The 57,671-nt window shown below is 59.9% G+C and carries 53 protein-coding genes and 1 riboswitch (1 of these 54 cut by a window edge); of the genes, 24 read left to right on the forward strand and 29 right to left on the reverse strand.

The genetic code is table 11. The annotated features are described in order from the left end of the window. The 5 genes from ONZ54_RS20270 to ONZ54_RS20290 all read left to right on the forward strand — a co-directional run. Positions 1-892 carry the final stretch of a TonB-dependent receptor gene (locus ONZ54_RS20270; RefSeq protein WP_271787006.1) on the forward strand. The gene continues 1,151 nt to the left of window position 1, outside the view, so 892 of the gene's 2,043 nt are visible here — the last part of the coding sequence; the start codon falls outside the window, past its left edge; it ends in the stop codon at positions 890-892. 66 nt (positions 893-958) lie between these two features. Continuing rightward, on the forward strand, positions 959-1,579 hold the full coding sequence (locus tag ONZ54_RS20275) for a PepSY-associated TM helix domain-containing protein (protein WP_271787007.1): 621 nt from the start codon (positions 959-961) through the stop codon (positions 1,577-1,579). Positions 1,580-1,756: 177 nt separating this feature from the next. Then, positions 1,757-2,794, forward strand: a complete 1,038-nt coding sequence (locus tag ONZ54_RS20280) for an acyltransferase (protein WP_271787008.1) — start codon at positions 1,757-1,759, stop codon at positions 2,792-2,794. Positions 2,795-2,944: 150 nt separating this feature from the next. Beyond that, positions 2,945-3,517 carry a hypothetical protein gene (locus ONZ54_RS20285; RefSeq protein ID WP_271787009.1) on the forward strand — a complete coding sequence of 191 codons (573 nt, stop codon included), beginning with the start codon at positions 2,945-2,947 and terminating at the stop codon, positions 3,515-3,517. Between the two features lie 127 nt (positions 3,518-3,644). Beyond that, entirely contained in the window at positions 3,645-4,079 is a 435-nt protein-coding gene (locus ONZ54_RS20290) for an N-acetyltransferase (protein WP_271787010.1), read from the forward strand. Here the strand turns inward: ONZ54_RS20290 and ONZ54_RS20295 are convergent. Next, positions 4,076-4,444, reverse strand: coding sequence for a winged helix-turn-helix transcriptional regulator (locus tag ONZ54_RS20295; RefSeq protein ID WP_271787011.1), 369 nt, complete (start codon positions 4,442-4,444; stop codon positions 4,076-4,078). The genes ONZ54_RS20290 and ONZ54_RS20295 overlap by 4 nt on opposite strands. Positions 4,445-4,565: 121 nt before the next feature. On the opposite strand from ONZ54_RS20295, the gene ONZ54_RS20300 reads away from it, so the two are divergent. Beyond that, positions 4,566-4,871, forward strand: a complete 306-nt coding sequence (locus ONZ54_RS20300) for a monooxygenase (protein WP_271787012.1) — start codon at positions 4,566-4,568, stop codon at positions 4,869-4,871. A 27-nt stretch (positions 4,872-4,898) separates the two neighbouring features. Here the strand turns inward: ONZ54_RS20300 and ONZ54_RS20305 are convergent, their stop codons facing one another. Continuing rightward, the gene (locus ONZ54_RS20305) at positions 4,899-5,519 is read right to left on the reverse strand and encodes an outer membrane beta-barrel protein (RefSeq protein WP_271787013.1); all 621 of its coding nucleotides are present in this window, start codon (positions 5,517-5,519) and stop codon (positions 4,899-4,901) included. Positions 5,520-5,766: 247 nt separating this feature from the next. On the opposite strand from ONZ54_RS20305, the gene ONZ54_RS20310 reads away from it, so the two are divergent. Continuing rightward, the gene (locus ONZ54_RS20310) at positions 5,767-6,405 is read left to right on the forward strand and encodes an exopolysaccharide biosynthesis protein (protein WP_169047270.1); all 639 of its coding nucleotides are present in this window, start codon (positions 5,767-5,769) and stop codon (positions 6,403-6,405) included. 68 nt (positions 6,406-6,473) lie between these two features. Here ONZ54_RS20310 and ONZ54_RS20315 read toward each other — a convergent pair whose 3' ends face one another. After that, a complete protein-coding gene (locus tag ONZ54_RS20315) occupies positions 6,474-7,529 on the reverse strand; it encodes an amino acid permease (protein ID WP_271787014.1) in 1,056 nt (351 codons plus the stop codon). Between the two features lie 876 nt (positions 7,530-8,405). Here ONZ54_RS20315 and ONZ54_RS20320 point away from each other — a divergent pair. Together ONZ54_RS20320 and ONZ54_RS20325 are read left to right on the forward strand one after the other, a co-directional pair. Then, positions 8,406-8,723, forward strand: a complete 318-nt coding sequence (locus tag ONZ54_RS20320; RefSeq protein WP_005316246.1) for a DUF6968 family protein — start codon at positions 8,406-8,408, stop codon at positions 8,721-8,723. A gap of 146 nt (positions 8,724-8,869) precedes the next feature. Further along, entirely contained in the window at positions 8,870-9,286 is a 417-nt protein-coding gene (locus ONZ54_RS20325) for a GNAT family N-acetyltransferase (RefSeq protein WP_155602136.1), read from the forward strand. A 67-nt stretch (positions 9,287-9,353) separates the two neighbouring features. On the opposite strand, the gene ONZ54_RS20330 is transcribed toward ONZ54_RS20325, so the two are convergent. Then, positions 9,354-9,935: a penicillin-binding protein activator LpoB gene (locus ONZ54_RS20330; RefSeq protein WP_087757457.1), complete on the reverse strand. Its 582-nt coding sequence runs from the start codon at positions 9,933-9,935 to the stop codon at positions 9,354-9,356. Between the two features lie 224 nt (positions 9,936-10,159). Here ONZ54_RS20330 and ONZ54_RS20335 point away from each other — a divergent pair, with 224 nt between their 5' ends. Both ONZ54_RS20335 and ONZ54_RS20340 read left to right on the forward strand, forming a co-directional pair. Then, complete coding sequence (locus ONZ54_RS20335) at positions 10,160-10,795, forward strand: Vat family streptogramin A O-acetyltransferase (RefSeq protein WP_271787015.1); 636 nt, start codon at positions 10,160-10,162, stop codon at positions 10,793-10,795. Positions 10,796-10,817: 22 nt separating this feature from the next. Continuing rightward, on the forward strand, positions 10,818-11,333 hold the full coding sequence (locus ONZ54_RS20340) for a hypothetical protein (RefSeq protein WP_271787016.1): 516 nt from the start codon (positions 10,818-10,820) through the stop codon (positions 11,331-11,333). A 221-nt stretch (positions 11,334-11,554) separates the two neighbouring features. Here ONZ54_RS20340 and ONZ54_RS20345 read toward each other — a convergent pair whose 3' ends face one another. From ONZ54_RS20345 to ONZ54_RS20390, 10 genes are all read right to left on the reverse strand, one after another. Further along, positions 11,555-13,507, reverse strand: coding sequence for a helix-turn-helix domain-containing protein (locus ONZ54_RS20345; protein WP_271787017.1), 1,953 nt, complete (start codon positions 13,505-13,507; stop codon positions 11,555-11,557). A 634-nt stretch (positions 13,508-14,141) separates the two neighbouring features. After that, on the reverse strand, positions 14,142-15,365 hold the full coding sequence (thiH, locus tag ONZ54_RS20350; protein WP_271787018.1) for a 2-iminoacetate synthase ThiH: 1,224 nt from the start codon (positions 15,363-15,365) through the stop codon (positions 14,142-14,144). After that, positions 15,362-16,129, reverse strand: a complete 768-nt coding sequence (locus tag ONZ54_RS20355) for a thiazole synthase (protein ID WP_256686859.1) — start codon at positions 16,127-16,129, stop codon at positions 15,362-15,364. Before ONZ54_RS20355 ends, thiH begins: the two co-directional genes overlap by 4 nt. A 1-nt stretch (position 16,130) precedes the next feature. Continuing rightward, positions 16,131-16,343: a sulfur carrier protein ThiS gene (gene thiS, locus ONZ54_RS20360; protein ID WP_125597361.1), complete on the reverse strand. Its 213-nt coding sequence runs from the start codon at positions 16,341-16,343 to the stop codon at positions 16,131-16,133. Then, positions 16,340-17,113, reverse strand: a complete 774-nt coding sequence (locus tag ONZ54_RS20365) for a HesA/MoeB/ThiF family protein (RefSeq protein WP_271787019.1) — start codon at positions 17,111-17,113, stop codon at positions 16,340-16,342. The genes thiS and ONZ54_RS20365 overlap by 4 nt, the downstream gene beginning before the upstream one ends. Then, positions 17,103-18,677, reverse strand: coding sequence for a thiamine phosphate synthase (gene thiE / locus ONZ54_RS20370; protein WP_271787020.1), 1,575 nt, complete (start codon positions 18,675-18,677; stop codon positions 17,103-17,105). Before thiE ends, ONZ54_RS20365 begins: the two co-directional genes overlap by 11 nt. Further along, entirely contained in the window at positions 18,674-20,680 is a 2,007-nt protein-coding gene (thiC, locus tag ONZ54_RS20375; protein WP_271787021.1) for a phosphomethylpyrimidine synthase ThiC, read from the reverse strand. The genes thiE and thiC overlap by 4 nt, the downstream gene beginning before the upstream one ends. A gap of 262 nt (positions 20,681-20,942) precedes the next feature. Then, a riboswitch (TPP riboswitch) is annotated at positions 20,943-21,056 on the reverse strand. Positions 21,057-21,161: 105 nt separating this feature from the next. Further along, positions 21,162-22,640 carry a beta-barrel pore-forming toxin aerolysin gene (gene aerA / locus ONZ54_RS20380; RefSeq protein WP_271787022.1) on the reverse strand — a complete coding sequence of 493 codons (1,479 nt, stop codon included), beginning with the start codon at positions 22,638-22,640 and terminating at the stop codon, positions 21,162-21,164. 301 nt (positions 22,641-22,941) lie between these two features. Then, on the reverse strand, positions 22,942-23,421 hold the full coding sequence (locus ONZ54_RS20385) for a hypothetical protein (RefSeq protein WP_271787023.1): 480 nt from the start codon (positions 23,419-23,421) through the stop codon (positions 22,942-22,944). Between the two features lie 86 nt (positions 23,422-23,507). Next, entirely contained in the window at positions 23,508-23,924 is a 417-nt protein-coding gene (locus ONZ54_RS20390; RefSeq protein WP_059168861.1) for a hypothetical protein, read from the reverse strand. 90 nt (positions 23,925-24,014) lie between these two features. On the opposite strand from ONZ54_RS20390, the gene ONZ54_RS20395 reads away from it, so the two are divergent. Together ONZ54_RS20395 and ONZ54_RS20400 are read left to right on the forward strand one after the other, a co-directional pair. After that, positions 24,015-24,683 (forward strand): response regulator transcription factor, encoded by a 669-nt coding sequence (locus ONZ54_RS20395; protein ID WP_271787024.1) that lies wholly within the window; start codon positions 24,015-24,017, stop codon positions 24,681-24,683. Positions 24,684-24,724: 41 nt separating this feature from the next. Then, complete coding sequence (locus ONZ54_RS20400; RefSeq protein WP_271787025.1) at positions 24,725-25,981, forward strand: sensor histidine kinase; 1,257 nt, start codon at positions 24,725-24,727, stop codon at positions 25,979-25,981. Between the two features lie 70 nt (positions 25,982-26,051). Here ONZ54_RS20400 and rimK read toward each other — a convergent pair whose 3' ends face one another. Both rimK and metH read right to left on the reverse strand, forming a co-directional pair. Then, complete coding sequence (rimK, locus tag ONZ54_RS20405) at positions 26,052-26,948, reverse strand: 30S ribosomal protein S6--L-glutamate ligase (protein ID WP_005316298.1); 897 nt, start codon at positions 26,946-26,948, stop codon at positions 26,052-26,054. Positions 26,949-27,187: 239 nt separating this feature from the next. Next, on the reverse strand, positions 27,188-30,880 hold the full coding sequence (metH, locus tag ONZ54_RS20410) for a methionine synthase (protein WP_416995744.1): 3,693 nt from the start codon (positions 30,878-30,880) through the stop codon (positions 27,188-27,190). Between the two features lie 218 nt (positions 30,881-31,098). On the opposite strand from metH, the gene ONZ54_RS20415 reads away from it, so the two are divergent. Further along, the gene (locus tag ONZ54_RS20415) at positions 31,099-32,376 is read left to right on the forward strand and encodes a cation:proton antiporter (RefSeq protein WP_005316302.1); all 1,278 of its coding nucleotides are present in this window, start codon (positions 31,099-31,101) and stop codon (positions 32,374-32,376) included. Positions 32,377-32,843: 467 nt separating this feature from the next. Continuing rightward, positions 32,844-33,020, forward strand: a complete 177-nt coding sequence (locus ONZ54_RS20420; RefSeq protein WP_005316304.1) for a hypothetical protein — start codon at positions 32,844-32,846, stop codon at positions 33,018-33,020. A 146-nt stretch (positions 33,021-33,166) separates the two neighbouring features. Here ONZ54_RS20420 and ONZ54_RS20425 read toward each other — a convergent pair whose 3' ends face one another. Continuing rightward, positions 33,167-33,688, reverse strand: coding sequence for a GNAT family N-acetyltransferase (locus tag ONZ54_RS20425; RefSeq protein ID WP_219598261.1), 522 nt, complete (start codon positions 33,686-33,688; stop codon positions 33,167-33,169). 116 nt (positions 33,689-33,804) lie between these two features. Continuing rightward, complete coding sequence (locus tag ONZ54_RS20430) at positions 33,805-34,626, reverse strand: HDOD domain-containing protein (RefSeq protein WP_271787027.1); 822 nt, start codon at positions 34,624-34,626, stop codon at positions 33,805-33,807. Between the two features lie 176 nt (positions 34,627-34,802). Between ONZ54_RS20430 and ONZ54_RS20435 the strand changes: the two genes are divergently transcribed. Then, a complete protein-coding gene (locus tag ONZ54_RS20435; RefSeq protein ID WP_159165201.1) occupies positions 34,803-35,066 on the forward strand; it encodes a hypothetical protein in 264 nt (87 codons plus the stop codon). A 126-nt stretch (positions 35,067-35,192) separates the two neighbouring features. On the opposite strand, the gene aphA is transcribed toward ONZ54_RS20435, so the two are convergent. Next, on the reverse strand, positions 35,193-35,903 hold the full coding sequence (gene aphA / locus ONZ54_RS20440) for an acid phosphatase AphA (protein ID WP_087757028.1): 711 nt from the start codon (positions 35,901-35,903) through the stop codon (positions 35,193-35,195). Between the two features lie 259 nt (positions 35,904-36,162). Here aphA and ONZ54_RS20445 point away from each other — a divergent pair, with 259 nt between their 5' ends. From ONZ54_RS20445 to ONZ54_RS20465, 5 genes are read left to right on the forward strand one after another with little or no spacing between them, the layout of a single operon-like run. Continuing rightward, positions 36,163-37,383, forward strand: coding sequence for a PAS domain-containing protein (locus tag ONZ54_RS20445; protein ID WP_271787028.1), 1,221 nt, complete (start codon positions 36,163-36,165; stop codon positions 37,381-37,383). Positions 37,384-37,398: 15 nt separating this feature from the next. Continuing rightward, entirely contained in the window at positions 37,399-37,770 is a 372-nt protein-coding gene (locus ONZ54_RS20450) for an STAS domain-containing protein (protein WP_088814402.1), read from the forward strand. Positions 37,771-37,776: 6 nt separating this feature from the next. After that, positions 37,777-38,841 (forward strand): ATP-binding SpoIIE family protein phosphatase, encoded by a 1,065-nt coding sequence (locus tag ONZ54_RS20455; RefSeq protein ID WP_271787029.1) that lies wholly within the window; start codon positions 37,777-37,779, stop codon positions 38,839-38,841. Further along, on the forward strand, positions 38,842-41,508 hold the full coding sequence (locus ONZ54_RS20460) for a response regulator (RefSeq protein WP_271787030.1): 2,667 nt from the start codon (positions 38,842-38,844) through the stop codon (positions 41,506-41,508). 9 nt (positions 41,509-41,517) lie between these two features. Beyond that, a complete protein-coding gene (locus ONZ54_RS20465; RefSeq protein ID WP_059168870.1) occupies positions 41,518-42,639 on the forward strand; it encodes a response regulator in 1,122 nt (373 codons plus the stop codon). On the opposite strand, the gene ONZ54_RS20470 is transcribed toward ONZ54_RS20465, so the two are convergent. Next, positions 42,636-43,316, reverse strand: coding sequence for an adenine nucleotide alpha hydrolase (locus ONZ54_RS20470; RefSeq protein WP_271787031.1), 681 nt, complete (start codon positions 43,314-43,316; stop codon positions 42,636-42,638). The genes ONZ54_RS20465 and ONZ54_RS20470 overlap by 4 nt on opposite strands. A 181-nt stretch (positions 43,317-43,497) precedes the next feature. Here ONZ54_RS20470 and ONZ54_RS20475 point away from each other — a divergent pair, with 181 nt between their 5' ends. The 3 genes from ONZ54_RS20475 (at position 43,498) to ONZ54_RS20485 (ending at position 46,041) form a co-directional block, all read left to right on the forward strand. Next, positions 43,498-44,814: an MFS transporter gene (locus ONZ54_RS20475; protein ID WP_271787032.1), complete on the forward strand. Its 1,317-nt coding sequence runs from the start codon at positions 43,498-43,500 to the stop codon at positions 44,812-44,814. A 143-nt stretch (positions 44,815-44,957) separates the two neighbouring features. Beyond that, complete coding sequence (locus ONZ54_RS20480) at positions 44,958-45,674, forward strand: MarC family NAAT transporter (protein WP_271787033.1); 717 nt, start codon at positions 44,958-44,960, stop codon at positions 45,672-45,674. Positions 45,675-45,837: 163 nt separating this feature from the next. Then, the gene (locus tag ONZ54_RS20485) at positions 45,838-46,041 is read left to right on the forward strand and encodes a hypothetical protein (protein WP_170321042.1); all 204 of its coding nucleotides are present in this window, start codon (positions 45,838-45,840) and stop codon (positions 46,039-46,041) included. A gap of 125 nt (positions 46,042-46,166) precedes the next feature. On the opposite strand, the gene tldD is transcribed toward ONZ54_RS20485, so the two are convergent. The 9 genes from tldD to ONZ54_RS20530 form a co-directional block, all read right to left on the reverse strand. Next, positions 46,167-47,615: a metalloprotease TldD gene (gene tldD / locus ONZ54_RS20490; RefSeq protein ID WP_271787034.1), complete on the reverse strand. Its 1,449-nt coding sequence runs from the start codon at positions 47,613-47,615 to the stop codon at positions 46,167-46,169. Between the two features lie 84 nt (positions 47,616-47,699). Beyond that, entirely contained in the window at positions 47,700-48,533 is an 834-nt protein-coding gene (locus ONZ54_RS20495; RefSeq protein ID WP_271787035.1) for a carbon-nitrogen hydrolase family protein, read from the reverse strand. A 29-nt stretch (positions 48,534-48,562) separates the two neighbouring features. Then, positions 48,563-48,883, reverse strand: coding sequence for a Dabb family protein (locus ONZ54_RS20500; protein ID WP_271787036.1), 321 nt, complete (start codon positions 48,881-48,883; stop codon positions 48,563-48,565). A gap of 49 nt (positions 48,884-48,932) precedes the next feature. Next, entirely contained in the window at positions 48,933-52,832 is a 3,900-nt protein-coding gene (locus ONZ54_RS20505) for a YhdP family protein (protein ID WP_271787037.1), read from the reverse strand. After that, on the reverse strand, positions 52,833-54,302 hold the full coding sequence (gene rng / locus ONZ54_RS20510) for a ribonuclease G (RefSeq protein ID WP_005316349.1): 1,470 nt from the start codon (positions 54,300-54,302) through the stop codon (positions 52,833-52,835). It abuts the gene before it with no gap. A gap of 94 nt (positions 54,303-54,396) precedes the next feature. Then, on the reverse strand, positions 54,397-54,984 hold the full coding sequence (locus ONZ54_RS20515) for a Maf family protein (RefSeq protein ID WP_058394774.1): 588 nt from the start codon (positions 54,982-54,984) through the stop codon (positions 54,397-54,399). Positions 54,985-55,084: 100 nt separating this feature from the next. Continuing rightward, positions 55,085-55,570, reverse strand: coding sequence for a rod shape-determining protein MreD (gene mreD / locus ONZ54_RS20520; protein ID WP_005316354.1), 486 nt, complete (start codon positions 55,568-55,570; stop codon positions 55,085-55,087). Continuing rightward, positions 55,570-56,460 carry a rod shape-determining protein MreC gene (gene mreC / locus ONZ54_RS20525; protein ID WP_017412500.1) on the reverse strand — a complete coding sequence of 297 codons (891 nt, stop codon included), beginning with the start codon at positions 56,458-56,460 and terminating at the stop codon, positions 55,570-55,572. Before mreC ends, mreD begins: the two co-directional genes overlap by 1 nt. Before the next feature lie 42 nt (positions 56,461-56,502). After that, positions 56,503-57,543 carry a rod shape-determining protein gene (locus ONZ54_RS20530; protein WP_005308111.1) on the reverse strand — a complete coding sequence of 347 codons (1,041 nt, stop codon included), beginning with the start codon at positions 57,541-57,543 and terminating at the stop codon, positions 56,503-56,505. Positions 57,544-57,671 lie beyond the last annotated feature (128 nt).

Here is a 57,671-nt window from a genome sequence, read left to right on the forward strand (position 1 = left end):
CGCCATGAAGTTATCCAGCGACGCCAACCACAAGGTGCGCGGTTACGGCCTCTATCTGCAGGATCAACTCAGCCTGGGTGACTGGCATCTGGTAGGCGGCTTGCGCCGCGACGACTTCACCGTCACCAGCCGCCGCAACGACCTCAACAAGGAAGAGACCCTTTCGGTCACCAGCCTGAGCCCACGGCTGGGGCTGGTGTGGAATCCCCTCGAGGATCACGCCTTCTACACCTCCTACAGCAAGACCTTCACGCCGGTTGGCGGGGAGCTTATCGGCATTACACCGGGGGACAAGAACAACAGTCTGGATCCCCAGAACACCCGGCTGTATGAGGGTGGCGTGAAGAGCGACTGGCTGGATGGCCGCCTGGCGACCACCCTCTCTCTCTACCGGTTGGAGATGTACAACAAGCGCAGCAAGGACCCGCTGGATCCCACCAAGGTGACCCTCACCGGCCTGCAACGCACAGATGGCATAGAGCTGAGTGCCCGCGCCCAGCTGACCGACGAGCTTTACCTGCGCGGCGGCATCGCCATCCAGGATGCCGAGCAGGTGAAGGCGGATGCGGATCTGCAGGGCAAGCGGCCGATGAACGTCTCCCGCCAGAACGGCCAGCTGTTTGCCGGCTATGAGAGCGGCCAGCAGGGCTGGTTCGGCGAAACCGGCGTGACTGCGGTAGGCGATCGCTTCGCCGACAACGCCAACACCACCACCTTGCCCGGCTATGCCCGCTTCGATGCCCGCGCAGGCTACCGCTGGCAGCAATGGGAAGCCCAGCTGAGCGCCGAGAACCTGACCGACCACGACTACTTCGTCAGCGCCACCAGTGCCTCCCAGATCCTGCCGGGCACGCCCCGCCAGCTGAATCTGAGCGCAGCCTACCGTTTCTGATCTTCCTTTCATCACAGATGACCCCTGGCCAGCGATTGCTGGCCAGATTTTTATGAAGCGCAAAATATGAAACGCAAAAAACTCCCTCTTCACAACAACAAATGGGTGCGCCGCATCCATGCCTGGGCCGGCTTTGCCACCCTCACCCTGATGCTGCTCTACGGACTGACCGGCCTGTGGCTGCAACACAGGGCCGTGCTCCCCATTCCCGGCCCCCATACCGACAAGTCGAGCGAGGAGATAGGGCTGAGCGCGCCGCTGGCCAGCCCGGACGAGCTGAAAACCCTGTTGCAACGGCACTATCCGGACAGTTTCGAGGAAGGCCGCGCCATGATCACCCCGGCCCAGACCCTGCCCACCCCGGCTGGCCCTCTCACACTGCCGGCCCGCTGGGAGATGCGCGGCGTCACCCTCAGCCAGAGTGTCGCCGCCAGCTATGTGGCGGGCACCTTGCTGGTGCGCACCGAATTGCAGCAGGCCAACTTTGCCGCCAGCCTGAACCGGCTGCATCGCGGCATGGGTACCGGCCTCTCCTGGCAGCTGTTCGGCGATCTGGCGGCGCTGGCCATGTTGCTGCTGGCGCTCACCAGTTTGCTGATGTGGAACAAGCTGCACGGCCCGGCCGGCAGAGGCATAGCCCTGCTGCTGACAGGCGCCGTCGCCACTGTGCTGGTCGCTCTGCTCTAGCCCATTTACCGACACCAAAGGGGGATCCGGCTCTCACGGGCGGTAACCCCGCTCGCCGCCGAAGTAACAAAGGGTAACCGGCTGCCGATGGGGGTCACACTTGTCGGCGCCGTGACTGGATAGGGGCCGCTCGCGACTGTTAGGGTGCGGCCTCGACTCCAGACGGCAACAGGCATAATGCGCATCTCCAGCATAGAGTGCGGGCGAGTAGTGGCCATCATGGCCGTGATGACCATTCACCTCTCCCCCTTCAGCAATCCGTTCGATCCCGCCCTGTGGGACGGCACCCTCTATTTCTGGCTGGGGGGCATCATCAACCAGCTGTGCCGTTTCGCGGTACCGCTCTTCTTTCTCTGCGCCGGCTACTTTCTGCAACCTGCCCTCGCCGCAGGCAACCCCATGACGGCAGCACTGCGTTACTGCCGTCCTCTGCTGGGACTCTGGCTGGTGTGGAGCCTCATTTATCTGCTGATGCCCTTCAACCCGCTGGCGGCGATTGAGCAAGGCTACCTGCCGGCCATGGCGAGCCAGTGGCAGATGCAGCTGGGGGATCCCCTCAATGCCTGGTGGGTGGGTGGCATGATCCACCTCTGGTTCCTGCCCGCCCTGATGCTGGCCGTCTTGCTGCAGGCACTGTGTCACAGGATTGGGCTGCCACGGCTGGCATTGGTGCTCGGTGTCCTGCTCTACCTGCTGGCCCTGCTCGGCGGCTCCTATGGCCAGCCGCTGCTGGAGGGCGAGTGGGCACTGTTGACCCGCAACGGTCCCTTCTTCTCCTTGATTTTCGTGGCGCTGGGCGCCGAGCTGCGGGCCCGTCACTGGCGGCCGGACACCCGGCGCAGCGCCCTGCTGTTGAGCGTGGGTATGGGGATCTATGCACTGGAAGCCTGGGGCTTGCTGTACTTCGCAGACGTGCCCCTCAATCGCCACGACTTCCTGCTCGGCTCGCTCCCCTGGGGCCTGGGCCTGTTCGGCCTGCTGCTGGCCAACCCTGGCTGGGGCAGTGGCAGCTGGCTGGAACGCCAGGCACCCAGGGTACTGGGTCTCTACTGCCTGCACATGATGCTGGTGGTGTGGCTGATGATCTTTGGCCCGCAGGGGAAGTTGCTCTGGTGGGAACTGCTGAAGGTACCGGCCTTGATCACCCTCTCCCTGCTCGCCTACCGGCTGCTGGCGGCAACCCCGGCCAGCCGCAGCTTGCTGCGCGCCCGTTGAGGAGGGACATGTGAGACTGAGAGGAGAGGAGGCGGGAGCTATGCCGATCCCTCCCTACTCGCGACTGAACGGGTGGTTCAATTTTTATTCATCGCCGACAGATAAACTCCGGTCTCCTTAACGCGAAACCCAACCTGGAGTCATGACCGCATGAAGTTGTTCACCAAAACGCTGTTCACCAAGAAATCCGGCCTTGTCCTCGTTCTGCTCGCCGCCAGCGGCTCCCTCAGCGCCGCCGAGATCGCCAACAACAACATCACCGAAGCCGAGATCAAGGCCGCGCAGGATGCCTGGGGCAAGGCCCTGATCCAGATCAGCGACGACTACCGCAGCGGTGGCATAGCGAAGGCCAAAACGACGGCCACTGCCGTGCTCGACAGTGCCTACGGCTACAACAATGGCCCTGTCCTGTTCAAGCCCACCCTGGCCGGGGGCGAACAGACCTTCCGCCTCAACCAGGAAGGGGCGCTGGCCTACTTCGTCGGCAACAATCAGGCCTATCCCGCCGACACCGGCTTCGCCCTCAAGAACTGGAAAAGTTACAACTACGACAACGCCGCCGTCTATATCAACGGCGACATGGCCCTCACCATGGGCAAGGTTCACCTGATAGACAGGGACAACAAGGAGACTACGGTCGACAAGACCTGGGGCTTCAAGAAGGGGGACGACGGCAAGGTGCGCATAGTGCTGCACCACTCCTCCCTCCCCTACGCCGGTTAAGCGGCAACAGGCGACCCGCGGGTCGCCTTTTTTGTTATGGGGGCGCCACTTTGGCCAACCGCCGGGTGACGGCCAGGCTGGCGCTGTTACCATGCCCCCTCTTGTGACGAACCCAGACGAGACACCCATGCAGATCCGCCCCTTTACCCCGGCCGACACCGAGGCCGTCCTCGCCATCTGGCTGGAAGCCTCTTTGCAGGCCCACCACTTCATCGACCCGGCTTACTGGCACGCCAACCTGGCGCCGATGCGGGAGACCTACCTGCCCGCCGCCGACTCTCATGTGCTCTGGCAAGATGGTGCTGCGCTGGGGTTTTATTCCCTGTATGAAGAGACCCTGGCCGCCATCTTCGTTACCCCGGCGCAGCAGGGACGCGGCTATGGCAAGGCCCTGCTGGCCCACGCCAAACGGCAGCGGCCGGCCCTGCGACTGCAGGTGTACCGGCAGAACCTGGCCGCTTGCGACTTCTATCTATCTCAGGGCTTTCAGATCGAGGGTGAAAAGCAGGATACCCACACCGGCTGCGCCGAGTGGGTGATGGTCTGGTCGGCGCCAGACTAACCCCGTTCAATGACAGCTGAGTGTGGCTCGCTCGCCGGGCCATCCCCGGCCCGCACCAGCAGGTCGACATGGCTCAGCGCGAAGTCGTGCATCTGCTGTAGCAGGGGCAGCAGGGCGACGCCAAGCGGGCTCAGAGCATACTCCACCCGGGGCGGCACATCGGGATGGAGGGTGCGGGTGATGACGCCGTCGCTCTCCAGCTCCTTGAGCTGGGCGGTGAGCACCTTCTGGCTCACCTCGGGCAGGCAGCGGCGCAGGTCGCCAAAACGCAGGGTCTGGCTGCGCAGATGAAACAGGATGGCCGGTTTCCATTTACCGGTCAGCAGCCGCAGCACCCGGTAGGCGGGGCAAGGGAGTGGGGACACGTGATGGCTCGCGAGTGGTTACTTTGCGGTAACTATGCCACGAAAAGGTGCCTTCTTGCGGACAAGATGCCGGCTTCCTATGATGCGGACTCTGTCACTCCATTCGCACGAGAGGTGCATCATGCCCAGTTTGCTGCAAATCCATTTCAATTTCCCCGCCGAGCAGATGGGGCCGGCACTGACAGCCGCCGCCATGCCGCTGGCCGAGTCCATCAGCCGGGAGCCCGGCTTCATCTCCAAGATCTGGACCGAGAACCCGCGCACCGGCGAGGCGGGCGGCATCTATCTGTTCGAGGATGAGGCCAGCGCCCTCGCCTACGCGACAATGCACGAGCAGCGGGTGCTCGCCATGGGCGCCAGCGCTGTGCAGTACAAGCTGTTCGACGTCAACGAGCCCCTTAGCCGGATCACCCGCGGCATTGTCTGACACTGCACTCCACAGCGCTGGCAGGCATCAAAACCTCAGGGTCAGGCCGATATTGGCCTGCCACTGGGTCACCAGCTCGCCGCGCACCTTGAACACGCAGTCATCCGGGTTGCAGAGGAACTGGCTGTTGTCGTTGACCAGGGTGCCGTAGCCGCGTACCTCGGCCCGCAGCGTCAGATGCTCGGTCAGACGCGGCTGCACCCCGAGTGCCAGCGACATGGAAGGGGCCAGCTCGCTGTCGTAGGCGGCGAAGCGCGTCGCCCCTATGCCGGCGCCTATGTAGGGGGCCATCAGGTTGTCCGACAGGGTGAGGGCTCCGGCGAAGTGCAGGGTATCCACCGTCAGCCGCTCCGACTGATCCGGGGAGAGGCGGGTGGATTGGTGGCTGTAGAGCAGCTCTATCATGCCGGGGTCATCCACCTCCTTGCTGATGAACAGGCCCCAGCTGCCGGATCTATCCCCCTGCAATGACTCCAGCTTGGTGGAGACAGGCACGGGTTGGGGGTCATCGTTCGCCTCGAAGTCGATGGACGAGCTGTAGCCAAAAAACGGCGTCACCTGCCAGCCAAGCCCGGCCTCGCCGTCGGCGCTCCAGGCCTGCCCCAGCGGCAGCAAAAGCCCCATCATCATGATCCCTGCTCGTTTCATCACAGTTCCTCTGCTTGTGCACCAGTGCCCACCAAGCATATCAGAGCCCCCTGACCCCCATCCTAAACCAGGCCTGTATCAACCCATTTTCGCCGGGAGGATCACACTCAGCTGCCGCGACCATATCCCGCCACCAGGCCACTCATCGCTGCCACCGTTATTCATCGGGGATTAACCTCTGCCACGTATGCTGGCGCGCAACCGGGTCATGGTGACCCGACTCCACTCATCAGAAGGAAACTCGGGAATGGTTGCCGCGCAACTCAAGGACCCACAACACAAGCTCTCCGACACACTGCGGGCAACCGCCCACGCCATAGAGGAGAGCCATATCAGCCTGCGTCAGATGCTGGCCCTGGTGGGTGAACAGGGCATGCTGCTGTTTTGCGTGCTGCTCACTGTGCCCTTCCTGCTGCCGGTTTCCATCCCTGGCGTCAGCACCCCGTTTGGCCTGCTGATCCTGTTTATCGGTATCGGCATCACCCTCAACCGGGTGCCCTGGCTGCCCGCCATCCTGATGGAACGCCGCTTCGCCGCCGATCAGCTAAAGCCGACCCTGCACAAGGGCGCTGACTTGCTGGCCCGCATCGATCGCTTCATTCGCCCGCGCCTCCTGCTGCTGACCGGCAGCAGTGCCGTCAACCGCTGCAACGGTCTCTTGCTCATGCTGGCCGCCCTGTTGCTGATGCTGCCGCTGGGGGCCATCCCCTTCACCAACGCCATGCCCGCCTGGGCCATTCTGCTGCTGGCCATCGGCATGCTGCAGCGAGACGGCCTGTTCGTCGCCAGCGGCTACCTGCTGGTCAGCGCGACGCTGGTCTGGTTCAGCGCCCTGGCCATAGGTCTGTTGATGGCGGGGCAGAGCGTCTCGACCCTGCTGGGCTGACCCGTCACGCAGACGAAAAAGGGGCGACCAGGTGGTCGCCCCTTTTGTTTCACGCGGCATGCAGGCCGTCAGATCAGGTCATAGATCAGCGCAGAGATGGCGAGCAGACCCACCACCATCACGAACAGTGTGCTCGCACCGCGATACCCCTTGAGCACCGGCAGACGATAGATGGCGTAGGCGGGCAGCAGGAACAGGATCACCGCTATCAGGGGGCCGCTCACCTTCTCTATGATATTCAGCACATTGGGGTTCAGATAGGTGATGACGCCGGTCACCACGAACAGGATGACGGATGAGACCCTGGCTATGGTGACCTCCCCGAGGGAGAGCCCAAGCCCCCGACAGGCGCCGCTCACCATGCTCACAGTCCCCTCGTTCACCCCCATTGAAGTGCCGAGGAAGGATTTGGACATGGCCAGAATGGCAATGAGCGGACCCACATAGGCGATAAGCGGATTGGAAAATTTGTTCGCCAGCGCCGACAGCACGGAAATATTGTCGGTACGGGCCAGCGCCATTTCCGCCTGACTCAGGCTCATCACACAGCTGATGACAAAAAACAGCACGCTGCCGCAGATCAGCAGGCTGCTGCACTTGATGATGCGCTTGCTGCGCACGTCGGCACTCACATGGCAGCGCTTCTTCTGGGCGGCGGTAAAGGAGGAGATGATGGGGGCATGGCTGAACGAGAAAACCATCACTGGCACTATCAGCCAGAGGGATTTCCAGAAGGCGGGATCGCGCCACTCCACCGCCTGACTCTCGGTGAAATAGGAGAGGCTCCACTGGGGCAGCAGATAAATGGAGATGCCGAGCAGGAAGGCGACCATGGGCAGCGCCAGCACGCTGATGGCCGACACCACCACCTGTTTGCCGGTCAGCAGGATCAGATGCAGACCCAGCATCACAGCCAGCACCAGCCAGCCACGGCTGACCATTGCGCCGCCCATCTGATGCACCATGAAGCTCTCGATGGCATTGGTGATGGAGATGCTGTAGACCAGAATGATGGGGTAGAAGGCCATCAGATAGACCAGCATCAGCAGCTTGCCCGCCCTGGGGCCAAAATGTTCCTCCACCACATGGGTAATATCCCCTTCCCGATGGGAACTGGATAACACGAAGCGACTCAAGGCGCGGTGGGAATAATAAGAGAGCGGAAATGCCATCAATAAAATAAACAGCAGTATGATCGGAGCATTACTGCCAACGGTAATGGGGAGAAAAAGGGTTCCAGCACCGACGGCTGTGGCATATAAGCCCATGGTCCATACCGAATCACTTCTCTCCCATTTCAACTTTGAGACTGAATTATTCTTTTCAGCAATAGCTATACTCATTGCGATATACACCTTATTTGTCTGTCACATTATTTTATTGGCCCGTGTAATAGGCAGGTGATATGTCTGCGCACATCGTACTCATTTTTTAGAAAACACAAACCCGTCAGCGGTCAACAGGACAGCCAATATGAAACGGATATGCCACGCTACCATCGTTGAAAACGCAATCAAGGTCAAGGTTAATAATTCATGACTGTTTGAATAACTTTGTTTGAAATGAAAACAGAATGTGTCATTTCGACCAGAATACAACCGCTTGATTCCAGAATCATAACATCACGGCAAACCATACATTAATCAGTCGATCATATAAACATGACCAACAATCCATCTGGTAATATCAAAAATATAGATAATGGTTTTGTGAAAATAATTATGCCGCCTTCTGAATTAATTGACTTGAGCAATAACAAGACTGCGTTCTGAATATCCTTCACCCCGGCAAGCAGGGCCTGCGGATTGTGATGCGGTGCCGAGCACTGTCCCCGGAGAAGCCGATCCCGCTCACACTGCGCACAGGCAAGTGATTGTTTCGCTGGGGCAGTTCCTTTAGGCTGACCATCTTGAGTCTATTGTCACCCCATCAGCCGCCCAGGGACGCCAGCTCAGCGCCAGCAAGCGAGGACGGCCGTCAACCGGAGAAGGAATATCCAGATGAAGAGAACCATAGTCACCGCCAAATTCGATGCCGTGAGCCTGGAGGGCGAACAAGTGACCCTGAAAATTGCCATCGGCGCCCCGCAACCCGACCCCAAATCCACCAGTGGCGACTATCGCTGCAAAGTGAAGCTGGCCGGGCTTGGCGACAAGACATTTATCCATGGCATAGACGCCTTGCAGGCCCTGAGCCTGGCCCTGAAATTTGTCGAAAGTGAGCTGCGCGCTTTCTCCGACGCCGGCTGGCACTTCTATCTGCCCGGCTGCCCGGATCAGCCCGTCGATATCGCCGCCTGCTATTTTCCAGAGATTTGACGAGTCCCCCGGTCGTAAAGCTTTTATCTGATCGTCGAAACAGGTCACCGGGAATAGATAATTTCCGGTTCTGTGGCCGGAAGGCTTGACCATATTGAGTCCAAACCCTTATTTATTGAGGCTCTTTTCATGGACCTGGAGCCAATATGCGACTGACCCCGCCCCTACCGCCGCAGGATGAGGAGCTCGATGCCCTGCGGATCGGCCTGTCTGGCTACAACACAGCCCAGGCTGGCACACACCTGCGCGAGCGGATCGCCAGCTTTATCAAGGATGAACAAGGCAAGGTGCTCGGCGGCATAGTCGCCGATATCAAGTGGGGCTGGCTGCACGTGGACTGGCTCTGGATCGACGAAGGCATCCGCAAGGATGGCTGGGGCGCCCGCCTGCTCGCCACCATGGAGCAATATGCCAGCGACAAGGGCATCACCCACTTTCATCTGGAAACCACCAGCTTCCAGGCCCTGCCCTTCTACCAGAAGCAGGGCTATACCGTCTTTGGCGAACTACCGGATATGCCGCCTGGGCATATCACCTATTTTCTGAAGAAGACGGGGCAGTAACAGGCGCAGCCAGGGTCATGGAAACAAGAGGGTTGAATGCGACGGCAATCAAGCCTCTTTGTCATGTTTAGTGGCTGGCGGAGCGGCTGCCGTTCCAGAGCAGCTCGCCACTGCGCAGCTCCATCAGGCTCATGGTGAGCCGATAGCGACTCCCCTCGGACACCAGATCCCCATAGAGCATGTAACCGGCCCCGGTCTGGCGGCCAAGCCGCACCAAGGATGCCGGATTCATTCTCCCCTGCTGATACTCGAGCTGCCCCGTGATGGCGGCCACCTGACCAGGATCGACGAAGCGAAAACCGCTTTTGGACTGGATCCGCTTGCTCATGGCCGCCGCCATTGTGCTGGTATCGAGCTCGTCATTGGTGCCGTCTCGGGGCGGGGTAAGCAGCAGCACGGCATTGCCACTCTGCGCCAGCTCCCGCACCTCGGGGGCCTGCACGAAGGCATCCGCCATGGAAAGCGCCAGCCCGGTCGGGGCCACCGGCTTGGGTAGCGGCGCCCCGGCATCCGGCTTGGTCACAGGTTTCTCTGGCTGGATCACAGGCTGATCCGGCTCGGTGACAGGCGCCGGAGTACCGCCATAGGGATTGATACTGCAACCGCCCAGGAGCAGGGCCCCCACCATCAACAAGGAACGCATATTCATCATCTCTTCTCTCCGCCATCAGTCCGTGGAACGGACTTCGTCAAAAGCCCGTGACGGAGCCCAGGCCCCGCATCAGCTCCATGCTAGAGACAAACCCGCCCCGGGTCGATGCGCACATGACGACGGGGCGACAAAGGCTGGCGAGTGCACCACCACAAAAAGGTGGCATGCCATCATCAACTTCCTTTACGGTAGTGTGCTGACAGATTCGAAAGGAGAGCATCTTGTACGGACCCGATCCCGCCAATCCCTACCCCATGAAGGGCTTCCCCCAGGTGTGCTTTATCAAGAACACCATCAAGGGGCCCAATATCGAGGTGGGCGACTACAGCTATTACGACGACCCGGAAGACTCGGCAGGCTTTGAGCGCAACGTCCTCTATCACTTCCCCTTCATCGGCGACAAACTGATCATCGGCAAGTTCTGCGCAATCGCCCGCGGGGTCAAGTTCATCATGAACGGCGCCAACCACCAGAGCTCCGGCTTCTCCACCTATCCCTTCTTTATCTTCGGCAACGGCTGGGAGAGCGCAGCCCCCGCACCGGGCACGCTGCCTTACAAGGGAGATACGGTGATTGGCAACGATGTCTGGATAGGCTATGACGCGTTGATCATGCCGGGCGTGAATGTCGGCAACGGCGCCATTATCGCCGCCCGCTCCGTCGTCACCGGCGACGTGCCCGCCTATGCCGTGGTCGGCGGCAACCCAGCCCGGGTGATCCGCTACCGCTTTGACGACGACACCATAGCCCGCCTCAACACCCTCGCCTGGTGGGACTGGCCGGTGGAGCAGATCAGCCAGAATCTGCCGTTGATAAGCGGCGGGGAGATAGCCGCGCTGGAAGCTGCAGCCCGATAAACACCATCAAGCAGGAAGTCAGATGCAATTAACCCCACCCCAAACACCGCAAGAGGATGAGGTCGAGGCACTGCGTAGCGGCCTCAACGGTCTTGCTTTGCTCTTCCCGCTACTTACGATCAGCTCAAACGCCCTTGCACTGTCACTGCACGATCTGGATCCGGCGTTTGAGCGTTGTGAAGCGATCAAGTCACAACACAGCTCCGCACTGCCCGCGAAAAGCGACCCCTTCTGGTCGTTGGAGAGGGAGCAACAGGCGACCCTGCTTATCTATCTGCATGAGAAAAGCATGGAACGCTGCACTGCAGCAGAGGTCAATGCGCTGGCGCTCAAGGCATTCCATCAAGCCGTAGAGGGAGACCGTAGTTTTCTCGACACCTTGCTCAAGGCGAGGGCCACTACACTAACTCCGGCCCAGCAAACCCAGTTGCAGCAGATTGGTCAGGCAGAGCTGGACAGATTGGTAGGCATGAAGGAATTTGCTCAGCCCTTCTCGCTGACGGATTACCTCAGCCAGCTTGGCAAAACCAAGCCATGAAATTGATGAATAATATACTTACAAAGGCACACTAAAATAAAAATAGATTTTTATTACCCGAAAGAACAAATATGTTTAAAAACAGTCTTTATAAAAAATTTATAGCGCGAAAATAAATATTCCGAAGCCTGAGATATATGTATAAGCAGCCATAGGTTCATTGTAAGAAGAACTTAGCATTAAAATAAAGAGCAGGCTATCACACCTGCTCTCCATTGGAATTAAGAACCCTTATAATATGATTGAAATGCATTCCGCAGCAGGGCATGCCTTGATATAACCCTTATTGTTGAACCAGTGTTATGTTCTATGACGCGATAATTATCTTCGTCGCGATTCATCACTAGGGAAAACTCATTTTTTACTATACATTCCACAATTTTTGCACACTGAGCGACAGTCCTCGTGACTAGAATTCCATTTAAAACACCAGAGGATAGTATAACTTGCAATGCTAATGGATGAACTTCTCTAAAAATCTTTGCTCTTTTTTCAAAGTTAATTGATGTTGCAATTAACACCCTTACCAAATGCTCTCTAATGCTCACATCAATCGTATTAACATGCACATTCTTAATCACAGTATCTAACCACTCTCGATACTTTTCTTTTAAATCATCAGGCACTCTATGGACTTCATTATAAAGGTCGAAGTCTGCCCATATACTACGAACCGCATCGCAAATAGAGACATCATCTGCTGAGCTAATTTTACTATTCAATATTGTTGATATAATGGCCTCATCATCGATTGTGTCATTTATTTCATCCTCTTCCCCACTGTCCTCATCAGGCAAAGAATTATAAATATCGGCAAGCTTCCCTCGAGAACTTTTGAAGTATTCTTCAACATCAATTTGATCTCTACCCTCAATAACCAGTTTAGGTACATAAACTATTACTGGTTTTCCCTGCCCAAGGGCTACGGATGCTTCAGAATCTTTCCCAAACGTATCCGACTTTTGTGCCATATATATAGTCATGGAAGCACGCTTCAACATCAACGCCTCCACCAACCCCTTGGCAACCCGGTCATCTATCCAAGACTGCGTCGGGTTAAAATATCTCAGTTTGAGCTCTCTAATGCTAGGAGTATCAAAAAGAGACTTTACAAAGTTGTTAACTGATATGTAATCAGCCTCCGAGCGCATTGATGTTGCTATATATACGTCCATATAGTCTGCGGCAAGATAATTAGACAAATTTTGTAATGCAATCTTCTGAGTTTTCTCCATCTGAATTAAACGCCCATCCTCTTGTAAAGGAGCTAACCTAGCTGCTTCTCTAGCGAGCTCGTCCTTATCAAATACAAACAGTGACGAGTTAATACCATGCAAAAAAACAGAATCAAATTTCCTCAGATAGGCATCTATTTTATTTTTCTTTTTTACAGTCAATCCCTTGAGATATCTTTCACCCTTTTCCGATAGCATCTCAAGTTGCTCAATAAGCCATTTTCTTTCTGTGACCTCCTGCCTAACTTGCTTGGCAGATATATAACCTAAATCAGGAAGAAGCTTATCATCTATATTATTGATGCAACCCCATTCAGTTCTATCACCATAGGAAGTTGTATCTTTTTTTGAAATTTGAGCGAGAATATAGGAAATATCATCCGAGGATGACATAGAGATAAAGGCATCCTCAAAGGTAGGGTAGATTCTTATTGCATCTATTTGATATGCTTCTACAGCTCTTTGGAATGAATCCATATCACTAAAAGCAGAACGCTTGAAGTATTTTTCAAAAAATGAGAGAGAAATAGGACCTTTGTTATAAAACACCAAGACACTATTAAATATATCGTGCTTTTGATGGTGACTTGGAATATTGCTAAACAAAGACTTTATCAGCTCATCCAGAGCTGTTATTGCCTGCGCATCATGGTTACCAACTTCTAGAGTCTCCCCAACAAGCTCTTTCAAAACACCCTCAAAATCCAACCTACTTTGTGATGTAACATCTGCAAAATGACACCACATAGGTTTTGGTATATCCAGCGCTGAACATATTGATTTGATCTGTTCAGGCTTAGGTAATCTAACCCCTTGTTCCAGATGCGCTATAACAGAGCGATTAATATCACCACCAATCACTTCAGAAAGTTTTTCTTGTGAGATATCCCTGTGTTCACGATAAATTTTAATCAACTGACCAAAATCAATTAAGTTCATGTTATGAGTCCATTCATAGAAACACATAACAAAGCTACTCTTTTTGTACAAAAAATCAACTTCAGTCCAGTCGTTATATCTTTTATATATCCTGTCGCCATTGAAACTCAATGCAAATGTCATTGCGTTCAAAGTTACCTAAAGCTGGGGCTATTACTGCTTTAGGCTCCCTGATGAAATGGGTGTTGTTATTAACCCCCTCTTATTCGCTGAGGCTAACCCGCTTGTCCAGGCCGCGAGACAGGATGTCGAGCGAGCGGGGCCGGGCCATGGATGGCCCGTCGGCGCGTGCCGTCGGACAAGCGGGTGAGCCGAAGGCACCCGACGAAGTCGGGCGAATAAGCGGGGCTGGCCTTTCTTTTGGTGACTTTTCTTTGGCCACGCAAAGAAAAGTCACTCGCCCAAGCCCGAAGGGCGGGCGAAACCCCTTCGAGGCCAGCGGCCTCGCGTCCTGCACGGCAAAGCCGTGCCACCACACAACGGCCCCTGCCGCCAACACCATACCTCGGAACGGACGATTACGCCTGACGGCTAATCGACCCTACGATTGCACGGCGCAGCCGTGCCTGCTTGCCACAGGCACAGCGTCTGGCTGGACGCCCGGATGCCACCGGCAAAGGGGGCGTGGCCGCCCCTATCGGCCCAAAAACGCCTCCCAGTCCTTGAACACCGGCTGTAACCCTGCCTGCCGCACGGCGGCCGCGACCTCACCCAGCGGGCGAGCGTCATGGATGGCGAACTGCTCCAACTCCTCTTTATCCCCTTCTGCATAGCCGCCCGGCTGGGTGCGCGACTCCGCCGACATCTGGGTGATGCCAAGGCGCAGGGCGCCGTTGCGAAACGCAGGGGATTCCCGGGTGGAGAGCGACAACTCCAGGGTTGGCGAGAAGAGGCGCCAGGCGCAGATAAGTTGCACCAGCTGCCTGTCCGACATCACCACCTCGGGCTGCAGGCCGCCGGTGCAGGGGCGCAGGCGCGGGAAGGAGAGCGAATAGCGGCTCTGCCAGTGGTGGCGCTCGAGCCAGCTCAAGTGCTCGGCAACGAAATAGCTGTCGGCGCGCCAATCCGAAGAGAGGCCAATAAGCGCCCCCAGCCCTATCTTGTCGATGCCGGCGCGACCGAGCCGCTCCGGGGTGGCAAGCCGCCACGCAATATCCTGCTTGTTGCCGCGCAGATGATGGCGGGCGTAACTGGGGGCGTGGTAGGTCTCCTGATAGACCATGACGGCATCCAGTCCCAGGGTTTTGAGCTCGGCGTAATCGACTTGTGACAGTGGCTGCACCTCCATCGCCAACGCGCTGAAATGGCGGCGGATCTGCGGCAGATGCTCACGAAAATAGGCCATGCCCACTTTGCTCTCGTGCTCACCGGTCACCAGCAGCACGCTGTCGAAACCGCGCGCCTTGATGGCCAGACACTCGCGCTCAATTTCCTCTGCATCCAGCGTCTTGCGCTTGAGGCGGTTGCTCATGGAGAAGCCGCAGTAGGAGCAGTCGTTGGCACAGAGGTTCGACAGATAGAGGGGCACATAGAAACCCACCGTATTGCCGAAACGCTGGCGGGTGAGGCGCTCGGCCTCAGCCGCCATCTGCGGCAAAAACGCCTCGGCGGCTGGCGAGATCAGCGCCATAAAATCCTGCAGATTGCGACGGGGCTTGCCGAGGGCCAGCTCGACATCCCGGGTCGTCTTGGCGCGGATCTGCATGCCGATATCATCCCACTCCAGCTCGCGCCAGCGGCTGATAAAGGAGGGGTGTGCCTCCGCGTCCCTCACCTCTGATACCCTCCCCCCCAACCTCTCTCCCAATCGGAGCGGGGCGCATCCAGACGCCACATCTTGCCCAATACCCTGAGTCATAGCGCCTCCAGAAAATCGGTGAGCGGGCTGGAGGCGCTGGCTTGCAGCCCGCGCGCGCCGAGGCCCGCCAGATAGGCGCTGCGACCTGCCTCGCAGGCGAGCGCGAAGGCGCGGCCCATGGCGACCGGATCCCGGCTCACGGCGATGGCGGTGTTGACCAGCACGGCGTCGGCCCCCAGCTCAAAGGCGGCGGCGGCGTGGCTCGGCGCACCTATCCCCGCATCCACCACTACGGGCACCCGCGCCTGTTCGATGATGATGGCGAGGAAATCCCGGGTCACCAGCCCCTGATTGGAGCCGATGGGGGCGCCGAGCGGCATGACGGCGGCGCAGCCCACCTCTTCCAGCCGCTTGCAGAGCACGGGATCGGCCCCGCAGTAGGGCAGCACCACGAAACCCTCTTTCACCAGCTGTTCGGCCGCCTTGAGGGTCTCTATGGGATCGGGCAGCAGGTACTTGGGATCGGGGTGGATCTCGAGTTTCAGCCAGTTTGTGCCGAGCGCCTCCCGGGCCAGATGGGCGGCAAACACCGCCTCAGCGGCCGTCTTGGCGCCCGAGGTGTTGGGCAGCAGCTTGACCCCGAGCTTGAGCAGCGGGGTGAGGATATCGTCGTGGCGCTTGCCGGGTTCGAGGCGCTTGATGGCCATGGTCACCAGCCGGGAGCCGCTTGCTTCGATGGCGGCCGCCATCAGATCCGGGCGGGCAAACTTGCCGGTACCGGTAAAGAGGCGGGACGAAAATTCATGGTCGGCTATGGTCAGCATCTCAGCCTCCGGCGATGGCAGTGAAAAGGTGGAGTTCATCCCCGTCATTGAGCCGGGTGTCTGGCCAGCGGCTGCGAGGTAGCACGGCGCCATTGAGGGCCACCGCCACCCCCTGCGGGGCAACCTCGCGAGCCGCCAGCAGCTCGGCCACGCAGATCTGGCTCTCCGGGCTGGTCGTCAGCACCAGCTCGCTGTCGTTCAATCTGATCTTCATTGCGCATCCTCCATGGGATTGGCAAAGGTAGCGGCGCCGCACACGGAACAGGCGGGATCAGGGGACAACCCCAAGGTCTGCCACTCGTGGGTCAGGGCATCGAAACGGCGCAGGGTGCCCGCCACCGGGCTGGGTTTGCCCAGCAGCAGACGCAAGGCTTCCAGCGCCTGCAAGGCGCCCATCACCCCCACCAATGGGCCTGCAACGCCGCTGCTCTGGCAGCTCTCCGTGATGCGGGTATCCAGCGGATAGAGGCAGGCGTAGCAGGCGTGCTCGGGGGCGGTTCGCACCATCAGCTGACCCTGCCAGCCGACGGCGGCGGCCGAGATCCAGGGCTTGTGCTGGGCCACGCAGGCGGCGTTGATGGCGTGGCGGCTGGCCAGGTTGTCGCAGCAGTCGACAACCAGATCCACCTCGGCCACGAAGGCCGGCAGGCTCTGCTCATCGAGCCGCTGATTGATGGCGATCAGCTCCACATGGGGGTTGTGGGCCGCCAGCCGCTCCCGGGCCAGCTCGGCCTTGGAGTGATTGACCGCCTCGGAATCGAACAGGATCTGACGCGGCAGGTTGCTGGAATCCACCACGTCGCCGTCGGCGAGCCACAAGGTACCCACCCCGGCTCCGACCAGATAGAGCGCCAGCGGTGAGCCGAGCCCACCGAGGCCGACGATCAGCACGGATGCCTCTTTCAGCCTCGCCTGCCCCGCCTCGCCGATTTCGCTCAGCATCAGTTGCCTGCCGTAGCGCAGGTATTCCGCATCAGAGAGCATGATCGGCCTCCTGCTGCGTGATGGCCTGATGGATAAGCGCAGAGCAAGGCTCATCCCCCGCCCCCACTGCCGCCAGCAATCGGGCTGTGGCCCCCTGCCAATCGTCACTGGCCGTGATGGCTGACACCAGGGCAATGCTGCCGACCCCGCACGCTTTGATCGCAGCCACGCGATCCTCGCCGATGCCGCCGATGGCGACCGTCGGCCAGTCGCACATGAGTGTCTGGTAGCGTTGCAGTCGCACCAGCCCCTGAGGGCGGGACGGCATCTGCTTGGTGTTGGTTGGGAAGATATGACCCAGCGCCATGTAGGAAGGGGCCAGCTCCCGGGCCCGTATCAGCTCGAAGTAGCCGTGAGTGGAGAGACCGAGGCGCAGGCCGGCGGCCTGGATGGCGGCGAGATCCGCCGTCTCCATGTCCTCCTGCCCCAGATGCACGCCATAGGCACCGGCGGCTATGGCCTGCTGCCAGTAGTCGTTGATAAAGAGCCGCGCACCAAAGCGGCGACCCAGCGCTACCGCCTCGGCAATGACCGGTGCCACCTGGGCAGCGGGCAGGTTCTTGATGCGCAGTTGCAGGGTCTTGACCCCGGCCCCCAGCAGACGCTTGAGCCACTTGACCGAATCCACCACAGGATAGAGGCCCAGATGCTGTTCGGTCGCGGCAAAGGGGCCCCCGGGCAGGCGGGCCTCGCTGGCAGGATAGAGACCAAAGCGGCGATCCAGGCTTGACCCTGCCAGCACGGCGCGGGGGAAGTGGGCAAGATCCGCTGGCCAGCCGAGATGGGCGATGGGGCCAGGGCCGGCACCCACCCCTTGCGCCCCCGCTAGCCCCTGTTGCAAATAGGCACGAGCGAGCGTGATGGCGTCATCGACCGGGTGATCCTGCGCCACCACGGCGGCGATGGCGCTGGCATAACAGCAGCCGGTGCCATGGCCGTGGCGGGTGTCGATACGCGGTGCTCCCAGCCAGAACTCGCGCTGCTCGTCCTGGTAGTAATCGAGGCAGAGCTCGTCGCTCCAGCCCAGATGCCCGCCCTTGACCAGCACGGCGCGGGCGCCCAGTTCGCGCAGTCGCGCCGCCCCCGCCCGCACCAGCTCAGGGCTGCTGGCGGGAATGCCAGTCAGCGCCTCCAGTTCGGGGCCGTTCGGGGTGATGAGGGAGAGGCGCGGCAGCAGATGTTCGCGCACCGCCGCCAGCATGTTGGCTTCGGCCATGGGGGTGCCAGTGCTGGCGATGGCCACCGGGTCGTAGACCACGAAGGGGGCCGTCAGAGTATCGAGCCGCCGGGCCAGCACCTCCACATGGAGCCGGGTCGGCAGCAGGCCTATCTTGATTGCCGCCGGGGGCAAGTCGACGCCGAGAGCGTCGATCTGGGCGGTGAAAGTCTGCATCAGCACGGGATCGACCATCTTCACCGCCACCGAGTTCTGGGCAGTGATGGCGGTGATGACAGAGCAACCGTGCACACCGAGATCGTGCAAGGTATGCAGATCGGCCTGAATGCCGGCACCGCCCCCCGAGTCGGAACCGGCTATGGTCCAGACGATGGGTCGGCTGTTCATGCCTCCTCCCGCGCCGGTTTGAGGGCCGCCGCCTGATGGTAGAGCTCGCTACCTTTCTCTTTGAAGGTTTCTGCCATCTGCGCCATGCCGCTCTCGACCTCGGCCACTACCCGCTCCTGCTGGCCATCCATGCCCACCAGTTTCACCTCGACCGCCTCCAGACTGGCCGCGTAGTCGCGCACGTCCTGGGTGATCTTCATGGAGCAGAACTTGGGGCCACACATGGAGCAGAAGTGCGCCACCTTGCCGGACTCCTGGGGCAGGGTCTCGTCGTGGTAGGCGCGGGCGGTCTCGGGATCCAGCGCCAGATTGAACTGATCCTCCCAACGAAATTCAAAGCGCGCCTTGGACATGGCGTTGTCGCGGATCTGGGCACCGGGGTGACCCTTGGCCAAGTCAGCGGCGTGGGCGGCGATCTTGTAGGTGATGAGACCCTGCTTCACATCCTCCTTGTTCGGCAGCCCCAGGTGCTCCTTGGGGGTGACGTAGCAGAGCATGGCGCAGCCATACCAGCCGATCATGGCGGCCCCTATGCCGGAGGTGAAGTGATCATAACCGGGGGCTATGTCGGTGGTGAGCGGGCCCAGGGTATAGAAAGGCGCCTCGTGACAATGCTCCAACTGCTCCGTCATGTTGCGCTCTATCATGTGCATGGGCACATGGCCCGGCCCCTCTATCATCACCTGGACGTCGTACTCCCAGGCGATCTTGGTGAGCTCGCCCAGGGTGCGCAGCTCGGCGAACTGGGCCTCGTCGTTGGCGTCATAGACAGAGCCGGGACGCAGACCATCCCCAAGCGACAGGGCCACGTCATAGGCGGCGCACAGCTCGCAGATCTCGCGAAAATGCTGGTAGAGGAAGTTCTCCTTGTGGTGCGACAGGCACCACTTGGCCATGATGCTGCCGCCACGGGAGACGATACCGGTGAGGCGCTTGGCGGTCATGGGCACGTAGCGCAGCAGCACGCCGGCATGGATGGTGAAGTAATCCACCCCCTGCTCGGCCTGTTCGAGCAGGGTGTCGCGAAACAGCTCCCAGGTGAGGTCTTCGGCGATGCCGTTGGTTTTTTCCAGCGCCTGATAGATGGGCACTGTGCCGATGGGCACAGGGCTGTTGCGCAGGATCCACTCGCGGGTCTCGTGGATGTTGCGACCGGTGGAGAGATCCATGACGGTGTCGGCGCCCCAGCGGGTGGACCAGACCAGTTTCTCCACCTCCTCTTCAATGCTGGAGCTGACCGCCGAGTTGCCTATGTTGGCGTTGATCTTCACCAGGAAGTTGCGGCCTATGATCATGGGCTCGGTTTCCGGGTGGTTGATGTTGTTGGGAATGATGGCGCGGCCGGCGGCCACCTCATCGCGCACGAACTCGGGGGTGATGTTCTCGGGCAGGCGGGCACCGAAACCCTGACCCGGGTGCTGGCGCAGCAGCAGCTCGGAGCGCACCCGCTCGCGGCCCATGTTCTCGCGGATGGCGATAAATTCCATCTCGGGGGTGACCAGCCCCTGACGGGCATAGTGCAGCTGGGTTACCCGGCAGCCAGGCTTGGCGCGACGGGGCTTGGGCAAGTTATCGAAACGCAGGTGATCCAGCCCCTCATCGGCGAGGCGCTCCTGGGTGAAGGCGGAGCTGAGATCATCAAGCTCTTCGGTGTCACCGCGCTCCCGTACCCAGCTTTCCCGCAGGCGCGGCAGACCGAGACGCACATCGATAACCGCATGCTCATCACCGTAGGCACCCGAGGTGTCGTAGACAGGGACAGGCTCGTTGGCTTCGAACTGCGGGTTATCCTTGCTGCCCCCCACCAGGGTGTCAGCCAGGGCAATTTCACGCAGCCCAACCCGGATATCGGGGCGAGAACCTTCGATAAAGATGCGGCTGGAGTTGGGATGGGCCATCCCCTTGAGATTGTCGATAAAACGCTGGGCACTGGCACGCTGCTCGCGGCGGCCGACGGGGACTGACTTGGCATTTTCCGGCACGGAAGTTTTTGAGGTAGACATAGCAAAACTCACATTAACTGATTGAAGTTATGGGTGTTTGCTTGTCTGGAGTTCGAGGAGAAGTGATGAACCTGTGGGTGAGGTTTGCATTCAAGAGGGAGCAAAACTGAAGCCTTGGCTTCCTCCTGCGCATCTTCTGTACTCCCCCTGATGGACAAGGCGACAGAACAGGATGGCAGGCTCCCTCTTGTGCGCACTGGCTTGCCGGTCGGATCACTCCTCTCGGCGAGCGGGGAAGCTTGTTCCTCCCCGGCGCGGCAACCCACTGGTTACCCTTGTTTCCCTTCGCAGGTGCTAGCCTGATCAGGTTCCACGGATCCCGAATTAACGGTCTCAGCCTTGCGTCGTTCGACGGTTGGCACTCCGACAAGATGGCGCCAGTATAAGTGGGGAAATGGAAAGCACAAGCCTTCAACAAGACCGACCAGTGCAAACAACAACCGGGCCATGGGCCCGGTTCTCTTACTGCAACACACTGCCATTATTGGTTGGCAGCAGGGGTCACGCTGAGGCTGACATTGTTGAAGCCAAGCCCGGAGAGCTCTTGTGCATCGAGCGGGATCTCCAGTCTCAGACCCTGACCGGCACCCAGGTTGCGAGCACGGCTCGAGTGGCTGGCGGCAGCGACCGGCACGGGAGCGCCGATTTCGATGTTGCCGGCAAACTGGCTCTCGGCACTGAAATCACCTGTGATCCCGGCCCGCACCGGGCGCAGCACCCTGGCCAGGTTATTCTGCATGGTAGGCAGACCGTTCTGCTGTATGGTCCAGTTCCAATCCCACCACTTCACTTCACCCGGGATATAACGCTTGTCCCACTGGTAGCGGATACTGCTGGCCTTGTCCTTGTATGGCCCTATGACGAAGGTGTGGTTCCAGTTAGGGCGGTTGTCCGGATGGGTATACCAGGCATTGCCACCCCAGCGCAGGAAACCGCTCAGGGTCAGGTCATAGCTGACATCGGCCTTGAACTCGTAGGGGTAGGAGATGTCGGCTTTGTAGAGCTCTATCTTCACCGGGATCTTGGAGTGGGCCGGCACTGTCGGGCGCACGGACTGGGACAAAGAGGTGGTGGTCGAGCCCCCGTTCTGGGAGGCCCAGGACTGGTTGGCAGCAATCTCGATGGAGAGCTCGGTTTCCCCCACCAGCGGCCACTTGAACTTGTTCTTGGTGGTCACCTTCTCGCTCAGGCCATAGGTGTTGGTCTTTGACCAGTTGGTGGCGGTGTCGTAGCGCAGGGTGACGTCATAACCGGATTGAGGCGTGTCGCTGTCGTTGATAGCCCACCCCACCACCGTCTTGACCAGTTGGCGGTCGGACTGGGTCACATCGCCATGCTTGAAACTGTCAGGATCCAGGTTGTAGGCAAAATTGCTCACCTTGATGGAGGTCTTGTCACCACAGCGATAACCATCGCAGCCACCGTCATTGTTGCCACGGATCACCCAGCCATCGCCATCACGGGTCACATCCATGTCTTCGCCGACATATTGACTGTGATTTCCCCCTACCCAGGCATAGCCGAGATAATGGGCCAGATAACTGGTTGGTTTGATGAAATTCGCACTGTCATGTACCAGCCGCCATTGCACATCTACTTCATCACCATCTGGAATATCCAGGGCAGACAGAGTCGGTATTTCTCCGGTAGCAGGATTGGTCGGATAGCACCAAGTGCTGGACGCTGAACCTGGTTTTATTTCACCATTATACCCCGGCCCCATAATGACCCAGCCGTTGGCGAGTCCGCTTATTTGCCACTGCCCCATCATGCCGACAATATTGCTTTTGACGCTCTGCGCCTCTTCTCGATTGACGGGGCGATACTTGTCGCCACAGACCTCTTGCCCCAATGAAAAAAGGCGAAGCTGGTCTGGATAGACGGGCTCTGCCGCTTGCGCCTGTGCCATCAGCAGGCCGGATATGATTAATGACAAGCCAGTTATTTTTAGTTTTTTCATAGCAACCCCAATATATTAAACACTGACATGCATTCACCCAATTTATATATCAACGGGCAGCATGTGAGTATGACAGTATCAGTCGCATCAATCTCATTATGCGATCAAGCCCACACTTCAATATATAAACAGAATTAATCGACAGATATATTCAGCATTGTTTTATATTGAGCAATACAATATCAGAGCATGCGCTCTATTATTTTATTCGTCACTTAATCATATTTAAGAATATCTTAAAAAAGAGAACTCTAATTTAGCAATTTAAATATTTCCCAATTAAATGAGCAAGGCCTCGGCATTATTTCGGCTCATCCTCCGGATTCGGGATCAGTATCTCGGTCACGCGGCCCGTCTCGTCACGGGTCAGCACCAGGGTACGCCCCGGTTGCAGATCGGCGGGGCTGCCGTTGAGCCAGCGGGTACCGGCATCAAATGTCATTGTGCCCAGCCCCTGCAATTGCAGCGCATGACCCGTCACGGCGAGCAAGGTGCCCTCCGCCCGGCGCCACTGGGCAGCCGGTTCTGACTCAGGCGCGTGTTCATGAAGGCGAATATGTTCGGCGACGCCGTTGCGACTCAGGATGGCGAGCTTCATGCCGGGTTTGAGGTCGGAAAACTGACGCACACCGACCAGTGCGGCGCTGCCAAGCTCCAGCTCGGCCCCTTGAAATTGCAGCCGAATGCCATCGTTGTGTTCCAGCTCCACCTGCCAGAGCTCGCCATCGACGGCAAGGGTGCAGAACGGCAGAGCAAGCAGCAGGAGGGAGGTGCGTGTCATAACAGAAGGCCCATGGTCAAACCCTGATGAGGTTTAACTATGGGCCTGGGCGGGCAATTTTTCCGGTCGCCAGATGCGCCTGCTGCTCAATCATCCTGGCGGCAACGGCTCAACCGCATGCCGTCGAACTTGCACTCCAGCTCCAGCCAGCGCCCTTCGAAGGGAGCCAGGCTGTTATCCGAGGTGACATAGCCCCAGATCCGTCCTTGCGCCACCGGTCCCTCCAGCTCCATCTCGTCCTCTTCGTCCAGCGCCTCCACCTCGCGGATCACCCTCACCCCTTCCTCAACCACCCCTTCCAGATCGACCCAGCGGCCACCGAGATCGTCCTCGCTCAGCCCATCCTTGAAGCGGGTCCCTTCGTCGAGCACGAAGGGGATGCCGTTGACCATCAGTTGGCCCAGTTGCCAGGTGGTGCGGCCGGTCAACTTGAACTCGGCCGACTGCGCAGTGCCAAGTGGCAACAATATAAACAGCAGCAGAGCGCACAGAGACTTCTTCATCAGGGATCCTCGGGGTTACACTGCCACACAGGATGCCTCGTCCAGTGTGAGATGACCGTGAAATATCGGTCAAAACCAGGAGATCAAAACATGAAAATACTGGTGGTGGAAGACAATCCCCAGGTAGCGGAAACCATCATGGATTACCTGGAGCTGGCCGGGCACAGGCTGGACTGCGCCTATCACGGTCAGGCAGCCCTGCAACTGCTTGCGCAGCAGCGCTTCGACGTCATCATTATGGATGTCATGATGCCGCGTCTGGATGGCCTCTCCACGGTTGAGCGACTGCGGGCCGATGGCATAGCAACCCCTGTGCTGTTTCTCACCGCCCGCGACAGTCTGGATGACAAACTGGCGGGCTTTCGGGCCGGTGGCGATGACTATCTGGTCAAGCCGTTCGCCATGGAGGAGCTGGAAGTGCGGCTGCAGGCGCTGGCCCTGCGTGGCCCCCGCAGCGACATGGGGGCCCTCAGCGTGGGCGAGCTGACGCTGGATCCCGCCAGTGGCCGCGCCACCCGCGCCGGGGTCGAGCTCAAGCTCGGCAAGATTCCGTTCCAGATCCTCACCCTGCTGGTGCGCCGCGCCCCCCATCTGGTGAGCCGGCAAGAAGTGCTGGAGACAGTCTGGGGGGACGAGGAGCCTGACTCCGACGCCCTGCGCAGCCACATCTATGCCCTGCGCAACGCCCTCGACAAACCCTTCCCTACCCCCATGCTGGAAACCCTCCACGGTCAGGGCTATCGACTGGTGATATCATGACCACACCCGGAGGCCATGACAGACCAGAGACGGGTGACCCCATGACCAAACCCGGAGGCCTTGACCAGGCACAGCCGGATACCCAGGTCAGCCTGCCCAGTTTGCGCCATCGCCTGATCCTGACCCTGAGCGGGGCGGGCATGCTGCTGCTGATCATCATCAGCCTGTTGATGGTGGTGGCCGAAGACAAGATGGAAGAGTTGAGCCTGCGTCACTGGCTGGAAGCCGAGGTCACCCGCTACAACGATGACTGGCTGCAGCTCGGCATGGCGGCCCCCGCCCCCAGTCCGCGCCAGTTCTCCAGTTACTGGACCGAAGCGGGCCGACTGCCAGCCTGGCTCAAGCCCTATCAGAGCCCGGGCTTCTTCGAGCACCAGCTTGGCGAGGAGGACAAGCACTTCCTGGTGCGGCCCCATCCCTCCGGCCAGGGGCTGCTCTATCTGGTGTTCAACGACGACGCCGACGACTATCTGGATCCTTACGAAGACCAGCTGCATCTGGCTACCCGGCTCATAGGCTTGACCCTGCTGATAGCGTGCATCGGTTTCGGCATCTGGTTGGTGCGTCACATCACGGGGCCACTGCAGCGGTTACAGCAAAGGGTCGCCCACCTCACCCCGGATCAGGCAGATTTCGTGCCCGATGCCCCCTGGCAGGAGTTGCGGGAGATCGAGCTGGCACTGCTGACCGGCAAGCACGAGGTGGCCGCCGTGTTCGCCCGCGAGCAGGAGTTCAGCCGTTTTGCCAGCCATGAGCTGCGCACCCCCAACATGGTGATCCAGGGGTCGGCAGCGCTGCTCGGCAAGGTAACGGACTTGCCTGCCCCCGCCGCCCGTGCCACCACCCGCATTCGCGCCGCTGCAGACGAAATGGCACTGCTCACAGAGACCTTCCTGCTGCTGGGTCGCAAGGAGGCGGTGGAGCGTTCGTTGCAACGGGTAGAACCACTGATCCGGCAGGAGCTGGTACGCCTCGCCCCGCTGTTGCAGCGAGAGACGCTCGATATCAGGCTCACCCTGGACGAGGCAAGCGAGGTCAATGCCCCCCTCTCCTTGCTCGCCATTGCCCTCGGCAACCTGCTGAAAAATGCCTTGAGCTATGCCGAGGGGCATATCGAGATCGAGCTGTGCGGGCCCGTGCTTACCATCAGCAACCCGACTGCGGCCGCGCCGGATCAGATCCTCGGCTACGGCTGCGGCCTCACCATCATACAGCGCATCTGCGAGAAGCTCGGCTGGCAGATAGACACCCGGCTGGAGGCAGGCATCTTCAGCGCCAGGCTGGAAATGCGGAAATAACCGACTCGCAAACAACACAAGGCGCCCGAAGGCGCCTTGTGTTTATACCGCTATGCAAGCCGTCAGCGGCTTATTCGGCGGGCTTGTTCTTGCGGCTCGCCTTGAGCTCCAGGAACTCGATGATCTTGCCAGCCACATCCTTGCCGGAGGCGGCTTCCACTCCTTGCAGACCGGGGGAGGAGTTCACCTCCAGCACCAGAGGACCGCGGGCAGAGCGCAGAATATCCACACCGGCCACATCCAGCCCCATGATCTTGGCCGCCTGCACCGCGGTGGCCCGCTCTTCGGGGCTTATCTTGATCGCCTCGGCAGTGCCGCCACGGTGCAGGTTGGAGCGAAACTCCCCCGGCTGGGCCTGACGGCGCATGGCTGCGACTACCTTGCCATTGACCACTAGGCAGCGAATGTCGGCGCCGTTGGCCTCACGGATGTACTCCTGCACCAATATGTTGTTATTGGTCTGGATAAAGGCCTCGATCACGCTCTCGGCCGCCTTGTGGGTCTCGCACAACACAACGCCAATTCCCTGGGTGCCTTCCAGCAGCTTCACTACCAGAGGTGCCCCTCCCACCATGGTGATGAGATCCGGCACATCGTGGGTGCTGTGGGCATAGCCGGTGATGGGCAGACCTATGCCGTGGCGCGACAACAACTGCATGGCCCGCAGCTTGTCGCGGGAACGGGAGATGGCCACAGAGCTGTTGAGAGCCATGGTGTTCATCATCTCGAACTGGCGCAGCACGGCGGTGCCGTAAAAGGTGATGCTGGCGCCGATGCGCGGGATCACGGCGTCGTAACTCTCCAGCTCTCGTCCTTCATAATGAATGGAGGGGCTGTGGGAGGCGATATTCATATAGCAGCGCAGGGTGTCTAGCACCTCTACCTGATGACCGCGGGCCTGCGCCACCTCGACCAGACGGCGGGTGGAATAGTTTCTGGGCTCACGGGATAAAATGGCGATCTTCATGACAATTCCGCTAGAAGGCAGTGCCTGGGCAGGATGGGGCGGGAGAGTATAAGGTGCCACAGCGCCAAGACAACGCCAATTGTTTCTCCTGACAACAAGACAAACCATGCAGAACTGCACACTGCAATCCCGTTGTCACCGATATGTCAAACGGCGGCCCTAAGCTGGTCTGTCCACCAGCCCAAGGATGCCGCCGTTTCTCGTCAAAGATCAACCAATGTCACTCGGGAGATCGGGATTCAGTTCAGGTTCGGCCCCAGCCAGCGTTCTGCTTCCGCCAGGGTCATCCCCTTGCGGGCGGCGTAATCTTCCACCTGATCCTGCTGGATCTGCGCCACCGCGAAGTATTTGCTGTCGGGGTGGGAGAAGTACCAGCCCGACACGGCCGCGCCCGGCCACATGGCGTAGGATTCCGTCAGCTTCATGCCGATGGCCTGCTCCACGCCCAGCAGCTCCCAGATGCTCCCTTTTTCAGTGTGCTCGGGACAGGCGGGGTAACCGGGCGCCGGGCGTATGCCGCGGTAGTTCTCGCGGATCAGATCCTCATTGCTGAGGGCCTCGTCGGCTGCATAGCCCCAGTGCACCTTGCGTACCTGTTCGTGCAGATACTCGGCGAAGGCCTCTGCGAGACGGTCGCACACCGCCTGAATCAAGATGGCGTTGTAGTCGTCATGATCCGCCTTGTAGGCAGTGGCGATGGCCTCTTCCCCGATACCGCCCGTCACCGCGAAGGCACCGATCCAGTCCGGCTTGCCGCTCTCTTTCGGTGCCACATAGTCCGCCAGACAGTAGTTGGGGAAGCCCTGCTTCTCGCTCTGCTGACGCAGATGGTGCAGCACCTTGCGCACCTCGCTGCGTGACTCGTCGGTATAGACCTCTATGCTGTCGCCGATCGTGTTGGCCGGAAACAGACCTATGATACCGGCGCAGCGCACGCTCTCGTCCTGCTCCAGTTTGTCCAGCATGGCGTTGGCATCGGCAAACAGCTTGGTCGCCTCCTCACCTATGATCTCGTCTTCGAGAATGCGCGGATACTTGCCCGCCAACTCCCAGCTGAGGAAAAACGGCGTCCAGTCGATGTAGGGGCGCAGCACCGAGACGGGCACGTTCTCAAACGTCTGCACACCCGGCTCACGGGGGGCCGGCGGTTGATAGTTCACCCAGTCCAGTTGCTGCCGGTTGGCGCGGGCATGGGCCAGGCTGACCGGCTTGGATCTCGGCTGCTTGCGGGCATGCTGATCCCGGGCGACCTCGTACTCCTTGTCGATGCGGGCGACAAACGCAGGCTTGAGTTCAGGGTTGAGCAGGCTCTGGGCCACCCCGACGGCGCGCGATGCGTTCGACACATAGACCACAGGTTCGCTGTAGTTCTGCTCTATCTTGACCGCTGTGTGGGCCTTGGAGGTGGTAGCACCGCCGATCAAGAGCGGCAGCTTGAAGCCCTGACGCTCCATCTCTTTGGCCACGTGTACCATCTCGTCGAGAGACGGTGTGATCAGGCCAGACAGCCCTATGATATCGGCTCCCACTTCACGGGCAGTCTTGAGAATGGTCTCGCAGGAGACCATTACGCCGAGATCCACTATCTCGTAGTTGTTGCACTGCAACACAACGCCGACGATGTTCTTGCCGATGTCGTGCACGTCACCCTTGACGGTGGCGAGCACTATCTTGCCGTTGCTGTAGCCGCCCTGTTTCTCGGCTTCGATGTAGGGTTGCAGATAGGCCACAGCCCGCTTCATCACCCGGGCGGATTTGACCACCTGAGGCAGGAACATCTTGCCCGCGCCAAACAGATCGCCGACCACGTTCATGCCGTCCATCAGGGGCCCTTCGATCACGTGCAGCGGCTTCTCGGCGCCGGCCCGCGCCTCTTCAGTATCCTCCTCGATAAAGTCTGTGATCCCCTTGACCAGAGCGTGTTCCAGCCGCTTGCCCACCGGCCAGCTGCGCCACTCCTGATCCCGCGGATCCTCCGCCTGGGCTCCGGCACCGCGATACTTCTCGGCGATGGCCAGCAGATCCTCGGTGGCACTGTCACTCAAGTTGAGCACCACGGCCTCGACCTTCGCCTTCAGCTCTGCCGGTATGTCTTCATAGATGGCGAGCTGACCGGCGTTGACTATGCCCATGTCCATGCCGTTCTGGATGGCGTGGTAGAGGAAGACAGCGTGGATGGCTTCGCGCACCGGTTCATTGCCGCGAAACGAGAAAGAGACGTTGGAAACGCCGCCTGAAATCATGGCGTGGGGCAGATGGGTCTTGATGTCCTTCACCGCCTCGATGAAGTCCACCGCATAGTTGTTGTGCTCGTCGATGCCGGTCGCCACCGCGAAGATATTGGGATCGAAGATGATGTCTTCCGGCGGGAAACCCACCTGATCCACCAGGATCCGGTAGGCGCGCTGACAGATCTCGAACTTGCGGGTGCGAGTGTCAGCCTGGCCCACCTCATCGAACGCCATGACGATGACGGCGGCGCCATAGCGGCGCAGCAGTTTGGCCTGCTGGATGAATTTCTCCTCCCCCTCTTTCATGGAGATGGAGTTGACCACCGGCTTGCCCTGCACGCACTTGAGGCCGGCTTCCAGCACCTCCCACTTGGAGGAGTCGATCATCACAGGCACCCGGGCGATATCAGGCTCACCGGCGATGAGGTTCAGGAAGCGCACCATGGCCGCTTCGGCATCCAGCATCCCCTCGTCCATGTTGATGTCGATGATCTGGGCGCCGCTCTCCACCTGCTGCTTGGCCACATCGAGGGCTTCGTCGTAGAGCCCCTCCTTGATGAGACGCTTGAACTTGGCGGAACCGGTGACGTTGGTACGCTCACCCACGTTCACAAACATGGAGTCTGCCGTGATGATGAGGGGCTCGAGGCCCGACAGTCGGCAGGCGACCGGCAACGTGGGCAAGGTGCGCGGCTTGATGCCGGCCACGGCATCAGCCATGGCGCGAATATGGGTCGGGGTAGTGCCGCAGCAGCCGCCCACCATGTTGAGAAAACCGCTTTGGGCCCACTCGCGGATATGGTCAGCCATCTCCCCCGCATCGAGATCGTACTCGCCGAACGCATTGGGCAGACCGGCATTGGGGTGGGCGCTCACAAAGGTCTCACTGATGCGCGACAACTCCTCCACGTACTGACGCAACTCGTCTGGCCCCAGCGCACAGTTGAGACCGAACGAGATGGGTTTGACATGGCGCAGGGAGTGATAGAAGGCTTCGGTGGTCTGACCGGAGAGAGTACGCCCCGAGGCATCCGTGATGGTGCCGGAGATCATCACCGGCAGGCTGTAACCCAGCGCCTCAAACACCCCTTCCACCGCGAAGGCAGCCGCCTTGGCGTTGAGGGTATCGAAGATGGTCTCGATCAGAATGAGGTCGGCGCCACCCTCGATCAGGGCATGGGTCGACTCCGTATACGCAGCCACCAGCTGGTCATAGGTGACGTTGCGCTTGCCGGGATCGTTCACGTCCGGCGAGATGGAGCAGGTGCGGTTGGTGGGACCCAGCACACCGGCGACAAAGCGCGGTCTGGCGGGGTTCCTGGCCGTCCATTCGTCTGCCACGGCACGGGCCAGCCGGGCCGCCTCGCGGTTGATCTCGGCCGAAAGATCTTCCATCTCGTAATCGGCCATGGCGATGCGAGTGGCGTTGAAGGTGTTGGTTTCGAGGATGTCGGCCCCGGCAGCGCAATACTGATCGTGGATCTCGCGAATGATCCCGGGCCTGGTCAGCACCAGCAGGTCGTTGTTGCCCTTGATGTCGGTATGCCAGTCGGCAAACCGCTCACCGCGATAATCCGCCTCGCCCAGCTTGTAGCCCTGGATCATGGTGCCCATGGCCCCGTCGATGATCAGGATCCGTTCCTTGAGACAGGATTCCAGTTTCTTTGTTGGGTCCGACTTTATGCTCGGCTTTTCGTTCAACACCGCTCGCTCCTCTTACATCCATGCAACTGCGTGAAGGTCATCCTAGCAGCAAACAAATCAAATGGAAATCTAGCCGTCTATCTGTCCGCAGTGGAGTCCACAATAACCACCGGATACTCATAAATAGGTAATGAGTAACATGTGACCCCAGAGTACCCTATGCCGGTCCTCAGCGAAGGATACGTGCTTGCTGTTTACTAACGAGAAAAATAACCATGAGCGTCTACTACACACTCTGCTTTTTGGCAGCGTTGGCGATCCTGATCGCCTTTGCCAACCAGTATGTCGTGAAGATCCAGACCACCATCGCCATCACTGCCGGATCCATGCTGATCTCCGCCCTGATGGTGCTGTTTGGCAAACTGGGTTGGTTCAACCTTGAGCCCCTGGCCATCGAAACCATGAAGAGCATCGACTTCCAGAATTTCCTGCTGAAGGGGATCCTGGGCTTCCTGCTGTTCGCTGGCGGCATTGGCATCAACCTCAAGGCCTTGCGCAGCCAGAAGTGGGAAATCACCATACTGGCAATCTTCTCCACCCTGCTCTCCACCTTCCTGATCGGTTACGGCTTCTGGTTCATCGCCAAGCTGCTGGGCTGGGAAGTACCGCTGGTCTATTGCCTGCTGTTCGGGGCCCTGATCACCCCCACCGACCCCATTGCCGTGCTGGCCATCGTCAAGAAGATGCAGGCGCCCCCCCAGATCGCCATTCAGATCGAAGGGGAATCCCTGTTCAACGACGGTACCGGTCTGGTGATATTCGCCACCATATTTGCCGTGGCGTTTGGCGGCGTTGAGCCGACCTTCGGCAGCGTCGCCGGTCTGTTCCTGCACGAGGCCCTCGGTGGCATCTTGTTCGGCGCCGTGCTGGGCCTCATCGCCCACGTGATGATCAGTGCCACCGACGATGGCTCCCTGGAACTGCTGCTGACCCTTTGCATTCCGACTGCCGGCTTTGCCCTCGCCAACATGATGGGTGTCTCCGGTGCCCTGGCCATGGTAGTCACCGGCATCATGATCGGCAACTGGACCCGTCACTCCGGCTTCTCCGAGCAGAGCAGCCACTATCTGGATCACTTCTGGGAGTTGATGGACCAGTTCCTCAACGCGCTCTTGTTCCTGCTGATCGGTCTGGCACTGGTGCTGCTGGATCTCGCCTGGCGTGACTGGATCCTGCTGGTTATCGCGGTACCGCTCTGCCTGGCGGCGCGCTTCATCAGCGTCTCTGTCCCCTTCATGGCCTTCCGCCGTTTTCGCACCTACAACCGCTTCACCATCCGCATCCTTACCTGGGGCGGCTTGCGTGGCGGTCTGGCCATGGCCATGGCGCTGGCACTGCCTTCCGGTGTCATGATGATACCCGAGCACAACGTCGATCTGCGTCAGGTCATACTGGTGATGACCTACTCTGTGGTGATGTTCTCCATCGTGGTGCAGGGCATGACCATTACACCCATGATCACCGCCGCCAAGAAGGCCAGCGGCGACTACTGAGTCACCGTCTGACGGTGATTGACCTGCTGAAAAAGGGCTCCCGACGGGAGCCCTTTTTATCTCGGATAACACAACAAAAACGGATCTGGCACAAAATCACCAAATAATTGTTTGCTTTTTATTCATATCGAGGAGAGAATGCGCGCCGGCTAGTTAATCAGCCCTGTTTATGTTTACCCTGCAATGCTTCACTCACGATGAATCCTGTCAGTATCCGCATAACCTCCCTCTGATTTACTCGCCTCGAGAACCGTCAGGCTGTCTGCCTGCGTTGCCCGGCTCTCACGGCGCAGACTCGCTCTGCCCACCCAATTTGATTTATGCATCAGCATATTCCTTGATAGTGCAGACGCCCCTGACAGGGCTGGGTATTCCTGCGCGCTTGTTGACCACAAAGTCAACCGCGTCCATTAACCTGACATTTGCCAACACAAGGAGCAAACACTTAATTTATATAGAGAAATACAATGATGAAAGCCATACATACACACAAACCCCTGCGTCGTAGCAAACCCATCAACCTGCCTGTGCAAGAGCAGGATTCCGATGCGTTCCTGATCCAGTTCAGCACCCGCTTCAGCGGCGGTTTCGCCATCTCCTGTGATGGTATCGCTGGCGAGTTCTCCATCGAAGACCTCAACTGATCCTGCCTGCCCTCCGGCAGCGCCCGATGCAGACAGGCCGCAACTCACGGCGGCCTCTTTGCTTCAACTACTATCTATTCTCCTGAACCAGCACCGTCAGCATCGCCTTCCATCACTGACTGAAAGCTGCATCCCCGTTTCATACCTCAGGCCAGGTTCGTTTCAGCTCCGGCAGCCTCCAGCAGCAGACACGCGTCGGCATCCTCGCTCAACTTGACCAGCCGGCTTTGTACCAGCCCCAGCTTGGCCAGCAGTGTCAGTGATCGTTCGTTGCCCGGTGTGACTATGGCGATGACACGCACAATCCCCAACCTTTCCCGGCCGTCCTGCAGCGCCACCTTTGCCGCTTCTATGCCATAACCCTGACCACGATAGGCAGGCAGGAAGGCATAGCCAATGTCTTCACAGGGCAGGGTGTCTCGCCTGATCAAACCACAGATGCCGATCTTGGCTTCATCGCCTCTGCGCGCCACCAGATAGAGGCCGTGGCCATGGCGAGCATAACTGACCGCGGGCCCTTGCTGGATGTAGTGTTCGGCATCCGCCAGGGTACGCACACCGCGATCGCCAATGTAACGGTGGAAATCGCTGTCGTTGAGCAGCTCAAGGATAAAGGGAGCATCGGCGATGGTCAGTTCGCGCAGCAGCAGGCGCTCGGAGAGGATCATGACAAGGGCTCTTTCAGAAAATACAGGCCTTCAAGACTGCCTCTGCACCGCAGGGTTGGCAAGGCAAACCCCATGAAAAAGGGCCGCATTGCGGCCCGGTGACAATATGAACGGGCTCAGGCCGCCAGCAAACCCGCATAGCCATTGCCGTGTTCCCGCATCGCCACCAGCACGGTGGCGCAGTCAGACCATGGCAGACCGAGTCGGTCTGCTACCTGAGTTGGCCACTCGGGCGGCGCCACCTCCCCCACATCCGATTGGGCCGCCAGGGCGATGGCCAGATGGATCAGGCCAGCTTCGACAGAAAACTCCTTGGCCAGCATGGGGTTGTAGTGGTACTCCACCGCATGGCAGATACTGAGGGGAAATTGCCAGCGCCTGGCCATCTCGGCCCCGGTCTGGGCATAGTTGAAACCAACCACCAGCTCCTCTGCCTTGGCGCGCCCCTTGCTGGGTTCAAGATCCTGAATATGGTTAACCATGTTTTCCGGCAGACCCACATGCATGATGAGGCGCCCCATGTCGAACAGCAGGGCACAGGTGAACACCTCCTCCCCTTTCATGCCCTTTAGCTTGGCCAGCAACCTGGCCAGCTCTGCCACATCGAACACGTTGCCCCAGAAGTGCCTGAGATCGATGCCGGGCACCGAATGAACAGATCCAGTCAGGCCGCAGGCCAGCACCATGTTGCGTACCACATCGACTCCGAGCCGCACCACGGCTTCGTTGACGGTGGCAACCTGACGATTGCCGCCAAACTTGGCGGAGTTGGCCAGCCGCAGCAGCTTGGCAGAGATGACGGGATCCTTGTTGATCTTCTTGGCGATCAACAGGATATCCGGCTCCTTCTCATTGAAGGTCTGCACCAGATCGCGCATGACTTCGGGTACATTGGGTAGGTTTTGGGGATGGGATAACAGAGAGTCTATGGTGGGCATATTGATATCCGTCCATGCAATTTTATGATGGTTTTCGTTTGCTGACAGCAAACCCACGGATAAGTATGAGTAACAAAAACTGGCGCCACAGAAATGTTTTTATCGCAATATTTCAAAGTGTTAATGCCAGCTTCGTTATACTGGCATCTTTATATGGCATGACGAGGAAGTACACCATGAGCGAATCCACCGAGTTCTTTGACGAGCAAACCCTGCTGGAGATGGTCGACAACCAGCTGATCGACGGTCATCCGTTGCAGGTCAAGGCGACCCTGATGCGATTGGTGATGAAGGGCACCCCACGGGACGAGGCGCTGCAATATATCGCCTGCGCCCTCGGTGCCGAGCTGATGGCGATGGAGGCTGAACAGGGCCCCTTCAACCTAGAGCGCTACGCCCAGTTTCTGGATTCCCTGCCCGAGATGCCCTGGGCGGAATAAACCGCCGTACGCGAACAAGGGGAACTTGTCGGCAACCCATGCCACGATGCCAACACCCGCGCCACAGACTCACTAAAAAGCCGGATCCTGACAGGATCCGGCTTTTTTCTAGCGGTTTTACGCCGCTCAGAACTGGGAGTTGACGATCACCTCTTCCCCTAGGGCGCCAGCCAGCGGCAGTGGGCGATAACTGGAGTTTGCCGCCCGCAGCAGCCGAATGCCGCGAATGCCGACCTCCTGCGCCGCCTTGATATCCCCGTCCGCATCACCGTAGAAGACCTTCATCTGCTTGTCCTTGAGCCACTGCACCTTGGTGTTCTGGCCCGGCTGATCGCCGGCGAAGATCACTGGATTGAGTCGATCGGCCGGGATCCCCATGGTCTGCTGCAGGGTCTGGCTCACGGTTTCCGTTTTGGTGGCCGAACGGCCAGTGACGAAATAGATGTGATCGCCGCGTTTGAGGTGCATGGCGATCAGCGCCTTGCCCACCTCTTTCGGCATGCTGAACGCATCCCAGCCGTTGTTCATTTTCTCCCAGAAGGCAGGGTTCTTCAGATAGCTCTCGTCGTTGGGCGAGAACTCCTGCTTGCCGCGATAGAAACCCGGGCTGGAGAAGAGCAGGGTATCGTCGATATCAAAACCTACCGCCATCGGGGGTAGACCATCCAGACTCTTGGCAATCTGCTCTACCGAGACCCAGTGAACTGGAGCCTGCTGGGCCAGGGTCACAGTCGTGACACCGGCCGGGCTGGTCACGATCTGATCGGCCAGGGCGGGCAGGCTGAAGGTGGCGGCAAACAGGGATGCTATCAGGGTAAGACGGGAAAAAGCGGGCATGGCACAACTCATGACGTGAATGAAACTGGGTGCCAATCCTGCCCCATACTGCCGATACAAACCGTGAAACTCGCCACAAAACAGGGCTCGGTGGATAGCTCCCGCCCTGTTTTGTCCCCTCGGAATAAACATCCAGCAACCGGAAGATGACAAGCCTCTTTTGACCCTTTATTCCAGCCGGAAGAGCCGGAGTGGGCTATAACTGCTTAGCACCCTTTATTGACATCAAAATCAACGACTCCCTCTCACTGGAGATGCCATGGACGCGCACACTTCCTCTTCCAAGACCACCGGTTCGGCCCCTTCCCCTCATCAGGCCGGGATGGACGCCATCGATCTGGTGCTGGCCCGGCTCGAACTCTCGCCAGAGGGGCAGATCCTGGATGCCAACCCTCATTTTCTCACCATCATGGGCTACCCGCTGGATGAGCTAAAGGGCAAGCACCACGGCATGCTGCTCTCCCCGGATGAGGCTCAATCTGCCACTTATGACACTTTCTGGGAGACGCTGCGCAGCGGCACGTCACAGGAAAGCGAGTTCCACCTGCTGGATAAACAGGGGCGGGATATCTGGATCCGGGGTGCCTGCAGCCCGGTTCTGGATGCCGAGGGGCAGCTGACCCGCATCATCATATACGCCATGGATCTGACCGGGCAGAAGCAGCTCACTGCCAGCTTCGAGGGCCAGCTCAATGCCCTGAGCCGGGTCATGGGCAAGGTAGAATTCTCGCTGGATGGCACCATACTGGATGCCAATCCACGCTTTCTCGACATAGTGGGCTACCAGCTGGATGAGCTGAAGGGCCAGCACCACAGGCTGCTGGTTGACCCGGACTACGCCCAGTCGGCGGATTACCGCACCTTCTGGGAAACGCTGCGACGGGGCGAGTTTCTCGCAGGCGAATTCTGCCGGCTCGGCAAGCAGGGACAGGAGGTCTGGATCCAGGGATCCTACAACCCGGTGCTGGATCTGAACGGCAAGCCCAGCAAAATCGTCAAATTTGCCACCGACATCACGGCGCAGGTGGAGCAGCACCGTCAGCTCAAGCGTGCCATGGTGGAAGCGGAAGAGGCCGCCAGAGTGCGCGAGGAGCTGCACAAGTCGCTGCAAGAGATGTCGACCCCTGTCACCCCTATCTGGGACGGGATCCTGCTGCTGCCATTGGTGGGGATCATCGACTCAATGCGCACCGCCGACGTGATGAACAAGTCGCTCACCAAGATCGCCGAAACCCGGGCCCGGGTCTTCGTGCTGGATATTGCCGGTGTCGCCACCGTGGATACCGGCGTCGCCAACCAGCTGATCAAGATCACCAAGGCGACCCAGTTCATGGGCTGTGAGGCCATCATCTCGGGAGTCTCTCCCGCCATTGCCCGCACCATGGTGGAGCTGGGGGTGTCGGTCGGTGACGTCCGCACCACGGCAACCCTGAGAGATGCCTTCGAAATAGCGCTCAAACGGGTCGGTTCCACCCTCTAGGATGCGGCCATGACCATGCAGCTCAACAACGATCTTGGCATCGCCGATGTGGCCGACTGCATAGTGGTCAGCATGCGTCCCGATCTCGGTGACGATGGCATGCAGATGCTGATGCAGGCCCTCTCCCAGCGACTGGTACACGGGCGTCACCATGCAGTGTTGCTCGACTTCTCCGGCGTCATGCTGCTGGATCACCATGAATTCAGACAGGTACGCAAGCTGGCCGAGGTATGCCGCCTGTTAGGCGCCATCTGCCTGCTAGTGGGGCTCAATGCCGGGATCGCCGCGTTTCTGGCGCTGGCCGAAGCGCAGCCCGGGCCGCTGCGCTGCTTCATCGACATGGACGACGCCTTCGCCCACGTCCGCCATCTCAAGGGCGAGGAGTAAACCGCCATGATGCAAGAGCATGCGACTCAGGAGGCCAACTATCCGCTGCGCCACGATATCGATCTGCACCTGACTGTGATGGCGGTGCGTCGGCTTCCCTTTATCGCCAGCCTGTCTGACGTGGATCGTGCCATGCTCTCCACCGTGGTTTCCGAGCTTGGCAGCAATATCCTGAAATACGCCGGGCAGGGGGAAATCACCCTGACCCTCCATCACCCCAAGGGACGAGCCTGCATCGACATCATCGCCCGTGACAAAGGGCCCGGCATACCGGATGTGCATCAGGCCCTGCAGGATCACTACAGCACCTCGGGCACCCTGGGGCTGGGGCTACCCGGCGTGCGACGCATGATGTCAGAGCTCACCATCAGCACACCGCCGGAAGGGGGCACCCTGGTGCAGGCTCGAAAGTGGCTGGGCTCGGCACCCTCGACGATACGCCTCACAATGCCAACCCAGTCATGGGGTCAGCCTGGTTTGAAACTGGCATGGGCCAGCGAAAACAGGCCCTGCTATCCGGAAAAGGTCTCCGGCGATCTGGTCTTTATCCGGCCCACCCCCGACGGCGCCTTGCTGGTGCTGATCGATGTCAGCGGCCACGGCACCTCGGCCAACAAGCTGGCACTGACACTGGAAGAGGCGCTGCAAAACACCCCTGAGCAGGAGCCGGCACCTCTGCTGCAGCTGTTGCACCAACACTGCATCGGTACCCGGGGAGCGGCAGCTGGCATAGCCCTGGTCAACAGTGAACGGGGGGAACTGAGCTACGCCGGTATCGGCAACACCCGCATCTGTCTGCGCGGCCATGACCTCTGGCGCGGCATCTCCCGCGATGGAGTGCTGGGGGAGCGCTTCCCCACCCCCTTGCTGCAACGCCAGCCCATGGAGCCGGGGGATGTGCTGATGCTCTATTCGGATGGCATCAGCGAGTCGCTCAACCTGCGTGACAGCGCACTGGATCTGGGGGCGGATCCCGCCATCCTGGCCCGTCAAGTCATAGACCACAGCGGCCGCAGCACGGACGATGCGAGTTGTATCGTGTTGCGGGTACAACCGGAGAAGGAGCGCTAGATGCGGCAGCGGATCGGTGATATCAGGCTCTCTGGCCCGGCGGCAGCCCTCACCGCCAGACGCAAGGTGATCCAGGTGCTCACCTGCATCGACAAGAATCCCACCTTCGTGGCGCCGCTGGCGGGTACCACCTCGGAGCTGGTGCGCCAGCTGACGGCGACCACCGACTCGCTGCAACTCCAGCTGTGGCTGGAGAGCCATACGCAGGAGCTGTGGGTCTCCCTCTCGGCGGACGAGCCACTGCAGCACAGTCCGTCCGGCGCAGCCCATGGCAACATCCGGCTGGTTCCTCACTCTGACACTGACATCGCCCTGGTGTGCCACCTGCCGCACTGGCCCGATGACGCTCTGCTGTTGCAGATGCAGCAGCAGTTCGCCGAACCGACCCGGGATGAGCTGTTCGCCGTGATGCAGACCAAGAATCAGGAGCTGGAGCAGGCCTATGAGCTGGCAGAAAGCGCGACCCGGGCCAAGAGCGATTTTCTCGCCAACATGAGCCACGAGATCCGCACCCCCATGAACGCCATCCTGGGCATGGCCCACCTCGCCCTACAAACCCGGCTCGATCCGCAGCAAGCCGACTATGTGGGCAAGATCCAGCGCTCGGCCCAGCACCTGCTCGGCATCATCAACGATATCCTCGACTTCTCCAAGATAGAGGCGGGCAAGCTGGATCTGGAGCAGATCGAGTTCGATCTCGACCATGTGCTGGAAAATCTGGCGACTCTGGTGGGCGAGAAGGCCGAAGCCAAGGGCATAGAGCTGCTGTTCGAGGTCGACCACCAGCTCGACACCCTGCTCTATGGCGATCCCCTCCGGCTCGGCCAGATCCTGATCAACTATGCCAACAATGCGGTCAAATTCACCGAGCAGGGGGAGATACTGGTCAAGGTCACTTGCTTGGAAAAACTGCCGAAGGAAGTGCTGTTGCACTGTTCGGTGCAGGACACGGGGATCGGCATGAGCCAGGAGCAGCAGCAGCGGCTGTTCCAGTCTTTCCAGCAGGCGGACAGCTCCACCACCCGCAAATACGGCGGCACCGGCCTCGGGCTCGCCATCTCCCGCGAACTGGCGGCATTGATGGGGGGTGAGGTCGGCGTGCAGAGCGAACCGGGCAAGGGAAGCACCTTCTGGTTTACCGCCCGACTCGGCCGTGGCAGATACAGATCACGCTATCTGCCGAGTCTGGACCTGCGTGGTCGCCGCATGCTGGTGGCCGACGACAGTGCCAGCGCCCGCACCATACTGGCTGCCCTGCTGCGCAGCATGAGCTTCGTGGTGGACACCGCCGAATCGGGTCAGCAGGCCTTGCAGATGATCGCCAGCGCCGAACAGGAAGGTAACGCCTATGAGGTGGTGCTGCTGGATTGGCACATGCCGGGGCTGGATGGCATAGAGACGGGGCGCCGCCTCATTGCCCGCGGCCTTGGCAAGCGGCTCTATCGGGTCATGGTGACGGGTTATGGGCGGGAAGAGGTCTTTCGTGAAGCACAGGCAGCCGGCTTTGACCGGGTACTGGTCAAGCCGGTGTGTGCCTCAGTACTGTTCGATACCATCATAGGGCTGTTTGGCCATCAAACCACGGCGATCACCTTGAAGACCCCCCAGCCCAGCCACAACTATCGCTTCGACGGACTCCGCATACTGCTGGCAGAAGACAACGAGCTGAACCAGCAGGTGGCGATGGAGTTGCTGCGAGCAGTGGGAGCCGACGTCAGCATCGCCGGCAATGGCGCCATAGCCCTGAAAATGGCAGAGCAACAACCATACGACCTGATCCTGATGGACATGCAGATGCCGGTGATGGATGGACTGGCCGCCACCCGTCAACTGCGCCAGCAAGAGGGCGATGGGCACCAGATCCCGATCCTTGCCATGACGGCCAATGTCATGGCCGGTGACAGAGAGCGCTGCCTGGCAGCGGGCATGGATGACCACATCGCCAAGCCCATCGACCCCGACAAGCTCTATGCCGCCCTGCAGCGCTGGGTGCCCGCCTTCAGTCGTGAAACCGATGCAACACTCAAAACTTCCCCCTCACCACAGGACATGCCTTTACTGCCGCAGTTAAGGGCCCTCGGGCTCAATGCCGAGGCGGCCCTGCAACGGCTGATGCACAACTGGGAGTGGTATCAGGACCTGCTGCAACGGTTCGCCCAACAGGGAACCCAACCCATGCAGAGCCTGATCACCGCCCTGCAGACAGACGACCGGGAGGAAGCCCATCGGCAAGCCCATACCCTCAAAGGGATTGCCGCCACTCTGGGCGCCGATCCACTGCGAGATATCTCGGCCAGGCTGGAGAGTGCGCTCTCCCGCGGAGACGACACCACCAGCCTGCTACCGCTGGCCGAACAAGGGCTGCAGATGCAACAGCAACTGAGCGATGGCGTGCTGGCCCTGCTGCCCACCCAGCCCTCCCCCGACCTGCCGGAGCAAGAGCCAACAGACATAGCGCCCCTGCTGGCGCAGCTGACCCAACTGCTGGTGGAAGATGATGCAGAAGCACTGACCCTGTTCCAGCAACATCAGAAACAGCTGACTGGACAGCTGGGAGAAACAGCATCGACGATGGCAGACGCCATGACCCGCTTCCGTTTTACGGATGCACTGGCACACCTGCAACAAGTCCGGGCCCTCAGGCCCGATCTGTTCAACCAAGAGTGAGGCACCACTATGCTCAACTTGCTGGATCCCGACACCAAACCCACACTGCTGGTGGTCGATGACACCCCTGAAAACCTCTCCCTGCTCAGCGCCCTGCTGGGCCCGCACTATCGGGTCAAGGTGGCCATCAGTGGCCAGCGGGCGCTGGAGATACTGTCATCAGGCACCCGGGTGGATCTGATCCTGCTCGATGTGGTGATGCCCCAGATGGATGGCTATCAGGTGATGCAGGCACTGCAGGAGATGCCGCAGGCGCGGCATATTCCGGTGATTTTCCTGACCGCCAAGGTAGAGGAGAGCGCAGAAGCGCACGGACTGGCACTCGGCGCCGTGGACTATATCCACAAGCCTATCTCTCCCGCCATCGTACTGGCCCGCGTCAGAAACCATCTTGAGCTGAAAGCTGCACGGGATCTGCTCCATGACCAAAACGCCTATCTGGAACAGGAGGTGGAACGGCGCACCCGTGAAAACGAGCTGATCCAGAACATCACCATCCACTCCCTCGCCTCTCTGGCCGAGACCCGGGACAACGAGACCGGCAACCACATACTGCGCACCCAGCACTATGTGAAGCTATTGGCGGAAACCCTGTGCGATCACCCTCGCTTTCGTGCAGAGCTGACCCCCAAGACCATAGATCTGCTGTTCAAGTCTGCCCCCCTGCACGATATCGGCAAGGTCGGCGTACCGGACCGGATCCTGCTCAAACCCGGCAAGCTGGATGCGGATGAGTTCACCCAGATGAAGCACCACTCCATCCTGGGCAAGGAGGCCATAGTCCACGCTGAGGAAGCGCTGGGAGTGGAGGTCGAATTTCTGCGACTGGCCAAGGAGATCGCCTGCTACCACCACGAGAAATGGGATGGCACCGGCTACCCCTACGGTCTGATGGGGGATGAAATCCCCCTGTCGGCCCGACTGATGGCACTGGCAGATGTGTACGATGCCCTCATCAGCAAGCGGTGTTACAAGGCGGCCATGTCCCATACGGAGGTGGTCCCCATCATATTGGCGGGGCGCAGCAGTCATTTCGATCCCGACATCACGGATGCCTTCGCCCGCATCCACCTGCTGTTTCACGAAATTGCACTGCGCTACAACGATGACAAGGAGACCAACCTCGACTAGGCGGCGGAGTCAGCAGGCAACAAGTCAGTGAAGATGAAGCCGTCCCGCTCCACCGTCTCTCCCACGTACATCGCCAACGGGCGCAGAAACATGGGACCATCATAGGCCAGGGTGTGAAACTCGCCGTTCTCGCCGCACGGATCCACCCCCTGCGGCAAGGCCGCCAGCAGGGCAGGATCGAAATCGTGACCACCCAGGCTGGCATCCAGCTTTTTCGGGTCCAGAGAGCTGATCCTGGCCCTCAGCCCCGCCGCCATCATCTGCCGAGCCAGCTCGTCCGTCTTGCTGCCCCACAGCGGGAACAAGGGTTCTATGCCCGTTCCCACCAGCTGTTTCTCCCGATAGGCGCGCACATCCTCAAGGAAGAGGTCGCCAAACGCCATGTGGCGGATCCCCTGCGCCACCACGCTCGCGATGAAATCGGTCATGATGCGGGCGTAATCCTCATTGGTGCAGGGCCAGGGCAGATCGAGGGTGGTCAGCGGCAATCCCACACACTCGGCCTGCTGCATCAGCAACTGCTTGCGCACTCCGTGCATGGCCACCCGCTCGAAGACCTGATTGAGTGTGGTAAACAGCCCCACTACCTCGATGGCCGGATCCTGCTGCAATTTGTGCAGTGCCCAGGCGCTGTCCTTGCCACTGCTCCAGGAGAGCAGCACCTTTGTCTTCGTCATGATTTCTCCCATTGTGTCTTCGTCATGATATTGCCGGTCTTGCTGCACCAAAAAGCTGCAAGACTGTATTGCGAATTGTGCGATTTACATAGCGGGATGCAAAAGCATACCCTCGGTAATGAGCGTCTCCCCTGAAAAGATGGGGAACAATAACTAAAAAAACGATGGGAAACATAAGGATATGACGACAGTCACGCAAGCTTACGACCACAGCCGCCCCCTCAACCGACAGGATTACAAGACACTGAGCCTGGCAGCCCTCGGCGGAGCCCTCGAATTCTACGACTTTATCATCTTCGTCTTCTTCGCCGTGGTGATCGGCGAGCTGTTCTTCCCGGCCGATATTCCCGAGTGGCTGCGCCAGTTCCAGACCTTCGGCATCTTCGCCGCAGGCTATCTGGCTCGCCCCCTTGGCGGCATCATCATGGCCCATTTTGGCGATCTCATCGGCCGCAAGCGGATGTTTACCCTGAGCATACTGCTGATGGCGCTGCCCACCCTGATGATCGGCCTCTTGCCCACCTATGCGGTACTGGGCATAGGTGCACCGCTGGCCCTGCTGGGTTTGCGCATCCTGCAAGGAGCCGCCATCGGTGGTGAAGTACCGGGCGCCTGGGTGTTCGTGGCGGAGCATGTGCCCGCCCGCCGGGTCGGGCTCGCCTGTGGCACCCTCACCGCCGGACTGACTGCCGGCATACTGCTCGGCTCCCTCATCGCCACCGCGGTCAACAAGAACCTGACCCCGGCCGAGGTAAGTGAGTGGGGCTGGCGGGTTCCCTTCCTGCTGGGGGGCATCTTTGGCATAGTCGCCATGTATCTGCGCCGCTGGCTGCATGAAACCCCTGTCTTCGCCGAGATGCAGGCCAACAAGGCGCTGGCGGAGGAGCTACCGCTCAAGACGGTGCTGCGCAGCCACAAGGGCAGCGTGGTGATCTCCATGCTGCTGACCTGGCTGCTCTCCGCCGGTATCGTGGTGGTGATACTGATGACCCCCACCTATCTGCAGAAGGTACATGGCATCAGCCCGGCCGATGCTCTGACCGCCAACTCCTTGGCCATCCTGGCCCTGACCCTGGGCTGCATCGTCTATGGCAGGCTGATCGATGCCCTCGGCAGCGGCCCCACCTTCATGCTGGGCTCATTGCTGCTGGCAGGTTCCAGCTACGCCTTCTATCACGGTCTGGTCGCGGGCACGGACCAGCTGGTACCGCTCTACATGCTGGCGGGCTTCGCGGTCGGAATTGTCGGGGCCGTGCCCTACGTCATGGTCAACGCCTTCCCGGCGGTAGTGCGCTTCTCGGGATTGTCGTTCTCCTACAACGTGGCCTACGCCATCTTCGGCGGCCTCACCCCCATGCTGGTGACCCTGTGGATGAAGAACGACGTGCTGGCGCCCTCCCACTATGTGGTGAGCCTGTCGGCACTGGGCTTTGCCATCGGTGTGCTGCTGTGGCTGCAACAGCGCAACCAGCGGCAGACGGCGCCACAAGCCGCCTGACCAACGAAAAAGCCCCGGACATCTTCGGGGCTTTTTTATTGTCCTTGTGTTCAGTTTGGCCGACATAGGATAGCCTCCCCCCTTAGGGCCAGGCGAATACCTGGCTCCAGACTGTCACCCAATTCCGTTATCCGAGGCTCAAGATGTTCTTTCAAGTCGTATTTCTCGCCTTGCTGGCGCTGCTGCCCATGGTCAACCCGCCAACCACGGCCACCCTGCTATTGGGGCTGAGCAATGGCATGTCGCGGGAGCATGTGCGCCGCCAGGTCAACCTGGCGGCTATCTATCTGTTTTTCACCCTCTGCATCACCTTCTTTATCGGCTCCTCCATTCTGGATCTGTTCGGGATATCCATTCCGGGCTTGCGGCTGGCAGGGGGTCTCATCATCGGCTTTATCGGCTTTCGCATGCTGTTCCCAGCCCCCAGTCAAACCAACGGGGTCGATATCAACCAGAGCATCGCCTTCGTGCCACTGACCATGCCCAGCATGTGCGGGCCGGGTACCATGGCGCTGGTGATCAGCGGGGCCGCCCAGATTGCCGAGCTGCCCGACGAGTACAACCGCCTCACCATCTACGGCGCCATGGTCACAGCGTTTGCCCTGATGAGTCTGATCAGCTGGGGCGTATTGAAGCTGGCGGATCCGGTCTGCAAGATCCTCGGCGCCACCGGCATCGATGCCATGACCCGGATCATGGGTTTTCTGCTGGTGTGCATGGGCATGCAATTCTGTATCAACGGCATCAAGGAAGTGGCACAGGATCCTGTCTTCCACGGCGCACACTCGATACACACCACGCCTTCCTTGCCATCCCTGCCAGACACCCCTGATCAACGACAGGAGCCGCGCCACCCCTGACTGAAAACGGTGTCAAAAAACCTCACAAATCGCCACTGATCTTGCGCCTGATCATGTTATTGACACACAAATGAGTTAGTGTGTTTTTTATACAGATTCAGTTCAGAGATCAGTTGTTAGGTTTGCAGGCAGGCGCCCACTTACTTCAGGAGATGTGCAAATGATGGAAAAGATGCTGACCGAAATTGGAAGCTACAGCCTGTTTCATGAATATCTGAATGTAGTTGGTGTAGCCAGCCCAGCCCTGGCCCGGATAAAAACCCGATGGGAGTACAAAAAAAGCGATCGTCTGGTGGCCCAAATCAGGGTCGACCAACAAGGCAATGCCCGCTTCTACATCGATGCCAGAGCCATATCGGTCAACTGACACTGTCACCCGTATCCAGCAGCCCCGGCCAGTCGCCGGGGCTTTTTGTTGTCTGGCTTGCACTACCCAAAACAATGACCCCGGCACATGGCCGGGGTCATTGACAACGTAGTGGGTTAAACCCCTTACTGGGTGCCGCCCACTGTGAGTTGATCCAGCTTGAGTGTGGGCTGGCCGACACCGACCGGCACGCTCTGTCCCTCTTTGCCGCAGACGCCGACACCACGATCCAGTGCCAGATCACTGCCCACCATGGAAACCAGACTCATGGCTTCCGGACCATTGCCTATCAGGGTCGCGCCCTTGATGGGAGTGGTGATCTTGCCATCCTCGATGAGGTAGGCCTCGGAGGCGGAGAAGACAAACTTGCCGGAAGTGATATCTACCTGACCACCGCCGAAGTTGGGAGCATAGATACCCTTCTTCACCGAGGCGATGATCTCCGCCGGATCGTACTGACCCGCCAGCATATAGGTGTTGGTCATGCGCGGCATCGGCATGGCAGCGTAGGATTCGCGACGGCCGTTACCTGTGAGCGGAACCCCCATCAGGCGGGCGTTCTGCTTGTCCTGCAAGTAACCCTTGAGGATGCCGTTCTCGATCAAGACGTTGTAGCCGCCCGGCGTCCCTTCGTCATCGATGGAGACGGAGCCTCGCCGACCCAGCAGTGTGCCGTCATCGACTATGGTGCAGTGCTTGGAGGCCACCTGTTCGCCGATGCGGCCGGCAAATGCAGACGAGCCCTTGCGGTTGAAGTCCCCCTCCAGGCCGTGGCCCACGGCCTCGTGCAACAGCACGCCGGGCCAGCCGGCACCGAGTACCACCGGCATGGTGCCAGCGGGAGCATCAATGGCCTCCAGGTTGACCAGCGCCTGACGCACGGCCTCGCGCACATAGCCAAAAGCGCGGCTCTCCAGCCCGTCCAGCTCCAGGAAATAGTCATAACCACAACGACCCCCACCACCGGCGCTGCCACGCTCGCGGCGCTCACCTTTCTCGGCGATGACGGTCACCGACAGCCGAACCAGGGGGCGTATGTCAGCAGCGAGCGTACCGTCGGTGGCTGCCACCAGTATCTCTTCATAGACACCGCTGATGGAGGCCATCACCTGATTGATAACGGGATCAAGACTGCGGGCGAACTTGTCCATCTGCTCCAGCAAGGCAATCTTCTGGTGCTTGTCGAGGGTCTGCAGGGGATCCATGGCCGGATAGAGCAGGTTGGCCTCTGTACGAGCCCAGGCCTTCACCTTGCCCTGAGCACCGGCAGCGGCAATGCCGCGGGCAGCAGTGACCGACTGTTGCAGCGCCAGCAGGCTCAGCTCGTCGGAGTAGGCAAAGCCGGTTTTCTCGCCACTGACGGCGCGTACCCCGACCCCTTGGTCGATGTTGTAGCTGCCATCCTTGACGATGCCGTCCTCCAGCATCCAGGACTCGTGCCAGCTGCGCTGGAAATAGAGATCGCCGAACTCCACCTGGTGGCTCATCAGGCTGCCGAGCAGCTGCTGCAGCCGCCCTTCATCGAGGTCGTTCGGGGCCAACAGGGAGGCACTAACCTGGCTCAATAGACTCAATCTTTCTCTCCACTCCCGATCCGGGATTTCACAATAAGATCCCATGCCATAGCGGCCTGGGTCAGCACGCGGGGCGTGCCTTGTTCATTCGTTGTCAGAGACCTGACCCGCCGACAACAGGCGGGCGTGCTGCAGCACTGGCATGGTTCGCTTCAATTCGTCGCCCAGCTCGGGATCCATGGCAGCCAGCACGGTCGCACGGCCCGACGGCTGGCATGCCAGCACCCTGCCCCAGGGGTCGATCACCATGCTGTGGCCCCAGGTATGGCGCCCGGTTTCATGGGTGCCCCCCTGGTTGGCAGCCACCACATAGCACTGATTTTCGATGGCGCGAGCCCTCAGCAGCGGCTCCCAGTGCGCCTCGCCGGTCACGGCGGTAAAGGCGGCAGGCACCAGCAACACCCTGGCACCAGCGCGGGCCAGCTGGCGATAGAGTTCGGGAAAGCGCAAATCATAACAGATAGAGAGGCCGAGGGGACCAAAGGGGGAGTCTATCAGCACGCAGTCCTGACCAGGACTGAACGTTTCCGACTCCCGATAGCGCCCCTGATTGTCGGCCACGTCCACATCGAACAGGTGGATCTTGTGGTAATACCCCCTGAGCTCCCCTGCCGGGTCAAACACCAGCGAGCTGGTATGGATATGGTATGAACCTGCGATAGTAGTGGGCATGGCACCCGCCACCAGCCAGATGCCGTACTCTTTGGCCCAGGCAGCCAGTTGCTGCTGGATAGGGCCCTCACCGATCCGTTCAGCACCATCGAGATAGCCCTGCCGCTCGCCAAACAGGGCAAAGTTTTCCGGCAGCAGTACCAGCAAGGGACGCCCGGCTGGCAGCGCCGCCAGCTCGGCGGCGATCTGCTCCCGGTTATCCTGCCAGTGACGGCCGGATACCAGCTGTATTGCGGCTAACCACATAACGCGCTCCTTGTCCTTGGTGCAAGCCGTCAGAGGCTGACAGCGTCTTTGGCTTGCAGTGTGTAATCCAGCACTATGATACGGTCCAGCACGGGACGGAAGATGGCCTTGAGGGCCTCGTGATCCGGATGGGGCAGGTAACGCTGACGGGCCGCCTCGTCCGCAAAGGTCATCAAGACGCTGTGGGTAAAGCCTTCGGCGCGCCCCTCGGGGCTGTCATTCTCCCCCCACTCGACCGCCACCACGCCATTAACCCTGGCGGGTATGCCGAGAAAAGCCGCCCTGACAGCGGCAATATCGTCAACCTGGGTGCCCGCTTTGAAGGCAATCAGCAGAATATGTCGGATCATGGCTCTCTCCTTGAGCGTAAGCAGGTCGAGACAAGGGTTGGCGCCAGCATCAGGGCTGACGGGGACTCCCTGGTTGCGGGTTCAGCAGGAAGGGGGTGACTTCGGCGGCTGGCAACTTGGGCGCTACCGTATCCACCGCCTGTTTCTGCTGCTGGTTGAGCTTTATGCGGGCTCTATCTCGCCCGGCCTCGATCAGCTTGGGATTGTCCAGCGGCCCCTCAACCCTAAAATCGATGCGGGTCACCACATCCACCACTGGCTCCAGCAGTTTGGAGAGTGCCAGCACATAAAGACCCGTGATCGGCGTCAGCGAGAAGGCCGCCACCACCGGCAGGGTGCCGCCCAGATTGGGGGAGAAGCTCAGCTCGTAGTCAAGCCGCCAGCGCACCAGATCGGCGATGCCTTCACCACGCAGGTTGCCCGCGGCCCCCTTCATGTAGAAGTCCTTGTTATCCATCACCCCCTGCTTGATCTTGGCCGAGGCGGACATGGATTCGAAGTAGAAGCCCTTGTCGAACACATCGCGAAAATCGAGCCGCAACTTGCGCAGCAGGGAGTCGAGACTGAGCAGGGAGAGCAGTCGCGCCCCCTTGTCATTGACCTCCCGCAGCGTGCCCCCCTCCAGCTGATAGTTGGCGCTGCCAGCCAGGGTCGGCAGGCTCAGCCGGTAGGGCACATCACTCCAGCTCAGATCCAGTGCCATCTTGCCGGGCGCATCGCCAATGGGTGAGGTATAGCCGATCCGTTTTAGAAGCAATTCACTGTTTTTACTGGTGATCTTGGCTCTGGCATGGGTCTGCATCCTGCCTGGCTCAGCCAGCCAATCCACTGTGCCCGTCAGCTGGCTCCCCGCCAGCCGCATATCCAGCCCCTTGAGGCTCAGCTTGTTGGCCCCGGGGAGCAGCTCTCCCTTCACCTCGCCGAGCGGCAGTTCGCCGAAGCGGCAATCCACGCAGCTGAAGGTGAGCCAGGGAATGGCATCCATGATGGCTTTGTCCTGCCGCGCATCAGGCTCTGGGCTCAGATCCGAACTCTTGCCGGACCAATGGATGCGGGCGAATTTGGCATCGATGGGCTGGCGATCAGTCACCGGCAGGCGGATCACCCCCATGACGTCCGGGCTGTCGATCATCACCTCTGTGGCGTCCTTGACCGGGCCCACGGTGAAGTGCACCGCCTTGAGATTGGCACTGCCGATATCGGCGCGGGCCAGCTGGCCATCCACCCACCACTCCGGCGGCAGGAAAGGAGGACCAACCACGGCACCGCCGCTCGGCGCACTGCTCGCAGGCACCCACTGTTTGAGTCTGGCCAGCCAGCCAGCCACATCGGCCTGTTGCTGGTTGATGGCGAGCAGCATGGGCTTGTCCCGCAGCACCCGTGCCCCCGGCTGGCCTATGTTCACCCTGACCCGGCTGAGGTAAGGAACCCCGTCCCCATAAACCAGCCGGCTCTGCAAATCCACATCGGCCCCCAGCACGGCGCGAATGTCGGCACTGCCATCACGCCCGCGCACTGTCACCTTGAGCGGCAATCGGCTGTTGGCTGTCTTGGTCAGGGGGAGCGGCAGATCCAGCGCCATGCCCTGCAAGTTGGAATCCATCGCCAGCTGGAAGCTGAACGGTTTGTCATTGGGCAGGGTCAGCCCCAGGGTACCGGCCCAGTTGCTGCGCCCCTTGAGGATATCGAGGGCGGGAATCTTGCGCTGCTCGCGGCGGCTGTCCCACTGTCCCTTGAACTTGAGATCCACCTGATAGCGGTTCGGCAGCTGCTTGCCCTGATAATCCAGGGTCAGCGGCTGGTTCCACAGGCTGGCCTTGAGGTTGCTGAACCGGGTCTGCTCGTTGTCATATTCGAGGCGCCCCTGTACCTGCTCCAGCGGCAGATCCAGGCTGGCGACCCGCACCTTGTTGTTGTTGAACAGGGCATCGCCGCTCGCCTTGACCTCGCTTTCACCATCGAGGGGAATATCCAGCTTGACCGACCCCTTGAGCGGGCCGCGGATCTCTATCTCCCGCAGCGCCTGACCGACGGAATCCCCCAGCGGAGAGTCCTGCAGGTAGTCGCTGATGGCCTTGCCCTCACCCTCTACCTTGGCATCCACATAGAGATGGGCGCCGGGATAGAGATCCGGGATCCAGGCATGGACCGAGTCGGAGCTGGCCTTGCCAAGGTGGGTGGAACGGCTGTTCATGTCGAGACTGGCGTTCTGGAACAGCAGATCGATCTGCAGGTCGGTGAGGGGTTGCCAACCGGGGAAGAACTGGAAAGTCGCCTGCTCGAGCGGAACCGCCACCTGGAAGATGCCCTCGCCCTTGCTGTAGGGGAAATCCTTGAACTCGCCGTACCAGAGCAGGTCGGCGCCCTTGGCCTGACCACCCTTGATGGCGCCGCTCAGGTAATCCACCAGGCTCTTGTCCATCACCTGCAACGGATAGTAGCGATCCGCGTTGCCCGCATTCTTGACGTCGATGCGGCCTGTCAGCGCGAGGAAGGTATGTTCGAACAGATCCATCCTGAAGCGGCTGTCGAGGCGCAAATCCGGGTTGTCCAGCGCCACATCCTGACCATAGAGTACCCAGCCCTGCGGGACTTGCCACCAGTCGAGCCGTGCCGAGAAGCTGTCCACCGGGATCGGCTCCTTGAAGTGGCGGGCCGGATCCACCTTGTCATTGGCAAGGGCCAGTCGGGCACTACCCCCCGTCGGGGTCAGCCAGAATTCACCATTGAGATCCTGCACGCCGGGCACATCCTGCCAGGCGCTGACCTTGATGTGGGATAGCCGGCCGCTGAGAGAGAGCCCACGCCAGCCGGCATCGGCCTGCAAAATGAGATCCTGCAGCTGACCCTTGGGCTGGGTGCGCTTGAGGGTGTCGGTCAGGGCGGGATAGAGACCCGATACCAGCTGGCTCAGGTTGGCGACCTGATCGAGATCGATGGCAGGCACATAACCCTGGATGCGGGAGCCGATCCGCTCGAGCTGCAAGCGGCTGCGCAACCAGGGTTTGCCATCGAGCTTGAAGGTCATGTCATGGCTGGCGAGCTGCCACTCCTCACCATCCCGGCGCAGCTGGATCTTGCCACCCTGCAGGCCGAGGCGGTGCATGACATCCTGCTTCTCATCCTTCCAGATCAGGTAGTTGTCGCCAAACGCCAGCAGGGACTCTCCCAGCTGACCGTCGGCAAATTCACTCCAGAGCTGGAAATCGAGCTGGCCGGCGACCTTGGGCTCACCGGCGTGGATCCGCGCCAGCATGGGGCTGACGTCGAACTGGCTGGCGCCGAGATAGAGTTGGCCCCGCAAGCGATCGAGCCGCACCTCGGGGGTATCCACATCCAGGATGAGATCTATGGTGCTCTCGCCCACCCCGTTGATGAGATAGGCCTTGCCGACCCCCTGATGGCGTTTGCCGCGGTTCTGCCAGCGCAGTTGGGCGATATCGAGGGCCCGCACCTCCCCCAGCGCCGTCGTCAGGCTGAGGCGGGTATCGTGAATATCGAACGTGGAGAGCTGGGTGAGCAAGAAGCGCAGCAACGCCTGCTGCTGATCGACGCCGCCACGGGTATCGGTATCGGCGGACTGAGCCAGATCCAGCGCTATGTCGCCATCGCTCAGTATGAGCTGGCCAAACACGGGCCTGAGTTCATTGAGGGAGCGCCAGAAGTCGAGGTGAGCCCACACCTTGCCAAGACGCAGGGCGAAGCGACCCGAATCCGGCGCTATCGCCAGCTGTTGCAGCTCGAGCGCCGGGCCGCGCTGGGTCCAGTCCAGGCCTATGTGTTCAACACTGGCCTCCAGCTGATTGTCGGCCAGCAGAGCATCGAGCAGTGCCTGTCTGTGCTGATTGAGCAATGGGCCGCCAAAGCGCACCAGACTGACCAGAATGGCCAGCAGCACGAAGAAGACCCCGAGGGCCAACCAGCCCCGACTCAACCAGCGATAGACCAATTACATCATCACCACATCAAACTGTTCCTGACCACAGAGGGGTTCACTCACCACCCTGACCTGCTTGCCGATGAACACCTCCAGCTCGGCGAGACTGTGGGACTCCTCGCCGCGCAGATAGTCGATCACGGCCGGTGCGGCGTAAACGGTGAACTGATCCGCATCATAGGCGCGGTTGACCCGGATGATCTCCCGCAGGATCTCGAAACAGACCGACTCCACCGTCTTGACCCGACCGCGCCCCTTGCACTCGGGGCATTCGGAGCAGAGCACGTGCTCCAAGCTTTCGCGGGTGCGCTTGCGGGTCATCTCCACCAGACCGAGCTGGGAGAAACCGTTGACGTTGGTCTTGGCGCGATCCTTGGCCAGCGCCTGTTCCAGACTGTGCAGTACACGGCGGCGATGATCTTCCGACTGCATGTCGATGAAATCGATGATGATGATGCCGCCGAGGTTGCGCAGGCGCAGGTGGCGGGCGATGGCCGCCGTCGCCTCGACGTTGGTATTGAAGATGGTCTCTTCCAGATTGCGATGACCCACAAAGGCGCCCGTGTTGATGTCCACAGTGGTCATGGCTTCGGTCTGGTCGATGATGAGGTAGCCGCCGGACTTGAGCTCTACCTTGCGTTCCAGCGCGCGCTGGATCTCGTTCTCCACATCGTAGAGATCGAAAATCGGCGACTCGCCCGGGTAATACTCCAGCTTGCCGGCCAGCTCGGGCACGTACTCCTCGGTGAAGCGCTTGAGCTGATCGAAGCTCTGGCGTGAATCGACCCGGATCTTGTCCAGTTCGGCACCGACGAAGTCGCGCACCACCCGAAATGCCAGGCTGGGATCCTCGTAGAGGATCTTGCAGGGAGGATACTTGTGCTTGCGCTCCAGGATCTTGCGCCACAGGCGTTTCAGGAAGGCGGCATCCTGTTCCAGCTCCTGCTCACCCACCCCTTCGGCGGCGGTACGGATGATGTAGCCACCCAGATCGTCCACATAACCGGCCACGGTACGCTTGAGGCGCTCGCGCTCCGCTTCGGACTCGATACGCTGGGAGACACCGACGTGGGCGCTGCCTGGCATGAACACCAGATAGCGGGACGGCAGGGTAATGTCGGTGGTGAGGCGGGCCCCCTTGGTACCCAGCGGATCTTTCACCACCTGCACCATGATGTCCTGGCCCTGGCGCACCAGCTCGGCGATGTTGCCGGCCTGGAACTGCTCCTTCTCCTTCACCGCCACACACTCGGTGTGCGGCACTATGTCGGAAGCGTGCAGGAACGCCGCCTTGTCCATGCCGATATCGACGAAAGCCGCCTGCATCCCGGGCAGCACCCGACTGATCTTGCCTTTGTAGATATTGCCCACTATGCCACGCTTGGCCTGACGCTCTACGTGCACTTCCTGCAGCAGACCGTTTTCGACCAGGGCGACACGGGTTTCGGAGGGGGTGACGTTCACCAGCAGTTCTACCGACATAAGTTACCTTGCCTGTTCCAGTTTTGAATTCTATAAAGCCAATCCGGTACAACGCGCGCAAGGGAGAACGCAGCAGAGCACAGCTGACGAAAAATTATCGGACCTGTTCCAGATGATGCTTGATCAACAGATCCGTTTCCAGCAGGGGCAGACCGACAACGGCGCTGTAGCTCCCCTCAATCCGGCTGACAAACTTGCCGGCAATCCCCTGGATCGCATAGGCACCGGCCTTGTCACAGGGCTCGCCCGTGCGCCAGTATGCTTCGATCTCGGCCTCATCCAGCTTGCGAAACGCCACATTGGTGGTGACCAGTCGTACATCGCAGCGATCCGGGGTAGCCAGCGCCACCGCCGTCATCACCTGATGCACCTTGCCGGAGAGCGCTTCCAGCATGTCTTTGGCGTCGAGCAGGTCGGAGGGCTTCTCGAGCACCCGATCACCCAGCACCACTATGGTGTCGGCACCCAGCACAGGCAGCATGGTCGGGGCGGCGGCCACCCCGGCCATCGCCTTGTCGCGGGCGAGGCGACAGACATAATCCTGTGCCTTTTCACCCTCTTCACGCCGCTCTGGCACGTCCAGTCTGAGTACCTCGAAGCGGTAGCCCAGCTGGGCGAGCAGTTCATGGCGGCGGGGCGAGCCCGAGGCAAGATAGAGTTGCAGTTCGTTGTGCTTGTTCATATTCGCTTAATGAGATGAGGTAGAGTTGCAGTTCGCTGTGCTTATTCATATTCGCTTAATGAGCTGAGGTAAAGTTGTAGTTCGTTGTTTTTGCTCATATTCACTTGATATTGAAGCGACGGCGCACCTTGCGCAAGACCAGAAAAACCCAGGGCCATATTAGCATCGTGCTCAGGGTCGACCAAAAGTAGGCGAAATTGAGGCTGGCACGGCTGAACAGGTGCTCGGCCCAGAAGATGGTCACCTTGCCCACCAGCGAGAGACAGCCGATGATCAGCGCCTGTTGCCAGAGGGAGAAGTTGCGGATCTTCTGAAACTGGAAGGCCGCCAGATAGGTGGTGATGGCCATGGCCATGGCCCGCACGCCGAGCGTGCTGCCCAGCAGCACATCCAGCAGCAGGCCCGCCACCCAGGCGGAGCCGACGTTGGTACGGTGCGGCAAGGCCAGCGCCCAGTAGATGAGCACCATGGCGAGCCAGTCCGGACGGAAGGGTTCAAATTGAAAGGGAAGCGGCAGGATCGACAGGCACAGAGCCAGCAGGATCGAGATCCAGATCCAGATCCTGCCACTGGCGGGTTCTAGCATCAGCGTGTTGCTCCCGCTGCCGAGGTTGCCGGCGCGGCTGGCGCCACGTCATCATCATGCACATCAGGTTTCTTGTCGGTCCACAGCAAGAGCAGGTAGCGCAATCTGTCCAGTGCCACCAGCGGCTTGGCTTCGACCTGGGCGAAGGGTTTGCCCTCCACATAGTCGGAGCGGGTCACGGTCGCTACCGGATAACCTTCCGGGAAGCGGCCGCCGAGCCCGGAGGTGACCAGCAGATCGCCAACCTGCACATCCGTGTTGCGCGGCAGGTTGCGCAGCTCCAGCTTGTCCAGCTCGCCGCTGCCGGAGGCAATGGCGCGCAGGTCATTGCGCAGCACCCGCACCGGAATGCCGTGACTGGAGTCGGTCACAAGCAGGACGCGGCTGGTGGTGGACCCCACGTGCAGCACCTGACCTATGACCCCCTGATCGTTGATCACCGGCTGGCCGTTATAGACACCGTCCAGCGCCCCCTTGTTGATCAGCACCTGATGGCTGAAGGGGTCGGAATCCACAGACAGCAGCTCGGCCACCATCTTGCGGGACTCCTTGTGCACCGGCGAACCGAGCAGCTCACGCAGACGCTGGTTCTCGTGCTCCAGATGATCCATCTTGAGCAGGCGCGAGCGCAGGGTGAACAGCTGTTGCTCCTGCTGCTTGGTCTGCTCGATAAGGCCTGCCCGGGTCTGTACCTGGGTCGACATGGTATCGAGCATGATACCTGGTGCATTGGCTATGTATTGCAACGGGCTGACAAGGGAACTGAGGTAGACGCGGACGTGGGTAAACACACCGAAGCGGGAGTCCGCTACGATGGCAGCAATGGAGATGATGACGGCGAGAAACAACCGTAACTGAAGCGAAGGGCCTCTACCAAAAATGGGTTTCATGGGTCGTCAAAAAAGAGCCGGCGCGCTGGCCGGCTTTGGGTCTTATTCGTAGTGGAACAGGTCGCCACCGTGCATATCGATCAGCTCCAGCGCCTTGCCGCCGCCACGGGCCACACAGGTGAGGGGATCTTCGGCAACCACGACTGGTATGCCGGTCTCTTCCATCAGCAGACGGTCGATATCCTTCAGCAGTGCGCCACCACCGGTCAGCACCATGCCGCGCTCGGAGATGTCGGACGCCAGTTCCGGCGGAGACTGCTCCAGCGCCACCATAACGGCGGAGACGATACCGGACAGCGGCTCTTGCAGCGCTTCCAGGATCTCGTTGGAGTTGAGGGTAAAGCTGCGCGGCACACCTTCGGCCAGGTTGCGACCACGGACTTCGATCTCGCGCACCTCTTCGCCCGGATAGGCGGAGCCGATTTCGTGCTTGATGCGCTCGGCGGTCGCTTCCCCAATCAGGCTGCCGTAGTTGCGACGGACGTAGCTGATGATGGCTTCGTCAAATTTGTCGCCACCGATACGGACAGACTGGGAGTAAACCACGCCGTTAAGGGAGATGATGGCCACTTCAGTGGTACCGCCACCGATATCGACCACCATGGAACCGGTCGCTTCGGAGACCGGCAAGCCGGCACCGATGGCGGCAGCCATGGGTTCGTCGATCAGGTAAACCTCACGGGCGCCAGCGCCCAGTGCGGATTCCTTGATGGCGCGGCGTTCTACCTGGGTAGAGCCACACGGCACGCACACCAGTACACGGGGGCTGGGGCGGAAATAGTTGTTGTCGTGAACCTGCTTGATAAAGTGCTGCAGCATCTTCTCGGTCACGTAGAAGTCGGCGATGACGCCGTCTTTCATCGGACGGATAGCGGAGATGTTGCCTGGGGTACGACCCAGCATCTGCTTGGCGGCATGACCGACGGCAGCGACCGATTTGGCGTTCCCGCGCTCTTGGCGAATGGCGACAACTGAGGGTTCGTTAAGGACGATCCCTTGATCTTTTACGTAGATCAGGGTGTTGGCAGTTCCCAAGTCGATCGACAGATCGTTGGAAAAGACGCCTCTGAGCTTTTTGAACATGGCTACGGGAAATCCTAAGAATTTGGAGGTGCAGAAAACCGGCTAACTTTACCAATGCCTACCCCAATGGGCAAGCGCTCAAACTGTCGCCAATCAATCAGTCGCGACAAAAATGCGAGTCATCACTC

The organism is Aeromonas salmonicida, from assembly GCF_028355655.1.
GTDB lineage: Bacteria > Pseudomonadota > Gammaproteobacteria > Enterobacterales > Aeromonadaceae > Aeromonas > Aeromonas salmonicida.

Coding starts and splice junctions, on each gene's coding strand:
- ONZ54_RS20415 (WP_005316302.1), top strand. CDS start 31,099: ATGAGCGTCTACTACACACTCTGCTTTTTGGCAGCGTTGGCGATCCTG.
- ONZ54_RS20455 (WP_271787029.1), top strand. CDS start 37,777: ATGATGCAAGAGCATGCGACTCAGGAGGCCAACTATCCGCTGCGCCAC.
- mreD (WP_005316354.1), bottom strand. CDS start 55,570: ATGCTAGAACCCGCCAGTGGCAGGATCTGGATCTGGATCTCGATCCTG.
- rng (WP_005316349.1), bottom strand. CDS start 54,302: ATGTCGGTAGAACTGCTGGTGAACGTCACCCCCTCCGAAACCCGTGTC.
- ONZ54_RS20285 (WP_271787009.1), top strand. CDS start 2,945: ATGAAGTTGTTCACCAAAACGCTGTTCACCAAGAAATCCGGCCTTGTC.
- ONZ54_RS20355 (WP_256686859.1), bottom strand. CDS start 16,129: ATGCTGACCATAGCCGACCATGAATTTTCGTCCCGCCTCTTTACCGGT.
- ONZ54_RS20385 (WP_271787023.1), bottom strand. CDS start 23,421: ATGACACGCACCTCCCTCCTGCTGCTTGCTCTGCCGTTCTGCACCCTT.
- ONZ54_RS20420 (WP_005316304.1), top strand. CDS start 32,844: ATGATGAAAGCCATACATACACACAAACCCCTGCGTCGTAGCAAACCC.
- thiH (WP_271787018.1), bottom strand. CDS start 15,365: ATGACTCAGGGTATTGGGCAAGATGTGGCGTCTGGATGCGCCCCGCTC.
- ONZ54_RS20495 (WP_271787035.1), bottom strand. CDS start 48,533: ATGTGGTTAGCCGCAATACAGCTGGTATCCGGCCGTCACTGGCAGGAT.
- ONZ54_RS20450 (WP_088814402.1), top strand. CDS start 37,399: ATGCAGCTCAACAACGATCTTGGCATCGCCGATGTGGCCGACTGCATA.
- aphA (WP_087757028.1), bottom strand. CDS start 35,903: ATGCCCGCTTTTTCCCGTCTTACCCTGATAGCATCCCTGTTTGCCGCC.
- ONZ54_RS20390 (WP_059168861.1), bottom strand. CDS start 23,924: ATGAAGAAGTCTCTGTGCGCTCTGCTGCTGTTTATATTGTTGCCACTT.
- ONZ54_RS20330 (WP_087757457.1), bottom strand. CDS start 9,935: ATGAATATGCGTTCCTTGTTGATGGTGGGGGCCCTGCTCCTGGGCGGT.
- ONZ54_RS20435 (WP_159165201.1), top strand. CDS start 34,803: ATGAGCGAATCCACCGAGTTCTTTGACGAGCAAACCCTGCTGGAGATG.
- ONZ54_RS20500 (WP_271787036.1), bottom strand. CDS start 48,883: ATGATCCGACATATTCTGCTGATTGCCTTCAAAGCGGGCACCCAGGTT.
- ONZ54_RS20530 (WP_005308111.1), bottom strand. CDS start 57,543: ATGTTCAAAAAGCTCAGAGGCGTCTTTTCCAACGATCTGTCGATCGAC.
- ONZ54_RS20345 (WP_271787017.1), bottom strand. CDS start 13,507: ATGAACTTAATTGATTTTGGTCAGTTGATTAAAATTTATCGTGAACAC.
- ONZ54_RS20475 (WP_271787032.1), top strand. CDS start 43,498: ATGACGACAGTCACGCAAGCTTACGACCACAGCCGCCCCCTCAACCGA.
- ONZ54_RS20275 (WP_271787007.1), top strand. CDS start 959: ATGAAACGCAAAAAACTCCCTCTTCACAACAACAAATGGGTGCGCCGC.
- ONZ54_RS20290 (WP_271787010.1), top strand. CDS start 3,645: ATGCAGATCCGCCCCTTTACCCCGGCCGACACCGAGGCCGTCCTCGCC.
- ONZ54_RS20425 (WP_219598261.1), bottom strand. CDS start 33,688: ATGATCCTCTCCGAGCGCCTGCTGCTGCGCGAACTGACCATCGCCGAT.
- ONZ54_RS20445 (WP_271787028.1), top strand. CDS start 36,163: ATGGACGCGCACACTTCCTCTTCCAAGACCACCGGTTCGGCCCCTTCC.
- ONZ54_RS20305 (WP_271787013.1), bottom strand. CDS start 5,519: ATGAAACGAGCAGGGATCATGATGATGGGGCTTTTGCTGCCGCTGGGG.
- ONZ54_RS20320 (WP_005316246.1), top strand. CDS start 8,406: ATGAAGAGAACCATAGTCACCGCCAAATTCGATGCCGTGAGCCTGGAG.
- mreC (WP_017412500.1), bottom strand. CDS start 56,460: ATGAAACCCATTTTTGGTAGAGGCCCTTCGCTTCAGTTACGGTTGTTT.
- ONZ54_RS20470 (WP_271787031.1), bottom strand. CDS start 43,316: ATGACGAAGACAAAGGTGCTGCTCTCCTGGAGCAGTGGCAAGGACAGC.
- thiS (WP_125597361.1), bottom strand. CDS start 16,343: ATGAAGATCAGATTGAACGACAGCGAGCTGGTGCTGACGACCAGCCCG.
- thiC (WP_271787021.1), bottom strand. CDS start 20,680: ATGTCTACCTCAAAAACTTCCGTGCCGGAAAATGCCAAGTCAGTCCCC.
- ONZ54_RS20460 (WP_271787030.1), top strand. CDS start 38,842: ATGCGGCAGCGGATCGGTGATATCAGGCTCTCTGGCCCGGCGGCAGCC.
- ONZ54_RS20300 (WP_271787012.1), top strand. CDS start 4,566: ATGCCCAGTTTGCTGCAAATCCATTTCAATTTCCCCGCCGAGCAGATG.
- aerA (WP_271787022.1), bottom strand. CDS start 22,640: ATGAAAAAACTAAAAATAACTGGCTTGTCATTAATCATATCCGGCCTG.
- rimK (WP_005316298.1), bottom strand. CDS start 26,948: ATGAAGATCGCCATTTTATCCCGTGAGCCCAGAAACTATTCCACCCGC.
- ONZ54_RS20365 (WP_271787019.1), bottom strand. CDS start 17,113: ATGCTCTCTGATGCGGAATACCTGCGCTACGGCAGGCAACTGATGCTG.
- ONZ54_RS20400 (WP_271787025.1), top strand. CDS start 24,725: ATGACCAAACCCGGAGGCCTTGACCAGGCACAGCCGGATACCCAGGTC.
- ONZ54_RS20340 (WP_271787016.1), top strand. CDS start 10,818: ATGCAATTAACCCCACCCCAAACACCGCAAGAGGATGAGGTCGAGGCA.
- ONZ54_RS20480 (WP_271787033.1), top strand. CDS start 44,958: ATGTTCTTTCAAGTCGTATTTCTCGCCTTGCTGGCGCTGCTGCCCATG.
- ONZ54_RS20395 (WP_271787024.1), top strand. CDS start 24,015: ATGAAAATACTGGTGGTGGAAGACAATCCCCAGGTAGCGGAAACCATC.
- ONZ54_RS20515 (WP_058394774.1), bottom strand. CDS start 54,984: ATGAACAAGCACAACGAACTGCAACTCTATCTTGCCTCGGGCTCGCCC.
- ONZ54_RS20325 (WP_155602136.1), top strand. CDS start 8,870: ATGCGACTGACCCCGCCCCTACCGCCGCAGGATGAGGAGCTCGATGCC.
- ONZ54_RS20310 (WP_169047270.1), top strand. CDS start 5,767: ATGGTTGCCGCGCAACTCAAGGACCCACAACACAAGCTCTCCGACACA.
- ONZ54_RS20465 (WP_059168870.1), top strand. CDS start 41,518: ATGCTCAACTTGCTGGATCCCGACACCAAACCCACACTGCTGGTGGTC.
- ONZ54_RS20280 (WP_271787008.1), top strand. CDS start 1,757: ATGCGCATCTCCAGCATAGAGTGCGGGCGAGTAGTGGCCATCATGGCC.
- ONZ54_RS20485 (WP_170321042.1), top strand. CDS start 45,838: ATGGAAAAGATGCTGACCGAAATTGGAAGCTACAGCCTGTTTCATGAA.
- ONZ54_RS20430 (WP_271787027.1), bottom strand. CDS start 34,626: ATGCCCACCATAGACTCTCTGTTATCCCATCCCCAAAACCTACCCAAT.
- thiE (WP_271787020.1), bottom strand. CDS start 18,677: ATGAACAGCCGACCCATCGTCTGGACCATAGCCGGTTCCGACTCGGGG.